This window comes from Pseudomonas sp. 7SR1 (assembly GCF_900156465.1).
In the GTDB taxonomy this organism is placed as follows: Bacteria; Pseudomonadota; Gammaproteobacteria; order Pseudomonadales; family Pseudomonadaceae; genus Aquipseudomonas.
On sequence record NZ_LT707064.1, the window covers coordinates 3,225,978 to 3,282,418 of the forward strand.

The 56,441-nt window shown below is 61.8% G+C and carries 48 protein-coding genes, 4 tRNA genes and 1 pseudogene (2 of these 53 cut by a window edge); 37 read left to right on the top strand and 16 right to left on the bottom strand.

What is annotated here, in order from left to right:
- Positions 1-1,214, bottom strand: partial view of a serine/threonine protein kinase gene (locus BW992_RS14695; protein WP_072393615.1) — the 5' portion only. It extends 85 nt beyond the left edge of the window; only the first 1,214 of its 1,299 coding nucleotides appear in the window; its start codon is at positions 1,212-1,214; its stop codon lies beyond the left edge, outside the window.
- Positions 1,215-1,588: 374 nt separating this feature from the next.
- Here BW992_RS14695 and BW992_RS14700 point away from each other — a divergent pair, with 374 nt between their 5' ends.
- The 3 genes from BW992_RS14700 to BW992_RS14710 all read left to right on the top strand — a co-directional run bounded on the left by BW992_RS14700 (position 1,589) and on the right by BW992_RS14710 (position 4,727).
- Complete coding sequence (locus BW992_RS14700; protein ID WP_072393612.1) at positions 1,589-2,443, top strand: glycine betaine ABC transporter substrate-binding protein; 855 nt, start codon at positions 1,589-1,591, stop codon at positions 2,441-2,443.
- Between the two features lie 317 nt (positions 2,444-2,760).
- On the top strand, positions 2,761-3,072 hold the full coding sequence (locus tag BW992_RS14705) for a DUF485 domain-containing protein (RefSeq protein ID WP_072393609.1): 312 nt from the start codon (positions 2,761-2,763) through the stop codon (positions 3,070-3,072).
- Complete coding sequence (locus tag BW992_RS14710; protein WP_072393601.1) at positions 3,069-4,727, top strand: cation acetate symporter; 1,659 nt, start codon at positions 3,069-3,071, stop codon at positions 4,725-4,727. Before BW992_RS14705 ends, BW992_RS14710 begins: the two co-directional genes overlap by 4 nt.
- 286 nt (positions 4,728-5,013) lie before the next feature.
- Here the strand turns inward: BW992_RS14710 and gltA are convergent, their stop codons facing one another.
- The gene (gltA, locus tag BW992_RS14715) at positions 5,014-6,303 is read right to left on the bottom strand and encodes a citrate synthase (RefSeq protein WP_053149956.1); all 1,290 of its coding nucleotides are present in this window, start codon (positions 6,301-6,303) and stop codon (positions 5,014-5,016) included.
- Between the two features lie 351 nt (positions 6,304-6,654).
- On the opposite strand from gltA, the gene sdhC reads away from it, so the two are divergent.
- The 11 genes from sdhC (at position 6,655) to BW992_RS14770 (ending at position 20,922) form a co-directional block, all read left to right on the top strand.
- Positions 6,655-7,041, top strand: coding sequence for a succinate dehydrogenase, cytochrome b556 subunit (gene sdhC / locus BW992_RS14720; RefSeq protein ID WP_172679607.1), 387 nt, complete (start codon positions 6,655-6,657; stop codon positions 7,039-7,041).
- Positions 7,035-7,403, top strand: a complete 369-nt coding sequence (sdhD, locus tag BW992_RS14725; protein WP_047698960.1) for a succinate dehydrogenase, hydrophobic membrane anchor protein — start codon at positions 7,035-7,037, stop codon at positions 7,401-7,403. Before sdhC ends, sdhD begins: the two co-directional genes overlap by 7 nt.
- A gap of 3 nt (positions 7,404-7,406) precedes the next feature.
- A complete protein-coding gene (sdhA, locus tag BW992_RS14730) occupies positions 7,407-9,179 on the top strand; it encodes a succinate dehydrogenase flavoprotein subunit (RefSeq protein WP_072393598.1) in 1,773 nt (590 codons plus the stop codon).
- A gap of 11 nt (positions 9,180-9,190) precedes the next feature.
- Positions 9,191-9,895: a succinate dehydrogenase iron-sulfur subunit gene (locus BW992_RS14735; RefSeq protein WP_039594133.1), complete on the top strand. Its 705-nt coding sequence runs from the start codon at positions 9,191-9,193 to the stop codon at positions 9,893-9,895.
- Between the two features lie 262 nt (positions 9,896-10,157).
- Entirely contained in the window at positions 10,158-12,989 is a 2,832-nt protein-coding gene (locus BW992_RS14740) for a 2-oxoglutarate dehydrogenase E1 component (protein WP_072393595.1), read from the top strand.
- Between the two features lie 42 nt (positions 12,990-13,031).
- The gene (gene odhB / locus BW992_RS14745; RefSeq protein WP_072431594.1) at positions 13,032-14,261 is read left to right on the top strand and encodes a 2-oxoglutarate dehydrogenase complex dihydrolipoyllysine-residue succinyltransferase; all 1,230 of its coding nucleotides are present in this window, start codon (positions 13,032-13,034) and stop codon (positions 14,259-14,261) included.
- Positions 14,262-14,371: 110 nt separating this feature from the next.
- Positions 14,372-15,808 (top strand): dihydrolipoyl dehydrogenase, encoded by a 1,437-nt coding sequence (gene lpdA / locus BW992_RS14750; RefSeq protein WP_072393589.1) that lies wholly within the window; start codon positions 14,372-14,374, stop codon positions 15,806-15,808.
- Positions 15,809-16,004: 196 nt separating this feature from the next.
- Complete coding sequence (gene sucC, locus BW992_RS14755; RefSeq protein ID WP_003179235.1) at positions 16,005-17,171, top strand: ADP-forming succinate--CoA ligase subunit beta; 1,167 nt, start codon at positions 16,005-16,007, stop codon at positions 17,169-17,171.
- Positions 17,171-18,055: a succinate--CoA ligase subunit alpha gene (sucD, locus tag BW992_RS14760; protein ID WP_053149972.1), complete on the top strand. Its 885-nt coding sequence runs from the start codon at positions 17,171-17,173 to the stop codon at positions 18,053-18,055. Before sucC ends, sucD begins: the two co-directional genes overlap by 1 nt.
- Positions 18,056-18,589: 534 nt before the next feature.
- Positions 18,590-19,903 carry a branched-chain amino acid transport system II carrier protein gene (brnQ, locus tag BW992_RS14765; RefSeq protein ID WP_072393587.1) on the top strand — a complete coding sequence of 438 codons (1,314 nt, stop codon included), beginning with the start codon at positions 18,590-18,592 and terminating at the stop codon, positions 19,901-19,903.
- Between the two features lie 281 nt (positions 19,904-20,184).
- Positions 20,185-20,922: a DUF599 domain-containing protein gene (locus BW992_RS14770; protein ID WP_072393583.1), complete on the top strand. Its 738-nt coding sequence runs from the start codon at positions 20,185-20,187 to the stop codon at positions 20,920-20,922.
- Between the two features lie 74 nt (positions 20,923-20,996).
- On the opposite strand, the gene BW992_RS14775 is transcribed toward BW992_RS14770, so the two are convergent.
- Positions 20,997-21,248: a hypothetical protein gene (locus tag BW992_RS14775; protein WP_072393580.1), complete on the bottom strand. Its 252-nt coding sequence runs from the start codon at positions 21,246-21,248 to the stop codon at positions 20,997-20,999.
- Between the two features lie 157 nt (positions 21,249-21,405).
- Here BW992_RS14775 and BW992_RS14780 point away from each other — a divergent pair, with 157 nt between their 5' ends.
- The 4 genes from BW992_RS14780 to BW992_RS14795 all read left to right on the top strand — a co-directional run bounded on the left by BW992_RS14780 (position 21,406) and on the right by BW992_RS14795 (position 25,131).
- Positions 21,406-21,882, top strand: a complete 477-nt coding sequence (locus BW992_RS14780) for a PaaI family thioesterase (RefSeq protein WP_072393577.1) — start codon at positions 21,406-21,408, stop codon at positions 21,880-21,882.
- On the top strand, positions 21,879-22,340 hold the full coding sequence (locus BW992_RS14785) for a PaaI family thioesterase (RefSeq protein ID WP_072393574.1): 462 nt from the start codon (positions 21,879-21,881) through the stop codon (positions 22,338-22,340). Before BW992_RS14780 ends, BW992_RS14785 begins: the two co-directional genes overlap by 4 nt.
- An 87-nt stretch (positions 22,341-22,427) precedes the next feature.
- The gene (gene htpG, locus BW992_RS14790; protein ID WP_072393571.1) at positions 22,428-24,332 is read left to right on the top strand and encodes a molecular chaperone HtpG; all 1,905 of its coding nucleotides are present in this window, start codon (positions 22,428-22,430) and stop codon (positions 24,330-24,332) included.
- 70 nt (positions 24,333-24,402) lie between these two features.
- Positions 24,403-25,131, top strand: a complete 729-nt coding sequence (locus BW992_RS14795; RefSeq protein ID WP_072459309.1) for a dienelactone hydrolase family protein — start codon at positions 24,403-24,405, stop codon at positions 25,129-25,131.
- Positions 25,132-25,291: 160 nt separating this feature from the next.
- On the opposite strand, the gene BW992_RS14800 is transcribed toward BW992_RS14795, so the two are convergent.
- Positions 25,292-26,152: a pirin family protein gene (locus BW992_RS14800; protein ID WP_076406468.1), complete on the bottom strand. Its 861-nt coding sequence runs from the start codon at positions 26,150-26,152 to the stop codon at positions 25,292-25,294.
- Positions 26,153-26,313: 161 nt separating this feature from the next.
- Here BW992_RS14800 and BW992_RS14805 point away from each other — a divergent pair, with 161 nt between their 5' ends.
- Positions 26,314-27,267 carry an amidohydrolase family protein gene (locus BW992_RS14805; RefSeq protein WP_092180349.1) on the top strand — a complete coding sequence of 318 codons (954 nt, stop codon included), beginning with the start codon at positions 26,314-26,316 and terminating at the stop codon, positions 27,265-27,267.
- Between the two features lie 224 nt (positions 27,268-27,491).
- A complete protein-coding gene (locus tag BW992_RS14810; RefSeq protein ID WP_072393559.1) occupies positions 27,492-27,956 on the top strand; it encodes a DUF3859 domain-containing protein in 465 nt (154 codons plus the stop codon).
- A gap of 197 nt (positions 27,957-28,153) precedes the next feature.
- Here BW992_RS14810 and fabB read toward each other — a convergent pair whose 3' ends face one another.
- The 5 genes from fabB to BW992_RS14835 all read right to left on the bottom strand — a co-directional run bounded on the left by fabB (position 28,154) and on the right by BW992_RS14835 (position 35,129).
- The gene (gene fabB, locus BW992_RS14815; protein ID WP_072393556.1) at positions 28,154-29,374 is read right to left on the bottom strand and encodes a beta-ketoacyl-ACP synthase I; all 1,221 of its coding nucleotides are present in this window, start codon (positions 29,372-29,374) and stop codon (positions 28,154-28,156) included.
- Positions 29,375-29,385: 11 nt separating this feature from the next.
- Positions 29,386-29,901, bottom strand: a complete 516-nt coding sequence (gene fabA, locus BW992_RS14820; protein WP_072393552.1) for a 3-hydroxyacyl-[acyl-carrier-protein] dehydratase FabA — start codon at positions 29,899-29,901, stop codon at positions 29,386-29,388.
- Positions 29,902-30,138: 237 nt separating this feature from the next.
- On the bottom strand, positions 30,139-32,040 hold the full coding sequence (locus BW992_RS14825; RefSeq protein ID WP_072393549.1) for an ATP-binding protein: 1,902 nt from the start codon (positions 32,038-32,040) through the stop codon (positions 30,139-30,141).
- On the bottom strand, positions 32,037-32,969 hold the full coding sequence (locus BW992_RS14830; RefSeq protein ID WP_072393546.1) for an ABC transporter substrate-binding protein: 933 nt from the start codon (positions 32,967-32,969) through the stop codon (positions 32,037-32,039). Before BW992_RS14830 ends, BW992_RS14825 begins: the two co-directional genes overlap by 4 nt.
- Positions 32,970-35,129, bottom strand: a complete 2,160-nt coding sequence (locus tag BW992_RS14835; protein ID WP_231991055.1) for a TonB-dependent receptor plug domain-containing protein — start codon at positions 35,127-35,129, stop codon at positions 32,970-32,972.
- Between the two features lie 164 nt (positions 35,130-35,293).
- Between BW992_RS14835 and BW992_RS14840 the strand changes: the two genes are divergently transcribed.
- The 4 genes from BW992_RS14840 (at position 35,294) to BW992_RS14855 (ending at position 37,653) form a co-directional block, all read left to right on the top strand.
- Entirely contained in the window at positions 35,294-36,319 is a 1,026-nt protein-coding gene (locus BW992_RS14840) for an NAD(P)H-dependent glycerol-3-phosphate dehydrogenase (protein WP_076406470.1), read from the top strand.
- A gap of 31 nt (positions 36,320-36,350) precedes the next feature.
- Positions 36,351-36,698: a DUF4389 domain-containing protein gene (locus BW992_RS14845; protein ID WP_072393540.1), complete on the top strand. Its 348-nt coding sequence runs from the start codon at positions 36,351-36,353 to the stop codon at positions 36,696-36,698.
- A complete protein-coding gene (gene sixA / locus BW992_RS14850) occupies positions 36,695-37,147 on the top strand; it encodes a phosphohistidine phosphatase SixA (protein WP_072393537.1) in 453 nt (150 codons plus the stop codon). The genes BW992_RS14845 and sixA overlap by 4 nt, the downstream gene beginning before the upstream one ends.
- A gap of 62 nt (positions 37,148-37,209) precedes the next feature.
- A complete protein-coding gene (locus tag BW992_RS14855; RefSeq protein ID WP_072393534.1) occupies positions 37,210-37,653 on the top strand; it encodes a hotdog fold thioesterase in 444 nt (147 codons plus the stop codon).
- Positions 37,654-37,672: 19 nt separating this feature from the next.
- Here the strand turns inward: BW992_RS14855 and BW992_RS14860 are convergent, their stop codons facing one another.
- Positions 37,673-40,687 (bottom strand): RHS repeat-associated core domain-containing protein, encoded by a 3,015-nt coding sequence (locus BW992_RS14860; protein ID WP_076406472.1) that lies wholly within the window; start codon positions 40,685-40,687, stop codon positions 37,673-37,675.
- Positions 40,688-40,915: 228 nt separating this feature from the next.
- On the opposite strand from BW992_RS14860, the gene BW992_RS14865 reads away from it, so the two are divergent.
- The 4 genes from BW992_RS14865 (at position 40,916) to BW992_RS14880 (ending at position 44,606) form a co-directional block, all read left to right on the top strand.
- Positions 40,916-41,710, top strand: a complete 795-nt coding sequence (locus BW992_RS14865; RefSeq protein ID WP_076406474.1) for an alpha/beta fold hydrolase — start codon at positions 40,916-40,918, stop codon at positions 41,708-41,710.
- Positions 41,707-42,558 (top strand): alpha/beta hydrolase, encoded by an 852-nt coding sequence (locus BW992_RS14870; protein WP_072431587.1) that lies wholly within the window; start codon positions 41,707-41,709, stop codon positions 42,556-42,558. The genes BW992_RS14865 and BW992_RS14870 overlap by 4 nt, the downstream gene beginning before the upstream one ends.
- 141 nt (positions 42,559-42,699) lie before the next feature.
- The gene (locus tag BW992_RS14875) at positions 42,700-43,506 is read left to right on the top strand and encodes a DUF4892 domain-containing protein (RefSeq protein WP_076407341.1); all 807 of its coding nucleotides are present in this window, start codon (positions 42,700-42,702) and stop codon (positions 43,504-43,506) included.
- A gap of 62 nt (positions 43,507-43,568) precedes the next feature.
- Positions 43,569-44,606: an AI-2E family transporter gene (locus tag BW992_RS14880; protein WP_072393522.1), complete on the top strand. Its 1,038-nt coding sequence runs from the start codon at positions 43,569-43,571 to the stop codon at positions 44,604-44,606.
- Between the two features lie 73 nt (positions 44,607-44,679).
- On the opposite strand, the gene xopAW is transcribed toward BW992_RS14880, so the two are convergent.
- From xopAW to BW992_RS14895, 3 genes are all read right to left on the bottom strand, one after another.
- Positions 44,680-45,543 carry a XopAW family type III secretion system calcium-binding effector gene (gene xopAW / locus BW992_RS14885; RefSeq protein WP_076406476.1) on the bottom strand — a complete coding sequence of 288 codons (864 nt, stop codon included), beginning with the start codon at positions 45,541-45,543 and terminating at the stop codon, positions 44,680-44,682.
- Positions 45,544-45,702: 159 nt separating this feature from the next.
- On the bottom strand, positions 45,703-46,779 hold the full coding sequence (locus tag BW992_RS14890; protein ID WP_072393516.1) for a sensor histidine kinase: 1,077 nt from the start codon (positions 46,777-46,779) through the stop codon (positions 45,703-45,705).
- The gene (locus BW992_RS14895) at positions 46,779-47,537 is read right to left on the bottom strand and encodes a response regulator (RefSeq protein WP_072394128.1); all 759 of its coding nucleotides are present in this window, start codon (positions 47,535-47,537) and stop codon (positions 46,779-46,781) included. The genes BW992_RS14890 and BW992_RS14895 overlap by 1 nt, the downstream gene beginning before the upstream one ends.
- Positions 47,538-47,829: 292 nt before the next feature.
- Here BW992_RS14895 and pyrF point away from each other — a divergent pair, with 292 nt between their 5' ends.
- Positions 47,830-48,528, top strand: coding sequence for an orotidine-5'-phosphate decarboxylase (gene pyrF, locus BW992_RS14900; protein ID WP_072394123.1), 699 nt, complete (start codon positions 47,830-47,832; stop codon positions 48,526-48,528).
- Positions 48,529-48,585: 57 nt separating this feature from the next.
- Here the strand turns inward: pyrF and BW992_RS14905 are convergent, their stop codons facing one another.
- Positions 48,586-49,590: an NADP-dependent oxidoreductase gene (locus tag BW992_RS14905; RefSeq protein WP_072393513.1), complete on the bottom strand. Its 1,005-nt coding sequence runs from the start codon at positions 49,588-49,590 to the stop codon at positions 48,586-48,588.
- 226 nt (positions 49,591-49,816) lie between these two features.
- Here BW992_RS14905 and BW992_RS14910 point away from each other — a divergent pair, with 226 nt between their 5' ends.
- From BW992_RS14910 to BW992_RS27545, 4 genes and pseudogenes are all read left to right on the top strand, one after another.
- Complete coding sequence (locus BW992_RS14910; RefSeq protein WP_076406477.1) at positions 49,817-50,578, top strand: SDR family oxidoreductase; 762 nt, start codon at positions 49,817-49,819, stop codon at positions 50,576-50,578.
- 214 nt (positions 50,579-50,792) lie between these two features.
- Positions 50,793-52,184: an aminotransferase-like domain-containing protein gene (locus BW992_RS14915; protein ID WP_072459304.1), complete on the top strand. Its 1,392-nt coding sequence runs from the start codon at positions 50,793-50,795 to the stop codon at positions 52,182-52,184.
- 265 nt (positions 52,185-52,449) lie between these two features.
- A pseudogene (locus BW992_RS27540) lies at positions 52,450-53,349 on the top strand (methyl-accepting chemotaxis protein); the annotation flags it as partial.
- 204 nt (positions 53,350-53,553) lie between these two features.
- Entirely contained in the window at positions 53,554-54,258 is a 705-nt protein-coding gene (locus tag BW992_RS27545; RefSeq protein WP_442961963.1) for a methyl-accepting chemotaxis protein, read from the top strand.
- A 151-nt stretch (positions 54,259-54,409) separates the two neighbouring features.
- Here the strand turns inward: BW992_RS27545 and BW992_RS14925 are convergent, their stop codons facing one another.
- Positions 54,410-55,168 carry a hypothetical protein gene (locus tag BW992_RS14925; protein WP_072393500.1) on the bottom strand — a complete coding sequence of 253 codons (759 nt, stop codon included), beginning with the start codon at positions 55,166-55,168 and terminating at the stop codon, positions 54,410-54,412.
- A 370-nt stretch (positions 55,169-55,538) separates the two neighbouring features.
- Here BW992_RS14925 and BW992_RS14930 point away from each other — a divergent pair.
- The 4 genes from BW992_RS14930 to BW992_RS14945 all read left to right on the top strand — a co-directional run bounded on the left by BW992_RS14930 (position 55,539) and on the right by BW992_RS14945 (position 55,952).
- Positions 55,539-55,614: transfer RNA gene (locus BW992_RS14930), tRNA-Glu, on the top strand.
- 2 nt (positions 55,615-55,616) lie between these two features.
- Positions 55,617-55,692 (top strand) — tRNA-Gly (locus tag BW992_RS14935).
- A gap of 105 nt (positions 55,693-55,797) precedes the next feature.
- Positions 55,798-55,873, top strand: a tRNA-Glu gene (locus BW992_RS14940).
- A gap of 3 nt (positions 55,874-55,876) precedes the next feature.
- Positions 55,877-55,952 (top strand) — tRNA-Gly (locus BW992_RS14945).
- Between the two features lie 54 nt (positions 55,953-56,006).
- On the opposite strand, the gene BW992_RS14950 is transcribed toward BW992_RS14945, so the two are convergent.
- On the bottom strand, positions 56,007-56,441 hold the 3' portion of the coding sequence (locus BW992_RS14950; RefSeq protein ID WP_072459172.1) for a helix-turn-helix transcriptional regulator. 435 nt of this gene lie beyond the right edge of the window; only the last 435 of its 870 coding nucleotides appear in the window; its start codon lies off the right edge, out of view; it ends in the stop codon at positions 56,007-56,009.

Genomic DNA, 56,441 nt, shown 5'->3' on the forward strand with positions numbered 1-56,441 from the left:
AGGCGGTCACCAAAGGTCTTGCGCAGGAAGCCCAGGTCGCCAGGGCCGAGAATGACGTCGTCGGCGTTGTGCATGACGGCGATCTTGGGGCTATCGTGCAGGTAGTCCTTCAGTGCATAGAGGCTGACCTGATCGATCAGCTGCAGCAGGCTGCCGCCATCGGTGCGCGCGCGCCACATTGGAATCACCTGTTCGGTGAGGTAGCAGTCGAAATCGCATTGCAGTGCACGCTTGAGGAACGGCGACAGGCTGGTGCTTTCTGAGATCGGGTATTTGGGTGGGGTGATAAGGCCGCGGCGGTTGATCAGGTCCGAAGTGAACGCGATATCGGCCGCCGAAAAGCGGAACGATGTGCCGATCAGCATTGCCATCTGCTCGTTGCTCAGGTGTTGCTTGGATTGCTGGAAGTCATAGAGCAAGGCGTCGTTGAGGTCGATGTAGCCTTTTTGCTGGAAGTAGCGGGTCAGCTTGTTCAGCACCAGTTCATAGAAGGTGGTGGTGCTGTTGATACCTTTCACCTCGGTCTGGACCAGTTTGTCCAGGTTGGTGATCGAGGTGTAGAGGTTCACCGGAGGATTGAGCAGCAGCACTTTCTTGAAATTGAAGCTGCGCCGGGTTTCATCCAGGTGGGCGACAAACGCCGCGTCCAGGGCGCCGAGGCTATAGCCGGTGAGGTAGTACTCGGTCACCGGTACGTTGGGGTTCTGCGCACGCACGGCTTGCATCACCCGGTACATATCCTCGGCGTCTTCCTTGGTGATGCCCGGCGTGGCGAAGCGCGAGGCGGCGCTCATGAAGTCGAAGCTGGTGGGCGAAGACAGCTGCACCACGTGGTACCCGGCCTTGTAGTAGAGGCGCTTGAGGTATTCGTTGAGGGTGCTGTCGTAGCGAGCCCCGGTCCCGGCGATCAGGAAGATCAGCGGCGCCGGCTTGTCCTGGGTGGCCATGCGGTAGGTGAGACTTTTTACCGGCCAGAAATTGTCCGGCAGGATGAACTCGCGTTCCGGGCGCAGAGTGACGCTATGGTCCGCCTGGTTGATGTCTTCGACCAGAGGCAGCTCCGGGCGCAGGTCGGGCGGTGTGGTGGCGATGGTCGCCTCGAACGGGTTGGTCAAAGGGTAGCCATAGCTGGCGGCGTCGATATCCGCCGCCAGCGCGGACGCACTCAGAAGAAGGCCGCCGGCGAGGGCAGCGAAGCGCAAGGAACGGAGCATGACGGTATCCCTTAGAGGAAGGTGCCGAATGAAGGTCGCAGGCTATGACCACCGAAGTGAAGCCTAGTGCCATGACGGACATTAAACAGGTATGAACGTGGCGCAATGGCTACGGGACGATACACGTTGCGGCCGGTTGGTGGCTAGTTGCCTTCGACTTGTCGCTGATGGCGTTCTCATGTCGTTTCCCGCTGTTTCGAGGTCGCTGCCAGAGCAGGTCCCGGATCGGCGCAGGCCGATGATCGACAGGTCAGTACTCCACTGGCGTTCGAGGCAGTTAGGCAGGCGAGCGTGATGGGGGCGCTGGGCACCATAAAAAATACGTTGATGTCGCTCGACATCCGTCGGGCGCAGCACTTTCGGGGAAGTAAACGATGAAGATGCGACGACTCTTGGGCGCAGGTGCCGCACTGGTACTGGCGATCAGCTCCACCCTGGCCAGCGCCGAAACCAAAACCCTGAGCATCGGTTACGTTGACGGCTGGTCCGATAGCGTCGCGACCACTCACGTGGCGGCCGAAGTCATCCAGCAGAAGCTCGGTTATGACGTGAAACTGCAGGCGGTCGCGACCGGGATCATGTGGCAAGGTGTAGCCACCGGCAAGCTCGATGCAATGCTCTCGGCCTGGTTGCCGGTGACCCATGGCGATTACTGGACCAAGAACAAGGATCAGGTCGTCGACTACGGCCCCAACTTCAAGGACGCGAAAATCGGCCTGATCGTGCCTGAGTACGTCAAGGCCCAGACTGTGGCCGACCTCAAGACCGATGACAGCTTCAAGAAACGCATCGTCGGCATCGACGCCGGTTCGGGCGTGATGCTCAAGACGGAACAGGCCATCAAGGATTACGACCTGACCGGCTATCAACTCAAGGCCAGTTCCGGCGCCGGCATGATCGCCGAGCTGACCCGTGCCGAGAAGAAGAACGAATCCATCGCCGTCACCGGTTGGGTGCCGCACTGGATGTTCGCCAAATGGAAACTGCGCTTCCTGGAAGACCCGAAAGGCGTCTATGGCGCGGCTGAAACCGTGAACAGCATCGGCAGCAAGGGCCTGGAGGCCAAGGCACCGGAAGTGGTGGCGTTCCTGAAGAAATTCCAATGGGCTTCGAAGGACGAAATCGGCGAAGTCATGCTGGCGATCCAGGAAGGTGCCAAGCCGGACGCCGCTGCCAAGGATTGGGTTGCCAAGCACCCGGACCGCGTCAAAGAGTGGACCGGCAAATAATTCACCTGGTTCAGCTGTCCCGCAAAACCGCATGACGTTGGGTCATGCGGTTTTTTTGTGCCTGCAGTTTTTCGATTGGCGCCACTCCCCTGTGGGAGCGACTTTGCTCGCGATAGCGATGTGTCTGCTTGCATCCATGTTGAATGTGGCGCCGTCATCGCGAGCAGGCTCGCTCCCGCAGGGGGTAACTGCCGGAATTTGGCTGGAAAATGGCAAAACCGTCATGTCGTTCTAATACTAAGGTCGTCTGGAACCTGGCCTTGAGCCGCATAGAGTAGAGTCGTTCCAATTAAATCTGTGCTGCGAGGATAAAAACAATGAACGACAGCATTTACCTCTCGATTCAAAACAGCCCGCGCTTCAAGGAGCTGGTGAGAAAAAGGGAAAGGTTCGCCTGGATTCTTTCGGCGATCATGCTAGGGCTGTATTCCGGCTTCATTCTTCTGATTGCCTATGGGCCACATATTCTCGGGGCCAAAATCACGCCCGAGTCCACCATCACCTGGGGGATTCCCATCGGTGTCGGCCTGATTCTCTCGGCCTTCGTCCTGACCGGCATCTACGTGCGACGTGCCAACGGCGAGTTCGACGATCTGAACAATGCGATTCTCAAGGAGGCTCAGCAATGATCCGGCGTCTATTGGCTCTCTTGAGCATCGCAGCATTCGCACCGGGCGTCTGGGCGGCTGACGCCGTGGCGGGTGCTGTGCAGAAACAACCCCTCAACATCGCGGCTATCTTGATGTTCGTCGCCTTCGTCGGCGCAACGCTGTACATCACGTACTGGGCTTCCAAGAAAAACAACTCCGCGGCCGACTACTATGCGGCTGGCGGCAAGATCACTGGCTTCCAGAACGGCCTGGCAATCGCTGGCGACTACATGTCGGCGGCGTCTTTCCTGGGTATTTCCGCGCTGGTGTTCGCGTCCGGTTATGACGGCTTGATCTACTCCATCGGCTTCCTGGTGGGCTGGCCGATCATTCTGTTCCTGATCGCCGAGCGCCTGCGTAACCTGGGTAAATACACCTTTGCTGACGTGGCGTCTTATCGCCTCGGGCAGACCCAGATCCGCAGTCTGTCCGCCTGCGGCTCGCTGGTGGTGGTAGCGTTCTACCTGATCGCGCAAATGGTCGGTGCGGGTAAGCTGATCCAGCTGCTGTTCGGCCTGGACTACCACGTTGCGGTGATCCTGGTCGGTATCCTGATGTGCCTCTACGTGTTGTTCGGTGGCATGCTGGCCACCACCTGGGTGCAGATCATCAAGGCGGTGCTGTTGCTGTCGGGTGCTTCGTTCATGGCCCTGATGGTCATGAAACACGTCAACTTCGACTTCAACATGCTGTTTGCCGAAGCGGTCAAGGTTCACCCTAAAGGCGAGGCGATCATGAGTCCCGGCGGCTTGGTGAAGGATCCGGTCTCGGCCTTCTCCCTGGGTCTGGCGCTGATGTTCGGTACCGCTGGCCTGCCGCACATCCTGATGCGCTTCTTCACCGTGAGCGATGCCAAGGAAGCCCGCAAGAGCGTGCTGTATGCCACTGGTTTCATCGGCTACTTCTATATCCTGACCTTCATCATCGGCTTCGGCGCGATCCTGCTGGTCAGCACCAACCCGGCCTTCAAGGACGCGGCAGGTGCCTTGCTGGGCGGCAACAACATGGCGGCGGTGCACCTGTCCAACGCTGTGGGCGGTAGCATCTTCCTGGGCTTCATCTCGGCGGTGGCGTTCGCGACCATCCTGGCGGTGGTGGCGGGCCTGACCCTGGCCGGCGCCTCGGCGGTGTCCCATGACCTGTACGCCAGTGTCATCAAGAAGGGCAAGGCCAACGAGAAGGACGAGATTCGCGTCTCGAAGATCACCACCATCGCCCTGGCGGTTCTGGCGATTGCCTTGGGTATCCTGTTCGAGAAGCAGAACATCGCGTTCATGGTGGGCCTGGCGTTCTCCATCGCGGCGAGCTGCAACTTCCCGGTACTGCTGCTCTCGATGTACTGGAAGAAGCTGACCACCCGTGGCGCCATGATCGGCGGCTGGATGGGGCTGGTCAGCGCCGTGGGCCTGATGGTTCTCGGCCCGACCATCTGGGTACAGATCATGGGGCACGAGAAGCCGATCTACCCGTATGAATATCCGGCGCTGTTCTCGATGATCATCGCGTTCGTCGGCATCTGGTTCTTCTCCATCACTGACAAGTCGGCCGAAGGCGCCAACGAGCGGGCGCTGTTCTTCCCGCAGTTCGTGCGTTCGCAGACTGGCCTGGGGGCGAGCGGGGCGGTCAACCACTGATGCGCTAAGTTGTAAAGGGTGAAGAAGTACCCCGGTCGAGAGACCGGGGTATTTTTTTGTCCCCGTTTCGGGGTGGGCAGGTCTACCGTCATCGCGAGCAAGCTCGCTCCCGCAAAGCAGGCGGGTACACGGATCCACTGTGGAGCGAGCTTGCTCGCGATGACACAGGGTCTGGCACTGAAATGCCGGGAGGTAAAGGAGGAGGGCGTAAACAAAACAGCCCCCGCTCTTATATAAGAAGCGGGGGCCGTTTCAGTGCAGCGTCGGACCTGGCGTAGAGCAGGTCTTACTTGCGGTCTTCCAGCTTGGTGATGTCACGCGACTCGTAGCCGGTGTACAGCTGGCGTGGACGGCCGATCTTGTACGGGCTGGAGAGCATTTCCTTCCAGTGGGAGATCCAGCCCACGGTGCGCGCCAGGGCGAAGATCACGGTGAACATGCTGGTTGGAATGCCGATCGCCTTGAGGATGATCCCCGAGTAGAAGTCGACGTTCGGGTACAGCGAGCGCTCGATGAAGTACGGATCGGTCAGGGCGATCTCTTCCAGGCGCATGGCCAGTTCGAGTTGCGGGTCGTTCTTGATGCCCAGTTCCTTGAGGACTTCGTCGCAGGTCTGCTTCATGACGGTGGCGCGTGGGTCGCGGTTCTTGTAGACCCGGTGACCGAAGCCCATCAACTTGAACGGATCGTTCTTGTCCTTGGCCTTGGCGATGAACTTGTCGATGTTCGAGACATCGCCGATTTCATCGAGCATGGTCAGTACCGCTTCGTTGGCACCGCCGTGGGCTGGGCCCCAGAGTGCCGCGATGCCGGCGGCGATACAGGCGAACGGGTTGGCACCCGACGAGCCGGCCAGGCGCACGGTGGAGGTAGAGGCGTTCTGCTCGTGGTCGGCATGGAGGATGAAGATCCGGTCCATGGCCTTGGCGAGCACCGGGCTGATCGGTTTGATCTCGCACGGTGTGTTGAACATCATGTGCAGGAAGTTCTCTGCATAGTTCAGGTCGTTGCGTGGGTACATCATGGGCTGGCCCATGGAGTACTTGTAGACCATGGCTGCCAGGGTCGGCATCTTCGCCACCAGGCGGATCGCGGAGATTTCGCGGTGCTGGGGGTTATTGATGTCCAGGGAGTCGTGGTAGAAGGCCGAGAGGGCACCGACAACGCCGCACATGACGGCCATCGGGTGGGCGTCGCGACGGAAGCCGTTGAAGAAGGACTTCAACTGCTCGTGAACCATGGTGTGGTTCTTCACGGTGCTGACGAACTGGGCCTTTTGCTCTGCGGTTGGCAGCTCGCCGTTGAGCAGCAGGTAGCAGGTTTCCAGGTAGTCCGATTTTTCAGCCAGCTGCTCGATCGGGTAGCCGCGGTGCAGCAGGATGCCGTTGTCGCCGTCGATGTAGGTGATCTTCGACTCGCACGAAGCGGTCGACATGAACCCCGGGTCGAAGGTGAAACGGCCCGTGGCGGTCAGGCCGCGGACGTCGATTACATCGGGACCAACGGTGCCGGTTAAAATGGGCAGCTCGACGGGGGCTGCGCCCTCGATGATCAACTGCGCTTTTTTGTCAGCCATGTGGCCTCCTATTAATGCTTGGAATCATCAGACAGACCCCCCACGCAGGGCCCGCACCACTATAGTGAGATAAATCCGAATGTCAATTTGCCTAAAGTCTTGCTCCAGAAGGCTTTAACCGGACTTTTTCCTCGAAATTACCTGCCGTTTACGCCTTTTGCCGTTGTTGTGCAATGCGCCATCAGTGGAAGGTGAACGCGTTGTCATTAGTAACCTAACTGTCTATACTCGGCAGCCGACCGCCAGGGGCTTTTGGGCCAGCTTTGCTGGGGGTCGTCACTCCCTGGGTGGTGAGTACCTGACCAGTGCGCGCCGCAACAACTTTGCCCTGATTCTTAGGGGCTCTTCAGTGTGAAAAAAGCCGTGAAAAGCCAACGACCTGTAAACCTAGACCTAAGGACCATCAAACTCCCAGTCACTGCTTACACGTCCATTCTTCACCGTATCTCCGGTGTCATCCTCTTCGTCAGCCTGGCCATCATGCTTTATGCATTGGACAAGTCGCTCGACTCGGAAGAAGGCTTCGGTCAGGTGAAAGCGTGTCTGACCAGTCCGCTAGCCAAGCTAGTGATTTGGGGCATCCTGTCCGCCTTGCTGTATCACCTGGTTGCCGGTGTGCGCCACTTGATCATGGACATGGGCATCGGTGAGACGCTGGAAGGCGGCAAGCTGGGCTCGAAAATCGTTATCGCCGTTTCCGTGGTGGTAATCGTTCTGGCAGGAGTCTGGATATGGTAACCAACGTTACGAACCTCTCTCGTTCGGGCCTCTATGACTGGATGGCGCAGCGTGTGTCTGCGGTCGTTCTCGCGGCTTATTTCATTTTCCTGATCGGATATGTGGTCGCCAACCCTGGCCTTGGCTATGCCCAATGGCATGAACTGTTCGCAAGCAACTGGATGCGTATCTTCAGTCTGCTGGCCCTTGTCGCACTGGGCGCTCATGCCTGGGTCGGCATGTGGACCATCGCGACCGACTACCTGACGCAGATGGCGTTCGGCAAGTCGGCGACTGCCGTACGTTTCCTCTTCCAGGCAGTATGCGGCGTTGCGATGTTCGCTTACTTCGTCTGGGGTGTGCAGATTCTCTGGGGTATCTGATCCATGGCTAACATTCCAACTATTTCCTTCGACGCCATCATCATTGGTGGCGGCGGTGCCGGCATGCGCGCAGCGCTGCAACTGGCACAGGGCGGTCACAAGACTGCCGTGATCACCAAGGTTTTCCCGACCCGTTCGCACACCGTTTCCGCCCAGGGTGGCATTACCTGCGCCATCGCTTCGGCCGACCCGAACGATGACTGGCGCTGGCACATGTACGATACCGTCAAGGGTTCCGACTATATCGGCGACCAGGATGCTATCGAATACATGTGTCAGGAAGGTCCGGCCGCGGTCTTCGAACTCGACCACATGGGCCTGCCGTTCTCGCGCACCGAAACCGGCCGTATCTACCAGCGTCCGTTCGGTGGCCAGTCCAAGGACTACGGCAAGGGCGGCCAGGCTGCGCGTACCTGCGCGGCGTCCGACCGTACCGGTCACGCACTGCTGCACACCCTGTACCAGGGCAACCTGAAGGCTGGTACCACGTTCCTGAACGAGTACTACGCCGTTGACCTGGTGAAGAACCAGGACGGCGCCTTTGTCGGTGTAATCGCCATCTGCATCGAAACCGGCGAAACCACCTACATCCGTTCCAAGGCCACCGTGCTGGCGACCGGCGGTGCCGGCCGTATCTATGCCTCCACCACCAACGCCCTGATCAACACCGGTGACGGCGTCGGCATGGCCCTGCGTGCCGGCGTGCCGGTGCAGGACATCGAAATGTGGCAGTTCCACCCGACCGGCATCGCCGGCGCCGGTGTACTGGTTACCGAAGGTTGCCGCGGTGAAGGCGGTTACCTGATCAACAAGCACGGCGAGCGTTTCATGGAGCGTTACGCTCCGAACGCCAAGGACCTTGCCGGTCGTGACGTCGTGGCTCGTTCGATGGTTAAAGAGATCATCGCCGGCAACGGCTGTGGCCCGAATGGCGACCACGTGATGCTCAAGCTCGACCACCTGGGCGAGGAAGTGCTGCACAGCCGCCTGCCAGGCATCTGCGAGCTGTCCAAGACCTTCGCTCACGTCGACCCGGTCGTCGCGCCAGTTCCGGTCGTTCCAACCTGCCACTACATGATGGGCGGCGTTGCCACCAACATCCATGGCCAGGCCATCACCCAGAACGCCGAAGGCGTGGACGAAATCATCCCTGGCCTGTTCGCAGTGGGTGAAGTGGCGTGCGTATCGGTTCACGGTGCCAACCGCCTGGGCGGCAACTCGCTGCTCGACCTGGTGGTCTTCGGCCGCGCGGCCGGCCTGCACCTGGAAAAGGCGCTGACCGACGGCATCGAATACCGCGATGCCAGCGACACCGACATCGACGTGGCCCTCAAGCGCCTGGCCGGTCTGAACGAGCGTACCGAAGGCGAAGACGTCGCCACCCTGCGTCGCGAGCTGCAAAGCTGCATGCAGAACTACTTCGGTGTGTTCCGTACCGGCGAGTACATGCAGAAGGGTATCGCCCAGCTGGCGCAGCTGCGTGAACGAATTGCCAATGTGAAGATCAACGATAAGTCACAGGCGTTCAACACTGCACGTATCGAAGCGCTGGAACTGCAGAACCTGCTGGAAGTGGCCGAAGCCACCGCCATCGCGGCAGAAACCCGTAAAGAGTCCCGTGGTGCCCATGCCCGCGAAGACTATGAAGACCGTGACGACGAAAACTGGCTGTGCCACACCTTGTACTTCCCGGGTGAGAAACGTGTCGCCAAGCGTGCCGTGAATTTCTCGCCGAAGACTGTTCCGACTTTCGAACCTAAAGTCCGGACTTATTAAGGGTGACCGCTATGTTGCAAGTCAGTGTTTATCGCTACAACCCTGATCAGGACGCTGCGCCGTTCATGCAGGATTTCCAGGTCGATACCGGTGGTAAGGACCTGATGGTGCTGGACGTGCTGGCCCTGATCAAGGAACAGGACGAAGGTTTCTCCTATCGTCGCTCCTGCCGCGAGGGCGTGTGCGGCTCCGACGGCATGAACATCAACGGCAAGAACGGCCTGGCCTGCATCACGCCGCTGTCGGCGGTGGTCAAGGGCAACAAGCTGATCGTGCGTCCGCTGCCAGGTTTGCCGGTGATCCGTGACCTGGTCGTCGATATGAGCATCTTCTACAAGCAATACGAGAAGGTGAAGCCATTCCTGCAGAACGACACGCCGGCTCCGGCCATCGAGCGTCTGCAGTCCCCGGAAGAGCGTGAAAAGCTCGACGGTCTGTACGAGTGCATCCTGTGCGCCTGCTGCTCGACCTCGTGCCCATCCTTCTGGTGGAACCCGGACAAGTTCCTGGGCCCGGCCGCCCTGCTGCAAGCGTACCGCTTCCTGGCAGACAGCCGCGACACCAAGACGTCCGAGCGTCTGGCCGCACTGGATGACCCGTTCAGCGTATTCCGCTGCCGCGGGATCATGAACTGCGTCAACGTCTGCCCGAAAGGCCTGAACCCGACTAAGGCCATCGGTCACGTACGTAACATGCTGCTGCAAAACGGCGTGTGATTCAGCTGCTGTACCCGTAGAACCGCTGTACCCGTAGAGGCTAGGGCGCGGGCTTCAACCCGCGTCGTAGCATAACCAGAACAGCCGCTCACAAAGCGGCGGTTCTTATTTTTGAAGAAATGAGACAAGCAGGGGCATCCGGGCTGGTACCCGGACTATCAGCGTGATCCTAAGTGGCTTGTTTTAGTCGCTGCACTCGGACTTCTGCAAGTTTGCTCGGTGTTTTCGCCGGTGGTGTTCCCCTAATCGAGGGTGACCAAGCATGCAAGAAAGCGTGATGCAGCGCATGTGGAACAGTGCCCACCTCTCCGGTGGTAACGCTGCCTATGTGGAAGAGCTCTACGAGCTCTACCTGCACGACCCTAACGCTGTGCCAGAAGAATGGCGCACCTATTTTCAGAAGTTGCCGGCCGACGGTAACTCTGCCACAGATGTTTCGCACTCTACGATTCGCGATCATTTCGTGCTGCTGGCGAAGAACCAGCGCCGCGCTCAACCGGTATCTGCCGGTAGCGTGAGCAGCGAGCACGAGAAGAAGCAAGTCGAAGTGCTGCGATTGATCCAGGCCTACAGGATGCGAGGCCACCAGGCAGCCCAGCTGGACCCGCTGGGGCTGTGGCAGCGTCCTGCACCTGCAGACCTGTCGATCACTCATTACGGCTTGACCAATGCCGATCTCGATACGACCTTCCGTGCCGGCGACCTGTTCATCGGCAAAGAGGAAGCGAGCCTACGCGAAATTCACGAAGCGTTGCAGCAGACATATTGCCGCACCATCGGCGCCGAGTTCACGCACATCACCGATTCCGAGCAGCGCCAGTGGTTCCAGCAGCGTCTGGAAAGCGTGCGCGGGCGTCCGACGTACTCCGCCGACATCAAGACCCATGTGCTGGAGCGCGTGACAGCCGGTGAAGGCCTGGAGAAATACCTGGGCACCAAGTACCCGGGCACCAAGCGTTTCGGCCTGGAAGGCGGCGAAAGCCTGATCCCGATGCTCGACGAGCTGATCCAGCGTTCCGGTTCCTACGGCACCAAGGAAGTCGTCATCGGCATGGCTCACCGTGGTCGTCTGAACGTGCTGGTCAACACCTTCGGCAAGAACCCGCGTGAGCTGTTCGACGAATTCGAAGGCAAGAAGAAGGTCGAACTGGGTTCCGGTGACGTGAAGTATCACCAGGGCTTCTCGTCCAACGTGATGACCACCGGCGGCGAAGTCCACCTGGCCATGGCGTTCAACCCATCCCACCTGGAAATCGTTTCCCCGGTGGTCGAGGGTTCGGTTCGCGCCCGCCAGGATCGTCGCAACGACCCGACCGGTGAGAAGGTCCTGCCGATTTCCATCCACGGTGATGCGGCATTCGCCGGCCAGGGCGTGGTCATGGAAACCTTCCAGATGTCGCAGACCCGCGGTTTCAAGACCGGCGGCACCGTGCACATCGTGATCAACAACCAGGTCGGCTTCACCATCAGCAACCCGCTGGACTCGCGCTCCACCGAGTACGCCACCGACGTCGCGAAGATGATCCAGGCGCCGATCCTCCATGTGAATGGTGATGATCCGGAAGCCGTGCTGTTCGTGACCCAGCTGGCCATCGACTACCGCATGCAGTTCAAGCGCGACGTGGTGATCGACCTGGTTTGCTACCGTCGTCGTGGCCACAACGAGGCGGACGAGCCAAGCGGTACCCAGCCTCTGATGTACCAGCAGATCACCAAGCAGCGCACCACCCGCGAGCTGTATGCCGATCGCCTGATCCAGGACGGCGTACTGGATGCCGAGCGCGTCCAGGCCAAGGTCGACGAATACCGCAACGCGCTGGACAACGGTCTGCACGTGGTGAAAAGCCTGGTCAAGGAGCCGAACAAAGAGCTGTTCGTGGACTGGCGCCCATACCTGGGTCACGCCTGGACTGCACGTCACGACACGCGTTTCGACCTCAAGACCTTGCAGGAACTGTCCGCCAAGCTGCTGGAGATCCCGGAAGGCTTCGTGGTTCAGCGCCAGGTCGCGAAGATCTACGAAGACCGTCAGAAGATGCAAGCCGGCGGCCTGCCGATCAACTGGGGCTACGCCGAAACCATGGCGTACGCGACCCTGGCGTTCGAAGGTCACCCGATCCGCATGACCGGCCAGGACATCGGCCGCGGTACGTTCTCGCACCGTCATGCCGTCCTGCACAACCAGAAAGATGCCAGCACCTACATTCCGCTCAAGAACCTGTACAAAGGCCAGCCGCTGTTCGACCTGTACGACTCGTTCCTGTCGGAAGAAGCCGTACTGGCGTTCGAATACGGTTACTCGACCACCACGCCGAACGCGCTGGTGATCTGGGAAGCCCAGTTCGGCGACTTCGCCAACGGTGCGCAGGTCGTGATCGACCAGTTCATCACCAGTGGCGAGCACAAGTGGGGTCGTCTCTGCGGCCTGACCATGTTGCTGCCGCACGGCTACGAAGGGCAGGGTCCCGAGCACTCCTCGGCGCGCCTGGAGCGCTACCTGCAACTGTGTGCCGAGCACAACATCCAGGTGTGCATGCCGACTACCCCGGCACAGATCTACCACTTGCTGCGCCGCCAGGTGATTCGTCCGCTGCGCAAGCCCCTGGTGGTCCTGACGCCGAAGTCGCTGCTGCGCCACAAGCTGGCCGTTTCGACGCTCGAAGAACTGGCCGATGGCTCGTTCCAGACCGTTATCCCGGAAATCGATGCCCTGGACCCGAGCAAGGTCGAACGCGTCGTTCTGTGCAGCGGCAAGGTCTACTACGACCTGCTGGAAAAACGCCGTGCCGAAGGCCGCGAAGACATCGCCATCGTGCGTATCGAGCAGCTGTACCCATTCCCTGAGGACGACCTGAAGGAAGTCCTGGCGCCTTACACCAATGCCAAAGCGGCTGTCTGGTGTCAGGAAGAGCCGATGAACCAGGGCGCATGGTACTGCAGCCAACACCACCTGCGTCGCAGCATCAGCTACCTCAACAAGTCTCTCGTACTCGAGTACGCGGGCCGCGAGGCTTCTGCCGCACCTGCATGTGGTTACGCATCGATGCACGCCGAGCAGCAGGAACAACTGCTGCAAGACGCGTTTACTGTTTAACGCCTTCGAGCACCTGAAACCGAATTTAAGGAACCCAAGATAATGGCTATCGAGATCAAAGCCCCCACTTTCCCAGAATCGGTTGCCGATGGCACCGTTGCCACCTGGCACAAGAAACCGGGCGAGGCCGTCAAGCGTGACGAACTGATCGTCGACATCGAGACCGACAAGGTCGTACTGGAAGTCCTGGCCACCGCCGACGGCGTGCTGGGCGCGATCGTCAAGAACGAAGGCGACACCGTCCTGTCCGACGAAGTGCTGGGCTCGATCGTTGAAGGTGGTGCTGCCGCCGCCGCTCCGGCCGCTGCTGCTGCCGCTGCGCCGGCTGCCGCCCAGGCTGCCGCTCCAGCGGCCGATGGCGAAGACGACCCGGTCGCCGCGCCTGCTGCCCGCAAGATCGCTGAAGAAAACGGCATCAACATCGCTTCCATTGCCGGCACCGGCAAGGGTGGTCGTGTGACCAAGGAAGACGTGGTTGCCGCTGTTGCAGCCAAGAAAGCCGCTCCAGCCGCTGCCCCGGCCAAGCCTGCTGCGCCTGCCGCTGCCGCTCCGGTGTTCGCGGCCGGTGATCGCGTTGAAAAACGCGTTCCGATGACCCGCCTGCGGGCCAAGGTTGCCGAGCGCCTGGTCGAAGCCCAGTCGAACATGGCGATGCTGACCACTTTCAACGAAGTGGACATGACCGAAGTCATGGCGCTGCGTTCGAAGTACAAGGACCTGTTCGAGAAGTCCCACAATGGCGTGCGCCTGGGCTTCATGTCGTTCTTCGTCAAGGCTGCCACCGAAGCGCTCAAACGCTTCCCGGCCGTCAACGCGTCGATCGACGGTTCCGACATCGTCTACCACGGCTATGCCGACATCGGTGTTGCTGTTTCCAGCGACCGTGGTCTGGTGGTTCCGGTGCTGCGCAACGCCGAGCTGATGAGCCTGGCCGAAATCGAAAACGGCATCGCCACCTTCGGCAAGAAGGCCCGTGACGGCAAGCTGTCCATCGAAGAGATGACCGGTGGTACGTTCACCATCACCAACGGTGGTACATTCGGTTCGATGATGTCGACCCCGATCGTCAACCCGCCACAAGCAGCGATCCTGGGGATGCACAACATCATCCAGCGTCCGATGGCAATCAACGGTCAAGTCGTGATTCGTCCGATGATGTACCTGGCACTGTCCTACGATCACCGTCTGATCGATGGTAAAGAAGCCGTGACGTTCCTGGTGACCATCAAGAACCTGCTTGAAGATCCGGCTCGCCTGCTGCTGGATATCTGATTTCGCCGCGAGGGCCGGTCGGTTGACCGGCCTCTTGCTGAAACAACCGGTTTCGTCCCACGACGGTCACCACAAGTGGCCGTCCGGTTTGATTCGAAAAGGAATGACTCATGACTCAGAAATTCGACGTGGTAGTGATTGGTGCTGGCCCTGGTGGCTACGTAGCGGCCATCAAGGCTGCACAACTTGGCCTCACCACTGCCTGCATCGAGAAATACACCGACAGCGAGGGCAAGCAAGCCCTGGGCGGTACTTGCCTGAACGTCGGCTGCATTCCTTCCAAGGCGCTGCTGGACAGCTCCTGGAAATACAAGGAAGCGAAAGAAAGCTTCAACGTCCATGGCATCTCCACCGGCGAAGTCAAGATGGACGTCGCCGCGATGGTTGGCCGCAAGGCCGGCATCGTGAAGAACCTGACCAGCGGTGTCGCCACCCTGTTCAAGGCCAACGGCGTGACCTCGATCCAGGGCCACGGCAAGCTGCTGCTGGGCAAGAAGGTCGAAGTGACCAAGCCCGACGGCTCGGTCGAAGTGATCGAAGCCGAGAACGTCATCCTGGCGCCAGGCTCGCGTCCGATCGACATCCCACCGGCTCCAGTCGATCAGAAAGTGATCGTCGACTCCACCGGCGCCCTGGAATTCCAGAGCGTGCCTAAGCGCCTGGGCGTGATCGGCGCCGGCGTAATCGGCCTCGAGCTGGGTTCGGTCTGGTCGCGCCTGGGTGCGCAAGTGACCGTGCTGGAAGCCCTCGACACCTTCCTGATGGCTGCCGATACCGCGGTGTCCAAGGAAGCGTTCAAGACCCTGACCAAGCAGGGCCTGGACATCAAGCTGGGCGCTCGCGTGACCGGCTCCAAGGTCAACGGCGAAGAAGTCGTGGTGAACTACACCGACGCCAACGGCGAACAGACCATCACCTTCGACAAGCTGATCGTCGCGGTGGGCCGTCGTCCGGTGACCACCGACCTGCTGGCTGCCGATAGCGGCGTGAACATTGATGAGCGCGGTTTCATCGCGGTCGATGATCATTGCGCAACCGACGTACCGGGCGTCTTCGCCATCGGTGACGTGGTCCGCGGCATGATGCTGGCCCACAAGGCGTCCGAGGAAGGCATCATGGTCGTCGAGCGCATCAAGGGCCATAAGGCCCAGATGAACTACGACCTGATCCCATCGGTTATCTACACCCACCCGGAAATCGCATGGGTCGGTAAAACCGAGCAGGCCTTGAAAGCCGAAGGCGTTGAAGTTAACGTCGGCACCTTCCCGTTCGCCGCCAGTGGCCGTGCCATGGCAGCCAACGATACCGGCGGTTTCGTGAAAGTCATCGCCGATGCCAAGACGGACCGCGTATTGGGCGTTCACGTCATTGGCCCAAGCGCTGCCGAGCTGGTACAGCAAGGCGCGATCGGTATGGAATTCGGCACCAGCGCTGAAGACCTGGGCATGATGGTCTTCTCCCATCCGACCCTGTCCGAAGCCTTGCACGAAGCGGCCCTGGCCGTAAATGGCGGCGCCATCCACGTGGCCAACCGCAAGAAGCGTTAATAGATAATAAGAAACCACGGCGGTTCGGCCCGTCGTGAGCCTTGCGCGCAAGACTCACCGCGGAATGTCCGCTGGACGCAGTCTTGCGTAGCTCTGCCGGTTCACCGGAAGGCTACGCAAGCAGCAGTCACAGGTGGTGCGGCACTAAACTGGTGCAGCACCGAATGCGCAGTACCTAACGAAGACGGTAATAAGCATGAATCTTCACGAGTATCAGGGTAAGCAGCTGTTCGCTGAATACGGCCTGCCAGTATCCACAGGCTACGCGGTAGACACCCCGGAAGCGGCAGCAGAAGCTTGCGACAAAATCGGCGGCAGCGAGTGGGTTGTCAAAGCCCAGGTTCACGCCGGTGGTCGCGGTAAAGCGGGCGGCGTAAAGCTGGTTCGCAGCAAAGAAGACGCCAAAGCCTTCGCACAGCAGTGGCTGGGCAAGCGTCTGGTGACCTACCAGACTGACGCCAACGGTCAGCCGGTCACCAAAATCCTGGTTGAATCGTGCACTGATATCGCTAAAGAGCTGTACCTGGGCGCTGTCGTCGACCGTTCGAGCCGCCGCATCGTGTTCATGGCTTCCACCGAAGGTGGCGTGGACATCGAGAAGATCGCTCACGATACCCCTGAGAAGATCCTCAAGGCCACCATCGATCCACTGGTTGGCGCCCAGCCATTCCAGGGTCGCGAGCTGGCATTCCAGCTGGGCCTGGAAGGCAAGCAGGTCACTCAGTTCGCCAAGATCTTCGTAGGTCTGGCCAAGCTGTTCCAGGATCATGACCTGGCGCTGCTGGAAGTGAACCCGCTGGTGATCAAGGCCGACGGCGACCTGCACTGCCTCGATGCCAAGATCAACATCGACGCCAACGCCATGTACCGTCAGCCGAAGCTGAAGACTTTCCACGATCCGTCCCAGGACGATCCGCGCGAAGCGCACGCTGCCAAGTTCGAACTGAACTACGTGGCCCTGGAAGGTAACATCGGCTGCATGGTCAACGGTGCCGGCCTTGCCATGGGTACCATGGACATCGTCAACCTGCATGGCGGCAAGCCAGCCAACTTCCTCGACGTGGGCGGCGGCGCTACCAAGGAACGCGTAACCGAAGCGTTCAAGATCATCCTGTCCGACACCAACGTCGCCGCAGTACTGGTCAACATCTTCGGCGGCATCGTTCGTTGCGACATGATTGCCGAAGGCATCATCGGCGCCGTGAAAGAAGTCGGCGTGAAAATCCCGGTTGTTGTTCGCCTCGAAGGCAACAACGCTGAGCTGGGCGCTAAAGTACTGGCAGAAAGCGGTTTGAACATCATCGCTGCTACCAGCCTGACCGACGCTGCTCAACAAGTCGTAAAAGCTGCGGAGGGCAAATAATGAGCGTCCTGATCAATAAAGACACCAAGGTTATCTGCCAGGGTATTACCGGTTCGCAAGGTAGTTTCCACACCCAGCAAGCCATCGAGTACGGCACCCAGATGGTTGGCGGCGTAACTCCGGGCAAGGGCGGCACCGAGCACCTGGGCCTGCCTGTCTTCAACACCGTCAAGGACGCTGTTGCTGCCACTGGCGCCACCGCCAGCGTGATCTACGTTCCGGCTCCTTTCTGCAAGGACTCCATCCTTGAGGCGGCGTTCGGCGGCATCAAGCTGATCGTGTGCATCACCGAAGGCATCCCGACCATCGACATGCTGGAAGCCAAGGTCAAGTGCGACGAGCTGGGTATCACCCTGATCGGCCCTAACTGCCCAGGCGTGATCACTCCAGGCGAATGCAAGATCGGCATCATGCCAGGTCACATTCACTTGCCAGGCAAGGTCGGTATCGTGTCCCGTTCCGGCACCCTGACCTATGAAGCCGTGAAGCAGACCACTGACGCCGGTTTCGGCCAGTCCACCTGCGTCGGCATCGGCGGTGACCCGATCCCAGGCTCCAACTTCATCGACATCCTGAAGCTGTTCCAGGAAGACCCGAAGACCGAAGCGATCGTCATGATCGGTGAGATCGGCGGTTCCGCTGAAGAAGAAGCCGCTGCCTTCATCAAGGCCAACGTGACCAAGCCGGTCGTGTCCTACATCGCTGGTGTGACTGCTCCTCCGGGCAAGCGCATGGGCCATGCTGGCGCAATCATCTCCGGCGGCAAGGGCACTGCGGACGAGAAGTTCGCTGCCCTGCAAGACGCCGGCGTGAAAACCGTGCGTTCGCTGGCAGACATCGGCAAGGCCCTGGCCGAGCTGACTGGCTGGGAAATGAAGAAGTAAGCTTCGGCTGACCTTTTCGTTCCAGCAACAAAGGCCACCTCCGGGTGGCCTTTGTCGTTTCTGGCCTGTTGGATCTACGCATTGTTTCTGCGCAGAGGGCCTTAGTCTGTGGTGGAGGATTTATCTGTGGTGGGAGGATTTATCTGTGGCGAGGGGATTTATCCCCGCTGGGCTGCAAAGCAGCCCCCAAGCAATCGAGCACGGTTTATCTGGAAGAATGCGGCCACCTTGTTGGGGCGCTTTGCAGCCCAGCGGGATGAATCCCCTCGCCACAGGTCATCCCCTGTCCATCAGGAGGTTGATGAGGGAAAAATAGATACGTAAACGCGACATTGAAATGTCGTGTATCGGATAGTGCGCCCCGTAACGGTGCGTTTTCTGCACAGATTCGTTAGGCTAGCAGCCATTTTTGCGGCCGCTCCCCACAAGGAAGCGACGCGCTAAACGGGTCGGTCCCATACGGATCGACAACATTTCCCTCACCCATAAGGGAAATCCCTCTCTAAATTCCGATTCAGCAGTGTGGTTTCCTTAATGAAAGTGTTGAAAGGCCAGGACATCCTGGCACTTGGTTTCATGACATTTGCCCTGTTCGTCGGGGCCGGCAATATCATTTTCCCGCCAATCGTCGGCTTGCAGTCCGGGCCCCATGTCTGGATGGCGGCGCTGGGCTTCCTGATCACCGCGGTCGGCCTTCCGGTTGTCACCGTCGTTGCGCTGGCCAAGGTGGGCGGGGCGATGGATGCCTTGAGCAGCCCCATCGGCAAGGTCGCCAGCGGGTTGCTGGCCGCGGTCTGCTACCTGGCTGTCGGCCCGCTGTTCGCCACGCCGCGCACCGCCACGGTCTCGTTCGAGGTGGGCCTGGCGCCATTGACCGGCGAAAGCCCGCTGGCCCTGTTGATCTACAGTGCCGTGTACTTCCTCCTGGTGTTCTTCATTTCGCTCTACCCGGGCCGTCTGCTGGATACCGTCGGACGGTTCCTCGCACCGCTGAAGATCATTGCCCTGGCCGTGCTGGGGATCGCCGCGTTCGCCCTGCCTGCCGGCGGTATCGGCGTGGCGACACCGGAATACGTGGCGGCGCCGTTTTCCCAGGGCTTCATCAATGGTTACCTGACCATGGACACGTTGGGCGCATTGGTGTTCGGCATCGTCATCGTCAACGCGATCCGTTCCCGGGGTGTCGAATCGCCAGCCTTGATTACCCGCTACGCCATCATCGCCGGGCTGATTGCCGGGGTGGGCCTGGCGCTGGTCTACGTCAGCCTGTTCCGCCTCGGTTCCGGCAGCCATGAAGTGGCCGCAGGGGCGACTAACGGCGCCGCTGTGCTGCATGCCTACGTGCAACACACCTTCGGCAGCCTGGGCAGCGGCTTCCTCGCGGTGCTGATTTCCCTGGCCTGCCTGGTGACCGCCGTTGGCCTGACCTGCGCCTGTGCCGAATACTTCAGCCGTGTCCTGCCGCTGTCCTACAAGACCCTGGTGGTGATCCTGGCAGCGTTTTCACTACTGGTGTCCAACCTGGGCCTGACCAAGCTGATTGCGTTCTCCATCCCGGTCCTGACCGCGATCTACCCGCCATGCATCGCCCTGGTGGCCCTGAGTTTCTGCAAGGACTTCTGGCATGAGCAGAGTCGCATTGTCGGCCCGGTGATGCTGGTGTCGTTCCTGTTTGGCCTGGTCGATGCGCTCAAGGGCGCCGGTCTGGCGGACTGGATGCCGGCGCAACTGGCCCAATTGCCGTTGAGCGAACAAGGCCTGGCCTGGCTGGTGCCTTCGGTGATGACCCTGGTGGTTGCCGTGGTGTGCGATCGGCTGCTGGGCAAACGCAGCGAAGCTCTGGCTTAAGCAGCTTCAGGCCGATTCACCGGCCACAACCGAAATGCCCCGTATCAATCGATACGGGGCATTTTTTTTGGGTGCAGTGTCTTTTTTCGTGCGCTAACGTCGAAGCAGTGTCTGAAAGGCGTACACAGCACCTGTGGAGCGAGCTTGCTCGCGATAGCGCCAGATCAGCAGCATCAACGTGTCTGATAGATCGCAATCGCGAGCAAGCTCGCTCCCACAGGTCGGCATTTCAAGGCGCGTCTGGCTTTAGACGTCATGTTTTTAGATATACAGGAAATCGAATGTCATTCATCCAAGCCAACCTGTCCCATCTGCTTGCCGCTGTCTGGTTCATCGTCTGCTGGGGCGGCTATACCCGCTATGCCACCTGGAAAGCCCGTGACACGGCTTGTCTGGCGAGCGTGATGCACTTGTATCGCGAGGACTGGATGCGTCGCATGCTGCTGCGCGAGAACCGCATCGCCGACGCCAGCGTGATCGGTAACCTGGAGCGCAACGCCTCGTTTTTCGCCTCCAGCACGCTGATTATCCTGGCGGGTATCCTGACCGTGCTCGGGGCGTCCGATCGGGCGGTGTCGCTGCTGGCCGACCTGCCGCTGGTGCAGCAGGCTTCCCAGGGGCTGGCGGAGGTCAAGCTGTTGTGCCTGGCATTGGTGTTCGTCTATGCATTCTTCACGTTCAGCTGGTGCATGCGCCAATACAATTTCGCGGCGGTGCTGGTGGGCTCTGCGCCGATGATCGGCGAGCGGCATGTGTCGGAGCAGGAGCGCAAGGCCTTTGCGCTCAGGGCGGCCCGGGTCATTTCGATGGCGGCCAACCAGTTCAACTTCGGCCTGCGCTCTTATTACTTCGGCATGACCATGCTGGCCTGGTTCGTCAGCCCCTGGTTGTTCATGTTGATGAGCGCCGGCGTGGTGTTTGTGCTGTACCGCCGGGAGTTTCATTCCGACGTGCTGGATGTCATGGTCTACACCCCGACCGAAGCGCCACCCAGCGAAGTGAGCCGGGAAGCGGCCTGATTCATTGGTCCCGCCAGAATGCAGACAAAAGAAAACCCGCACCAGGCGGGTTTTCTTTTGTCACTAAAACCGGATCAGTTGGTTTTAGGCGCGGTTGCAGGGGCTTGTTCCTGCGTTGCTGCTTCGTTCGATTCGGCCTGGGCTTTGGCGGCTTCGGCGTTTTCTTTCGCCGCGTCGTTCACTTTATCCTGTGCTTTGTTCATGTCCTGCTGAGCTTGCTCCGAATGTTGGGCGGCATCTTGAGCTTTGTCTTCGGATTTCTTGTCGCAGGCAGCGAGGCCGAGGGAGGCAGCCAACATCAAGGCAATAGTCAAAGTCTTACGCATGGGGTGTTTCTCCTTATGGAAATAACTACTGGCCTTTTGAGCTATACCCCTTGGCTTAAGTTCCTCTTTTGCTACAGATATATAACTTCGTGTCGGCATGGAACTTTATCGGGTTCGTCTATTATCGGACCTGGCCACTAACAAGAGTTTCTAACCAATGGCTGAAAACCCCGTTTTTGAGCGCGCGACCCGGTTTCTATCGGCACTGCGCCATTGCCAGGTGCTGGGCCTGACGCTGAAAAGCGCCAGCGAGGAAGGACTGACACTGGTGCTGCCTTTCAGTCCCCGGATCGTGGGCAACCCCCTCTCGGGCATCATCCATGGTGGCGCGCTGACGTCATTGATGGACACCGCTTGCGGCATGTCGACCCTCTGTGTACTGCCGCAATTCGAGGTCTGTCCGACCCTCGACCTGCGCATCGACTACATGCACGCCGCCCAACCCCACAAGGACGTCTACGGCTTCGCCCAATGCTACCGGGTCACGCCGGACGTGATCTTCACCCGGGGCTTCGCTTATCAGGACGACCCCGATCAACCCATCGCCCATGTGGTGGGCACTTTCATGCGCCTGGGGCAGCATGCCAGGGGTATGGGCAGGCAGGTACCCAAGGCCGGAGCGGACACGCCATGACGGCCATTACCCAGGAACAACTGCGTCAGGCCTGCGAGCAGGGCGACTATGGACTATTGATGGCGTCGATCCCTTACGCACAGTTGATCGGCGCCGAATGCACTCGTCAGGGCAATGACCTGCTGTTTCGCCTGCCGGCGAGCCCGGACAACATTGGCAACCCTTTATTGCCGGCGATCCATGGTGGGGTGATCGCCGGTTTCATGGAACTGTCGGCCGCCGTTCATCTGCTGATTGCCACCCGTACGCCAGGTGTGCCGAAGATCATCGACTTTTCCCTGGATTACCTGCGCGCCGGGCAGTTCCGTGACACGTACGCTCGTTGCCAGGTCTGGCGCCAGGGGCGGCGGGTGGCCAACGTGGCCATCACGGCCTGGCAGGACGACGAGGCCGAACCCATCGCCACCGCGCGGGCGCATTTCAAGATCCAGGAGCCGACGAAGCCGACCCACCCTTGAAATCATCGGCGCCGCCCCCACCTTGAGGTCATCCCGCCGCCGATCTCAGCGAGGCGGACACCACCATCCACTTGGAGTTTGATGACAATGAGCGTGGAAACTCAAAAGGAAACCCTGGGCTTCCAGACCGAGGTGAAGCAACTGCTGCACCTGATGATTCACTCGCTGTATTCGAACAAGGAAATCTTCCTTCGCGAGCTGATCTCGAACGCCTCCGACGCTGTCGACAAATTACGTTTCGAAGCCCTGTCCAAGCCAGAATTGCTGGAAGGCGGCGCTGAACTGAAGATTCGTGTGAGCTTCGACAAGGACGCGAAGACCATCACCCTGGAAGACAACGGCATCGGCATGAGCCGCGAAGAGGTGATCACTCACCTGGGCACCATCGCCAAGTCCGGCACCGCCGACTTCATGAAGAACCTTTCGGGTGACCAGAAGAAGGATTCCCACCTGATCGGTCAATTCGGCGTCGGTTTCTATTCCGCGTTCATCGTGGCCGATCATGTCGAAGTCTTCAGCCGCCGTGCCGGCCTCGCCGCGAGCGAAGGCGTGCACTGGTCGTCCAGGGGCGAAGGGGAATTCGAAGTCGCCACCCTCGACAAGGCCGATCGCGGTACCCGTATCGTGCTGCATCTCAAGTCCGGTGAAGACGAGTTCGCCGATGGCTGGCGCCTGCGCAACATCATCAAGAAATACTCCGACCATATCGCACTGCCGATCGAGCTGCCCAAGGAAGTCACCGCCGCCGAAGGCGAAGAGAAGCCTGAAGTGCAGTGGGAAACCGTCAACCGCGCCAGTGCCCTGTGGACTCGTCCGCGCACCGAGGTGAAAGACGAGGAATACCAGGAGTTCTACAAGCACATCGCCCACGACTACGAGAACCCGCTGAGCTGGAGCCACAACAAGGTCGAAGGCAAGCTGGAATACAACTCCCTGCTGTACGTGCCGGCCCGCGCGCCGTTCGACCTGTACCAGCGCGAAGCACCACGCGGCCTGAAGCTGTACGTGCAACGGGTATTCGTGATGGACCAGGCCGAATCGTTCCTGCCCCTGTACCTGCGCTTCATCAAGGGTGTAGTGGACTCCAACGACCTGTCCCTGAACGTCTCCCGGGAAATCCTGCAGAAAGACCCGATCATCGACTCCATGAAGTCGGCGCTGACCAAGCGCGTGCTGGACATGCTGGAGAAGCTGGCGAAGAACGAGCCCGAGCAGTACAAGAGCTTCTGGAAGAACTTCGGCCAGGTGATGAAAGAAGGCCCGGCCGAAGACTTCGCCAACAAGGAAAAGATCGCCGGCCTGCTGCGCTTTGCCTCCACCCAGGGTGACGATGGCGAGCAGGTGGTCGGCCTGGCCGATTACCTGGCCCGCGCCAAGGAAGGCCAGGACAAGATCTACTACCTCACTGGCGAAACCTATGCCCAGGTCAAGAACAGCCCGCACCTGGAGGTTTTCCGCAAGAAAGGCATCGAAGTGCTGCTGCTGACCGACCGCATCGACGAGTGGCTGATGAGCTACCTCAACGAGTTCGACGGCAAGAGCTTCGTCGACGTGGCGCGTGGCGACCTGGACCTCGGCAACCTGGATTCGGAAGAAGACAAGAAAGCCGCCGAAGAAATCGCCAAGAGCAAGGAAGGCCTGGTGGAGCGGATCAAGACGGCCCTGGGCGACGCGGTCAGCGAAGTGCGGGTGTCCCATCGCCTGACCGATTCTCCGGCGATCCTGGCCATCGGTGAGCAGGACCTCGGCCTGCAGATGCGCCAGATCCTCGAGGCCAGCGGCCAGAAGGTTCCGGATTCCAAGCCGATTTTCGAGTTCAACCCTTCTCACCCGCTGGTGGAGAAGCTGGACAACGAGCAGAGCGAAGAGCGCTTTGGCGATCTGTCGCACATCCTGTTCGACCAGGCGGCCCTGGCCGCTGGCGATAGCTTGAAGGACCCGGCGGCTTATGTTCGCCGCCTGAACAAGCTGTTGGTGGAACTGTCAGCTTAATCAAGTGCAGGAAAAACCCGCTTCGGCGGGTTTTTTCATTTCGGGATGTTCGATTGAAGAGGAGTCCGTCATGAGTCAGATCACGGTTCGTTCACTGGTCTATCAGATCGAAGGTCAAGCCTATGAAGGCCGTCTGGCCTTCGACATCAACCAGCAGGGCCCGCGCCCGGGCCTGTTGATGGCACCGAATTGGATGGGAGTGGGGGCGGGGGCCGAGGAGATCGCCAAGTCCGTGGCAGCCAATGGCTATGTGGTGTTGATCGCCGACCTGTACGGACAGACGGTGCGTCCGAGCAATGCCGATGAGGCGGGGGCGGCGATGATGCCGCTCAAGAATGATCGGGCCCTGTTGCGCAAGCGCATGCAGGCAGCGTTCGAGCAATTGCAGAGCCAGGGCGAGGCACCGGTCGATGTGTCGAAACTCGCCACATTCGGCTTCTGTTTCGGCGGTTGCTGTGCCTTGGAACTGGCTCGCACCGGCGCGCCGCTGAAGGCCGCCATCTCCTTCCACGGCACCCTGGACACGCCGGATCCGACGGATGCGCGAAATATCCAGGGCTCGGTGCTGGTGATGCACGGTGCGTCCGACCCGCTGGTGCCCAAGGAACAGCTACCGGCATTCGAGGAGGAAATGAATGCCGCCGGGGTGGATTGGCAATTGCTGAGCTACGGTGGAGCGGTGCATTCGTTCACCGATCCGCAGGCCAATGTCCCCGGCAAGATGATGTACAACGCCAAGGTCGCCAATCGCGCGTTCCGGTCGATGCATAACTTGCTGGACGAGGTGTTCAGGGGCTGAAGCCGGGTTCTGGATTTGAATCTCCTGTTGCCTGGTATAAAGCCGTCGCGAGCAAGCTCGCTCTCACAATGATCCGCTGTGAACGCACATTCCGTGATCACTCAAATCCGATGTGAGAGCGAGCTTGCTCGCGATGGTGGCCCGACAAGCAATCCTGGAATCAGGGCAACTCGATCCGCTCGCTTTCCCCTGGCACGCTCGGCCAGTCTCCGGCCGCCCAGCGCCGGCGGGCTTCGTCGATGCGGGCGGGGTCGCTGGAGACGAAATTCCAGTTCATCCGTCGCGGCCCGTCCAGCGGTGCTCCGCCGAACAGCACGGCATGGCAGTCGCTTTCGGCGCACAAAGTCATTTCTTCGCCCGTCGGCAGGATCACCAGGGTGTGCGGCTCTACCGGCTCGCCCTCCAGCATTGCCTCGCCGCTCAATACGTACAACGCCCGTTCTTCATGCTCCGTGGGAATCAGCAAGGTCGTCGCGGTTTGCAGGTTCAATTCGGCGTATAGCGTAGGAGACAGCACCGGCACCGGTGATTCCAGGCAAAAGCCTGACCCGGCAATCATGCGGATACTGACCCCCAGGTTTTCGCTGACCGGTAGGGTGCGGGCCGGATGATGGCTGTAGTGTCCCGGTCCTTGTTCGTGGGGCTGGGGCGAGGCCAGCCAGACTTGCAGCCCGTGCAGGGCGAAGGCTTCCCCCAGCAGCGCCTCTGGGGTGCGCTCCACATGGGCAATGGCGCTGCCGGCGGTCATCCAGCTCACATCGCCGGCCTCCACCACCTGATCGGAACCGAGGCTGTCCTTGTGCTGGAGCGTGCCCTCGAACAGGTAGGTGAGGGTGGACAGCCCGATGTGGGGGTGCTGACGGATATTCATCCCCTGGCCGGCCGGGTAGGTGGTTTGCAGCATATGGTCGAAAAACACGAAAGGGCCGACGCTGCGGCACTTGGCGCAGGGCAGTGGACGAAGGATCGGCTGGCCTTCGACATCTTCTGCGCGGGGGCGGACGGTCAGGGGCGTGGGCATGGTGTCTTCCTGGTCGGTAACGGATGTGGCGAGCATAACCCGGCACGGGTACTTGAACCCAGGTGGCAAGGCCAGGGTCTATGTTGCTCACGTTCCCGGGAAGTTATCCGTTGACCCGTCTGATCCTTACCTGGTTGCTGGTCGTTTCGAGCAGCGCGACCATGGCTCGCGAATACACCTACAGCGATGCGCACCTGCATTACGTCGACTTCTTCCAGGAAACCGCCGGGATGCCCAAGCTGCTCAAGGCCATGGACGACAATCGCATCGAGCACGTCATGATCTCCGGTATCCCGGTGGCCAAGAAATGGCATGAAGACGAGCCCAAGCGCCCACGTTACTACGCCGGTGACGATGCCGATGCCTATTGGTACAGCGCCACCGATGTGATCGTCGCGGCGGCGGTGAACAAGCTGACGACCGAGCAGCGCCAGCGTTTCCATCCGTTCCTGTCCGGCTTCAACCCCAATGACAAGAACTCCGCCGCCCACATCCAGCGCATGCTCGATCTGTATCCGGGGCTATGGCAGGGCATCGGCGAAGTCTTCACGCGCCACGATGACCTGACGGCGCTGACCTCGGGTGATACGCCGCGGGCCAACAACGAGGCCATGACGCGGATCTATCACCTGGCGGCGGAGAACGACCTGCCGGTGATGCTGCATTCCAACATCACCTCCAAGCGCGAAAGGAACCCGTTGTACCTGGCGGAAATCGAAGAGCCGCTGCGCAATCATCCCCACACCCGATTCATCTGGGCCCACGCCGGTACCAGCATGGAGATCCATCGGCACCAGACCCAGCTGGATTTCCTCTTGCCGACGCTGAGCCGGATGCTCGAAGCCTATCCCAACCTGTACATCGACCTGTCCTGGAGCCTGCTGACGCCCTACCTGCTGGACGAGGCAGGCAAGCCTCGACCGGAGTGGGTCGAGTTGGTGAAGCGCTTCCCCGACCGCTTCATGGTGGGCTCGGATGTGGTCGGACGGTTCAAGAAGCTCGGTCACGAGCTGCACGGCTTCGATCCGTTCCTGGATGCCTTGCCCGAGGAGGTGGCCAGGAAAGTGGCGCGGGATAATTTCCTGGCGGTGCTGCCTCGTTCGGTCCCACGATAAGGAAAGTGCTTTGTGACGAGGGGATTTATCCCCGCTGACTGTGCAACAGGCCCGAAGCTTCGATGGTGATCGGTCCAGCCACCGAGACATCGGGCTTGAGCCCGCTTCGCGAGCCAATGGGATAAATCCTTTCGCCACAGAGGCTGCTCGGTGATGCTGGTTTGTCATCAACCTGTCACTGCCGCGTCATACCCTCGCGCTCATCTCAATCCAAGGAGCGCACCATGCAATTCACCCGTTCAAGCGCACTGTTCGCGCTGCTGTTGACCTGTGGCCTGGCTCAGGCGCAGGTCCGTGTCGAAGGTCCGGTGGAGTACGGCGTCTTCGAAGGCCCGCAAGCCGAGCTGCAATCGGGGGAGCGGGTCCTGCGTCGCAGTAACGAGCAAATCCGCCAGACCCAGGAGGTTCCTGCGAAGCTGGGCACCAAGTTCGGCATGCGCTACCAGCTGGCGGGCAAGGTCGCCGATGACCAGCCGTTGACCCTGCTGTATTTCACGCCTGGCATCCAGACCCCCGATGGCCTGCGCCACGATAAACTCGAAGTCGTCCAGAAACTGGTACCCGGTGCGCCCCAGGACGTCATGGCCTACGAATTCACCGAGAGCCACGAAGTGGTACCGGGTGAGTGGCGGTTCATGGTGTTCCAGGGGGATCGGCTGCTGGCCCAGCAGCGGTTTGTAGTGCGCTGAGTTCCAATTCACCACAGACCCCATGTGGGATCGAGCTTGCTCGCGATTGCGTCAGGCCAGTCAACTTATCGGGTGCATGACACGCTGCAGTCGCGAGCACGCTCGCTTCCACAAAGGGGACTACGGTGTGTTGAGCCGGCGCAAAAAAACGCCCCGAACCAGTCGGGGCGTTTTCGCGTGCGGCGTGACGGCGAGGCTTACTTGCCTTGCCAGCGCTTCAGGACCAGGGTGGCGTTGGTGCCACCGAAGCCGAAGCTGTTGCTCATCACGGTGTCGATGGTGGCGTTTTCGCGAGTCTTGGTCAGGATCGGCAGGTCGGCCACTTCCGGATCCAGCTCGTCGATGTTGGCCGAACCGGCAATGAAGTTGCCTTCCATCATCAGCATGCAGTAGATCGCTTCGTGGACGCCGGCGGCACCCAGGGAGTGCCCCGACAGGCTCTTGGTGGAGCTGATGGCCGGGGCCTTGTCGCCGAACACTTCACGCACGCCCTTCATTTCCGCGACGTCGCCGACCGGAGTGGAAGTGCCGTGGGTGTTCAGGTAGTCGATCGGCGTGTCGACGGTGGACATTGCCATCTGCATGCAGCGGATAGCACCTTCACCACTCGGGGCCACCATGTCGTAGCCGTCGGAGGTGGCGCCGTAGCCAACGATTTCGGCATAGATCTTCGCGCCACGGGCCAGGGCGTGTTCCAGTTCCTCGACCACCACCATGCCACCGCCACCGGCAATGACGAAACCGTCACGGTCGGCATCGTAGGCGCGAGAGGCTTTTTCGGGGGTGTCGTTGCGCTTGCTGGACAGGGCGCCCATGGCGTCGAACAGGAACGACTGGCTCCAGTGTTCCTCTTCACCGCCGCCGGCGAACACGATGTCCTGCTTGCCCATCTGGATCTGTTCCATGGCGGTACCGATGCAGTGGGCACTGGTGGCGCAGGCGGAGGCGATGGAGTAGTTCAGGCCCTTGATCTTGAAAGGCGTGGCCAGGCAGGCGGAAACGGTGCTGCTCATGGTCCGGGTGACGCGATACGGGCCGACGCGCTTGACGCCTTTTTCCCGCAGGATGTCCAGCGCTTCCATCTGGTTCAGTGTGGAGGCACCACCGGAGCCGGCGATCAGGCCGGTGCGCGGGTTGGAAACCTGCTCTTCGGTGAGTCCGGAATCGGCGATGGCATCTTTCATGGCCAGGTAGGCGTAGGCCGCCGCGTGGCCGACGAAACGGTAGATCTTGCGGTCGATCAGCTCTTCGAGATTGAGGTCAATGGAGCCGGAAACCTGGCTACGCAGACCCATTTCGGCGTATTCCGGGTTGAACCGGATGCCAGGGCGGCTTGCACGCAGGTTAGCGGAGACGGTCTCTTTGTCATTGCCCAGGCAAGAAACGATGCCCAGACCAGTGATAACGACGCGGCGCATGCGGATAACCCTTAGAAGTTGTCAGTGGAGGTGAAAACGCCGACCCGGAGGCCTTCGGCGGTGTAGATCTCGCGTCCGTCGACAGCCACCGAACCATCGGCAATGGCCATGTTCAGCTTGCCCTTGAGGACACGTTTGATATGAATGTTATAGGTAATCTTGCTGGCGGTCGGCAGTACCTGACCGAAGAACTTCACCTCGCCCGAACCCAGGGCGCGACCACGGCCCGGCAGGCCTTGCCAGCCGAGGAAGAAACCGACCAGCTGCCACATGGCATCCAGGCCCAGGCAGCCCGGCATCACCGGATCGCCTTCGAAGTGGCAAGCGAAGAACCACAGGTCCGGCTTGATATCCAGCTCGGCGACCAATTCACCTTTGCCGTACTTGCCACCCTCGTCGCTGATATGGGTGATGCGGTCCACCATCAGCATGTTCGGGGCGGGCAGTTGCGCGTTACCTGGGCCGAACAGCTCACCGCGACTGCAGCGCAGCAGGTCTTCCCGGGTAAAGGCGTTTTGTTTGGTCATGCGAGCTCCTCAATAATCCCATGCGGCAGGGTGGGGCGAATCTTCCCGACCGATCGAAGCGTTCATGCCTCGCATCGGCAGCCTACCCATAGACTATTGCGTTGTAGTGAAAGTCACAGCGCACAGGAAAATGAATGAACAACTGTGCACTGAAATATTAATTCAAGCCCCCAGTCGAGGCTCGTCGGGTGCCTAAGACTGCCGCACTTTCGCTTTTCACGCCAGCCACACAGGCTACTAATGCACCCATCGCTGCAGAATCTGCTGCAGATCAACTCTTTTGAACGGTTTTGCCAGGTAATCGTTCATGCCCGCCGCCAGGCAGGCTTCGCGGTCGCCTTGCAGGGCGTTGGCCGTCAACGCGACGATCGGCAATTGGTCGCACCCCGGCAGCTGGCGAATCTGCCGAGTGGCCTCGTAACCGTCGACGATGGGCAGCCGGCAGTCCATGAGGATCAGGTCGAACTTCAGGCTTTCGGCGCTGCGTATGGCTTGTGCGCCGTCGGAGGCGATGCTGATGGCGAACCCCAGGCTGCGCAACATGGCTTCGATCACGGTCTGGTTCACCGGATTGTCCTCCACCAGCAGCACGTGCCGGCCCTCACCATGCCCGTTGCCGCCGGGCAGGCGAGGTGCCAGGGCAGCCGGGACCTGGGTGGACAGCGCCAGCGGGATTTCCAGGGTGAACACCGACCCCTGGCCTTCCTCGCTCTGGGCCCGCAACGTTCCGCCCATGCGTTCGGCCAGGGTCCTTGCGATCGGCAGGCCCAGGCCGGTGCCGCCGTAGCGTCGGGAGATGGAGCTGTCCGCTTGCTGGAAGGCGTCGAACATGCGCTCCAGGCTCTCGGCCGGGATGCCGATGCCGCTGTCGCGTACCGTGCAGGTGAACCACAGCAGTTCGTGGTCCAGGGCCTGCCACTGGCACTGCACGGTGACGCGGCCCTGCTCGGTGAATTTCAGCGCATTGCCGATCAGGTTCACCAGGATCTGCCGGATCCGTGTCGGATCGCCTTGTACCTGCAGGGCGTGCATGTCGTCCGGGATCTGCAGGTCCAGGCCGAGCCTGCGTTGCGCGGCGCTGTGCTGGAAGGATTGGGCGCAGCTGCCCACCAGTTCCGCCAGGTTGAACGGGATGTGCTCCAGCTCCAGGGCCGAGCGTTCGATGCGCGAGAAGTCGAGGATGTCGTTGATCACCTTCAGCAGGTGCTCGGTGGATTCCGAAGCCAGCGCCGTGTACTCGTGCTGCTCGTCGGTCATCCGGGTGGTTTCCAGCAACTGCAGCATGCCCAGCACACCGTTCATGGGGGTGCGCAGCTCGTGGCTCATCATTGCCAGGAACTCGGATTTGGCACTGTTGGCCTTTTCCGCCTCTTCCCGGGTCTTGATCAACTGGGTCATGGCCTGGTGCTGCTCGCGGCTGGCTTGTTCCAGGCCGTCGGCGAGGTTGTTGATGTGCCGCGACAAGGCCCCCAGCTCGGCATCGTCGACGATGGGCAGGGGCTTGCTGTAGTCACCCTGCTGGATGGCCTTGACCGCATCGCCGATGTCCCGGATCGGCCGGGACAGGTTGGCGGCCAGGCGGCGCGCCACCAGGAAGGTGAACAGCAAGGCGAACAGCGCCAGGATCGCGGCCTTGAACAGGATCTCCTGTTGCCGCTGGCTGAAGGCGTCGTTGGACATGCCGACGATCACCCGGCCCAGGTAGTCTTCGCCGGGCGTCTCGATGGTGGTGCTGTTGCCTTGCAGGAAGTCATTGTTCAGGGCAATGCGTTGCAGGCGCACCGGTGCTTGGAAAACCTCGATCTGTTGGGAGTGGCTGCGGGCCTGGGCGGGTTGTTCGACGTACACCAGGACGCGGTCCGCGCTGTCCTGGACTTCCAGGAAACGCACATGGGGCGTGGCCAGGGTGGCGGTGAGCAGGCTTTCCAGCACTTCGTTGTTACCGGAAATCACCCCGTACTCGGTGGCCGGCGCCAGTTGGTTGGCGATCAGTTGCCCGGTGTGATTGAGTTCCTGGCGCAGGTCCTGGATCCGCACGAAGGTAAAGAAACTGATCAACAGCACGGTCAGCAGCAACGCCGGGCCGAGGGCGATGAGCTGGGTGCGGGTATTGATATCCCAACGGCGACGCAAGGTCATGGGCGTGATTCTCCTTCGGCCAACTGCGCGGCGACGGATTCGGTGTCGATCGGTTCGATCCCCAGGGAGCGTGCGACCTGTTGATTGCTCAAGACCTTGAAGCGGGCCGGATACAAGGTGCGCGGCCAGCTGGAAGCGGGGCGGTCGAGCAGCTCGTCGAGGATCGCCAGCCAGTCTTCCTGGTCACTGTAGGTACTGGCCAGGCTGCCGGCCTTGACGAAAGCCGCGCTGGGCCCGATCAACGCACGTTGCCGGGCATAGCTGCTGAGCAGCAGGTTTTTCACGGTCTTGGGGTTGTACAGGTCGGGGTCATCGAGGCCCAGTAGCACATCGCTGCGACCCAGCAGATTCTGCAGGGGGCGACTGTCGCTGGTGTCGTCCCAGCGTTCGGTCACGATCTCGAGACCCAGCGGCGCGGCGGCCTGGCGGATTTCCCTAAGCAAGAACTCGCTGTGCCCATCGAACAGCACACCGATGCGTCGCACCTGCGGAAGGATCATGCGGATCAAGCGCAATTGCCGCGCCACTGGCGGATCGCTCCACAGCAGGCTCAGATGAGCGGGTGTCGTCTCGCCCAGGCGTTCCATGGCTTGCTGGCGGCTGATGCGCAACACCAGCGTGGCCGGGCCCTGGGAGGCTTGCAGGCGCCAGTCGAGGCTGGGCAGGTCGAGCAGGACCAACCGGGTCGTGGCCGGCAGCTTGTCCGGTGCCGGCAGGCTCGCCACGGGGATGAATCGCACGCTGTCTTCGGGGCGCAGGGCCTTCAGGGCCTGGGTGAAGGACTGCACGCCGGGGCTGTCCTGGGCGCCGGTCAGGAGAATATCGGCGGCCCTGGCCTCGATCACGGACAACCAACCGGCGACCACCAGGCACAGCGCCAGTGGCAGGCGCCAGGCAAAGGGCCTTTTGCGCGATCGGTCCCGGACCATCTAGAAGGACAGCTCCGCGCTGAAGTACAGGACATGACGGGAGTCGTAGCGGTTGTCGACGAAGGTGGTGGGCTGGTTGTCGAGACGTTCCTGCAGGACGCCCGCCAGTTCGAGGTTGGCCTTGCCCAGCGGGATGCGCCGGGCCAGGCGGGTATCGACCCGTTCGAAGCGGTAGCCATTGAGGGCGTCGGCGGCATAGTAGAACACCGAGCTGTTCCAGCCCTGGCCCCAGTCCCGCAGCCACCCGGCCGAACCGCTGTTGCGAGCGGTCAGCGCTTCGTCCAGGGCGTTGCTGGCCAGGGCGTCGACGTAGGCATAGGTCACCCGCAGGCGGTCGGCGCTGGTCATGCGCCAGTCCAGCTGGGTCTCGGCGCCGGAGAACTGCGATTCGTTGGAGTTGCTGGCGATGTACTGGTTGTTGCGCAGCGGTTCGCTGATCATGCCGGTGATTTCGTCATGGAACACCCGCACATCCACCGACAGGCCCAGGTCCATGAAATAACCGTTGTAGCCCAGTTCCCGGGAACGCATGTGTTCCTGGTCGAGGTTCCCCGGGCCACGGGTCTGGACAAAGTAGCGGGCGCTGCTGCGGCCGAAGGCGTTGGGTTGCAGGTTGGTGACCTGGTAGCTCCAGTTGACGTTGTTCTCGAACATGTCCGGTGAGCGCACTGCTTCGGAGTACACGGCCCGCAATCCATGGCGCGGCGTGATCAGGTAGTTCAGTGCCACCCGTGGCGTCAGCGAACTGCCGATCAGGCGGGTGTCCTCGAACATGGCGCCGCCCTGCAATAGCCAATGTTCGGTGGCTCGCCATTCGAACTGGCCGAACAGTCGCCAGGTGGTGTCGTCCAGGGTGCCGTTGAAGTACGTCTCGGAGTCGGCGCGGTCATAGCGATAGTTCGCCCCGGTCACCAGTCGCAGGCTGTCGGACAGGCTCAGGGTGTCCTGGATTTCCAGGTCATAACGCGATTCCCGGGCACTCTGGTCGATGTCGCCGCAGACGGTCCGCGAAGCGCCGTTGCGCCACTGGTCCAGCACCTGGTTGGCCAGCGCCTGCTCCTGGGCCGTTCCGGGGGGCGCGCCGGTGTTGGTGAAGGTGGGCATGTTGCGCGCCAGCTTCTCGGCGTAATTGGGGTTGAGCAGCCAAAGATCGGTCAACTGTGGGCTGAAGGACACCTCGGCATCGCAGGCCCGCCAGGTCTGCTGGCGGTCCCAATGCTGGACCGAGCCTTGTACGTAGAGGCTGTGGTCGGGGTCCAGGTCCAGGTTCCAGCGCAACGAACCGGCATAGTCCTTGGCAATGACGTCGGAGTTATCCCCTGCCGCGGTGATCCCGGCGAAGACTGGCTTGTAGGTGTAGGGCCGCTGGTTGGTGCCATCCTTGGCGTTCAACTGCCAGTCGATGCTCTGTCGTTCGTCCAGGGTCTGGCTGACCGACAGGTTGAAGCGGTTCAAGCGTCGGCCGTCGCGGTAGTCGGCGCCGTTGCGGTTGCTGTCGAAGCCGTCGTCTTCCTGGCCGGACAGGGAAAGCCGCATGTCGCCGCTGTCCCAGGCAGTGCCCTGGCTGGCGTACCAGTCGCTGATGCCGCGTTGGCCGCGGGTCATTTTCAGGCGGGTGCCGTGGCTGTCGGCCGGGGCGCGGGTAATGATGTTGACCACCGCCATCAGGGCGTTGGCGCCGTAGCTGACGGTGTTGGGGCCGCGGAAGACTTCGATCCGTTCGATGTCCTCCATGGCGACCGGAATGTCGCTCCAGTCCACCGTGGCCAGGCCGGCGCGGTACACCGAGCGGCCGTCGATCAGCACCTGCATGCGGCGTGCTTCGCTGGCGTTGGTGCCGTGGTAGTTCACGGTGGGTTGGTTGCCGGTGAGGTTGCCGACCATCATGCCGGGCACCAGGCGCAGCAATTCGCTGATGTCCCGGGCGCCACTGGCCTTGATCAGCTCGCTGTCCAGCACGGTCATGCTGCCGGGCACCGCTGCGGGCGACTGCTTCAATCGCGTGGCGGTCAGGACCTGCGGCAGGGGCTGGCTGTCCACGAACAAGTCGTCAGCCCACACTGGCGAACTGATGAACAGTGCCAATAGCAGCGACGAACCTGAGCGGGAAGAGCCTACGGACACGGCATAGCCTTTAGGTAGCAGAAGGATGGCAGGCATGTTAACTGAGCTGAGAGACTTTTCCAGTTGAGTTGACGGCATTTTCCTGGCAATTGATGGTCAGCTTCCTACGGTTGCGGGTAATTGATGCTGACACTAGTCGCGATCCGGCCGCTCCGTATAATGCCCGGCATCGCCACTTGGTATGGATGAACGGATTGCATATGACTGAACAGCGCCCGATTGCGGTCCTGGGGGGCGGAAGTTTCGGTACCGCCGTGGCTAACCTGCTGGCCGAGAATGGCCATTCGGTGCGTCAATGGATGCGTGACCCGGAGCAGGCGGAGGCCATTCGGGTCAACCGCGAGAATCCGCGCTACCTCAAGGGCATCAAGATCCGCCCGGAAGTGGAACCGGTGACCGACCTGCAGGCGACCCTCGAGGGCTGCGACCTGTTTTTCGTCGCCTTGCCCTCCAGCGCCTTGCGCTCGGTGCTGGCGCCTCACGCCGAACGCTTGAGCGGCAAGCTGCTGGTGAGCCTGACCAAGGGCATCGAGGCCCAGACCTTCAAGCTCATGAGCGAGATTCTCGAGGAGATCGCGCCCAAAGCGCGGATCGGTGTGATTTCCGGGCCGAACCTGGCGCGGGAAATCGCCGAGCACGCCCTCACCGCCACGGTGGTGGCCAGTGAAGACGAGGCGTTGTGCCAGCGGGTCCAGGCTGCACTTCACGGCCGGACTTTCCGGGTCTACGCCAGTGCCGACCGTTTCGGCGTGGAACTGGGCGGGGCGCTGAAGAATGTCTACGCGATCATCGCCGGCATGGCCGTGGCGCTGGGCATGGGCGAGAACACCAAGAGCATGCTGATCACCCGTGCGCTGGCGGAAATGACGCGCTTTGCCGTCAGCCAGGGCGCCAATCCGATGACCTTCCTCGGACTGGCTGGAGTGGGCGACCTGATCGTCACCTGTTCCTCGCCCAAGAGCCGAAACTACCAGGTCGGTTTCGCCCTCGGCCAGGGCCTGAGCCTGGACGAGGCCGTATCGCGCCTGGGAGAAGTGGCCGAAGGGGTGAACACCCTGAAGGTCCTCAAGGCCAAGTCCCAGGAGACCGGGGTCTACATGCCGCTGGTCGCCGGGCTGCACGCGATCCTGTTCGAAGGGCGCACCCTTGAACAGGTCATCGAACTGTTGATGCGTGGCGAACCCAAGACCGATGTCGATTTCATTTCCACCAGTGGCTTCAACTGAGCCTCTGGCGATAGAGAAACAGGAGCGAACCATGAACGATCCGAAAGGGCAGCCCCAATACGAGTCCATTCTGTTGCGTGTGTTGTGGATGGTGATCTACCTGCTGGTCTGGCAGGTGGCGCAATTCATTCTCGGCGCGGTGGTGCTGGTGCAACTGATCTATCGGCTGATCTATGGCGCCCCCAGTGCCAGCTTGATGAATTTCGGCGATAGCCTGAGCCAGTTCCTGGCCCAGATCGGCCGTTTCGGCACCTTCCACAGCGACCAGAAGCCCTGGCCGTTCGCGGACTGGCCAACGCCGCGTGCGCCGGAAGGCGAGGCGCCGCATGCCGTGGCACCCGCCCCACATCCTGTCCGTGATGAGGAGCCCAAACTATGAAAGTATGGGTATTGCGCCATGGCGAGGCCGAGCCTCACGGTGCTCGTCCCGATCCCGAGCGGGCCCTGACCGCTCACGGTCGCGAAGAAGTATTGCGCAGCGCCGCCGAGCTGATGGGGCGGCCGCTGACCGCCATCTATGCCAGCCCCTACGTGCGTGCCCAGCAAACCGCGCAGCTGGTGCGCGAAGCGCTGGGGTTCGAGCCGGAGCTGATCACCGTCGACTGGCTCAAGCCGGAAACCCGGCCGCAGAAAGTCCTGGAGCACCTGGACGACCGGGACCATGTCCTGCTGGTCAGCCATAACCCGCTGGTGGGCAGCCTGCTCGGTCTTGCACAGCACGGCCATCTGCAGCAACCCGAACAGGTGCAAACCGCCGGCCTGGCGGAGCTCGAAGGTGACCTGCCCCTGGCCGGGGCGATGAAGCTCAACGGCATCAAGCACCCATAAGCCGCAAACGGCGCGGCTTGGGCAGGATTGAATGCAACGACAAGCAGAAGGAAAGGGCAACGATGAGTCTGTGGCGCAATACACCCAATATCGAGCAACTGAACGCCGCTGGTAAAAATACCATCAGCGAAATGCTGGACATCCGTTTCGAGTCGTTCGACGACGAGTCCCTGACCGCCAGCATGGTCGTCGATCACCGCACTCACCAGCCGTTCGGCCTGCTGCATGGGGGCGCTTCGGTGGTGCTGGCCGAAACGGTCGGCTCCATGGCGGCCTACCTGTGCGTGGACACGAGCAAATTCTATTGCGTGGGCCTGGAGATCAACGCCAACCATTTGCGTGGCGTGCGCAGCGGGCGTGTGACGGCCACGGCCCGGATGATTCACCTGGGTCGTACCACCCAGGTCTGGGATATTCGCCTGACCGACGATAACGGCAAGCTCAACTGCGTGTCGCGCCTGACCATGGCGGTCGTTCCGTTGGGAGAGCAACCGCCATCGCGCTGATGGCGGCAGGCCGTTTCGTTCACATATGTCCGATGTTCAATTGGCTCCGTGAGTATTTGCGCCGGCCTTCGGGCAATTCGCTGACCATATAGAAATAGGGGGCGACCTGCGATGGGGGAACGGTGCCGATGCTCACTGGCACGTTTTCGCGGGTGATCGCGGTACCCACGGTGCCCTTTTCCACATCCCAGGTGGTCTGCCCCAGCTCCGCGCTCAACCCCGGAGTGGCGGTGGTCACGAACGTCGAGCGCAGGTCACCGATGGCGCTGCTGATCGCTCGGCTTACCAGGGCCCGGGTATTGGCGTCCAGGTCACCGTATCCGGGAATCTGCACGACCGCCAGATTGGCGGCCTGGCCCAGGGAGGCGAAGAAGTGCCGGCTGCTGGCACCCACCACAGCCTTGGCCTTGTCGAATGCAGGGCCTGTTCCTTTCGAGGGCTTGGTGGGGGTGCCCCTCAGTCCCCTGACCCCCGAGGCAGCGGCGGCGCCGAGACCTGTCGCCGCGGCACCGGCGACGATCGATTGCAGGGCACTCCCCGCCGGCCCGGAGCCGAACAGGGCCGCTCCACCATAGCCTGCCGCCGCGCCGGCAAGGCCCACGGCGCCCATGCTGGCCGAGCCTGTGATCAGGTCCGTGCGCCCGACGCTGGGATTGCTCGGGCCGACATCCGCCAAGTATTGGGCGCTCATTTCGCGATATACCGTTGCGAAAACCCCGGCGATCTGCGCAACAGCCGCGGAATTGCCCCGGGGGTCGAGGGAACCCAGCAGGGACGGCGCAGCGCCCACCGCGGCTCCCAGGGCGGCGCCACCGATTTTGGCGATCAGGGGAGCCCAACTGGAAGGATCGTCGACCGAGAGCCTGGACTGGGCCCAATTGGCGCTTGCGTACCCGCTGATGCCGCCGGAAATGGCGCCTGCGGTGGCACCGGCAATGGTCACTCCCAGGCTCGCAGGTGCCATGAGCGCCGCGAGCGGGTATTGCATGAACGAGGCGAGCAGGGCGCTGGTGAATTCCCGGGCGCCCGTGGCGCCGACGGCCGAGAGTGTGTCGACGCCCACCAGGCCCTGGAAATCGACGAACCGGACCGGATTGCCATGGACCATGGCGAACAGGTTCAAGCCATCGCCGATCCCGGTCGGATCGGCACTCAGCCAGCGTCCGAGCCAGGGGGCGTAGTAGCGCTTGCCGAAATAATACAGGCCGGTGGCATCGCGCTCCTGGTTCGAATAACGCCGTGTCCTGTAGCTCGCCTGCGTCTTGTCCGGGCCGGCCCACCATGACGTACCGCCATAGGGGTAGTACATTTCCTCGCTGATCATATCGGCATGGGCGTCAAGCTCCAGCGTGCTGGAGCCCAGGTGGTTGGTCAGGGAGTAGCGGTACTGGTCGGCCCGGACACTGCCCGATTGCCAATGCAGCACCTGCACCGAGCAGCGCCCGGCCTGTATCGAGATGACCTGCAGGACTTCTTCGGCCCAGGTGCGGATTTCCAGGTCGGGCAGATACCTCACCTCTCGCGTTCGACTGTTGCGCGCGTCATGGGTCACGCGAACCTTGCGTTTGCGCTGGCCTGATTCGTCATAGACATAGATTTCGCTGTCGTTCGCCGCATCTTCGCGCACGACCTGATGAACCTGTCGCAGCAGGTTGCCCTGGCCCCAGGTCAGGTCCTGACCGGCCAATAATTGTTTCCTGTTGCCATTGGCATCGAACCCGGCAGCGATCTCCTCCTCGCCGGGCAAGCTGCCGTCGGGCTTTTGCGGCAGTCCCCGGTTGCTGTACCTGGAAATCGCCATCTGGTGTGTCCAGCTGCGGCTGGCGGCGCTGTGGATCAGTGTCGTGAGGTTGCCGCTGTGATCGTAATGGTAGGCCTGGCGGTAGTTTTCCAGTTGCCCGGGGTCGGGAGGGGAAACGAAAACCGGTTCCTGGGGGCCGTGCTGGCTGTCGAGCCGTTGCCAGCCGCTTGCCTCGATCAGTTGATAAAGGCTGTCGTAGCTAAAGGTGCGAGTCGGTTCGATTCTCTGGTTGCGGAAATAACGGGTCTGTGCGGTCCCATCCTGAAGGCTGAGAATATTGCCGGCCCGGTCATAGCCATAAATCAGGTGCTGCAGCGGTGGATGACCGGGAACGCCGGCCTTGATGCACAGCAACCGGCCATCCTGTGGGTCGTACCGGGTCTCGCTTACCACGCCGTTGCCGGCGGTCTGGCGCTCGACGTTGCCCGAGGCGTTGTAGTCCATGTCCTTGATCAGCGCCGTGGCCTGTGGCTGCCCGGCGAGCTGCAGGCGGACCTGGTGCAGTTGTCCGGCGACATCCAGCTCCATGAACTGGACGTTGCCCTGCGCATCCTGCTGGCGGACCGGCTCCCCCAGCGCGTCATGGACGGTGTGAGTGACGGCGCCATTCCCTGCTTCGTTCAACCGGTCCCTTTCTGCTTCATCGGCGGGCCAGTCAGGCTCTTGCAGGTCCTTGAGAAAATGCCGGGTCTGGGAGCTGACGCCGCCTGTCAGGGCAAACTCAGTGAAAAGCTGTGTGCCAGCGTTGTCGTCGTGGCGGATCAAGCGGCCGCATCGGTTATGCGAAGCCGATGCCGGGGTGCTGTCGCCGTAGGCATAGAAGGCACGGTTCCTGGCCGGAGCACCTGGCGCCTGCTCGACGATCCTGACGGTGCGCAACCGTGAGTCGTAGTCGTTTCGCACTTGCCCGTACAAGCTGTCCCAGCCGATGAGGTGTTGGCCGGCCACGCCGAACAAGGCCAGGCGGCTTCCCGCGTCGACGCTATCGCTGTAGAGGGGAAGTCCTGAGAGGCTGAAAAGCGTTTTCAGATTGGGACGGGCATCCGGCTCGGTCTCGAGCAGCTTGAACAGACGCGGATCGCGACTGGTCACGGGGCGGTCCGCGACATCGTAGGACTGGCGATGAACCCGCGGCTCAGCGGCCTGGCCGGGGGTATTGCGATAGTAGGACACCGAGGCGACCTCAAGTTTTCGCGGGTCCTTTATGGTGACCGTGGGGGTTCTGGCGTGCATGAAGGTCGACCTCACCAGGGAGCGACGAATCTGTTGCCAGTTATTCGTGGTTAACCGGTGGCGTCAACTGTCAGAAGTAACAGGTGGGCAACCCTGAAGGCTGTTGAAGAGGGCGGGTTTTCATTGGCGAAACGCCGCCGTCATCATTCCTGGCAGTTACGGTCATTGCTGCAAGAGCGCGTCTTGCGGACAATCAGGGCCTGTTTCCCCGTCCATGGATCTGCCGCAATGCCGCAACCGATCTTTTTCGCCCACGCCAACGGATTCCCCTCGGGCACCTATGGCAAGTTATTCGCGGCGCTGGCTCCGCAATATCAGGTTGCGCATCTGGAGCAGCACGCCCACGACCCGAGTTTCCCGGCGGATGACAACTGGCACAACCTGGTGGACGAGCTTATCCATCACCTGGAACAACAACCGCAGCCTGTGTGGGGTGTCGGGCATTCCCTCGGCGGGGTGCTGCACCTGCATGCCGCGTTGCGCTGCCCCCGGCTGTATCGCGGGGTCGTCATGCTCGATTCGCCGGTGCTGACCCGCGCCGATCAATGGGTGATCCTGGCGGCCAAGCGCCTGGGCTTCATCGATCGCCTGACGCCGGCCGGCCGCACCCTGGGGCGGCGCGAGGAGTTCGAAGACCTGGAGTCGGCCCGGCAGTATTTTTCCGGCAAGACGCTGTTTCGCGGTTTCGACCCGGATTGCTTCGATGCCTACCTGCAACATGGCTTGCAACAGGTGGGCGATCGCTGGCGACTGCGCTTCGACCCGGCCACGGAAATCAGCATCTACCGCGGCGTGCCTCATACCAGCCCCGGTCGGCCCCGCAAGCTCCAGGTGCCGCTGGCCGTGGTACGCGGTCGCCAGAGTCGTGTGGTGATGCGTCATCACACCCGCACGGTGGGGCGCATGCCCCGGGGCGAGGCCTTGAGCATGCCCGGTGGGCATATGTTTCCACTGGAACGCCCCCTGGACACCGCCAACCTGCTCAAGGACCTGTTCCAGCGCTGGGAAGGACGCTGCGCATGAGCCAGGTCGAGGAAGTCCGCCTGAGCCTGCCCCATATCGAACTGGCGGCGCACCTGTTCGGGCCGGAGGACGGGCGCCCGGTGATCGCCTTGCATGGCTGGCTGGACAACGCCAACAGCTTTGCCCGCCTGGCTCCCCGGCTCGAAGGGTTGCGCATCATCGCCCTGGACATGGCCGGCCACGGTCATTCCGGACATCGGCCGCCCGGCGCCGGCTACGCCCTGTGGGACTATGCCCATGATGTGCTGCAGGTCGCCGAGCAGCTGGGGTTGCAGCGTTTTGCGCTGTTGGGGCATTCCCTGGGCGCCATCGTGTCCCTGGTGCTGGCTGGCTCATTGCCGGAACGGGTGACGCACCTGGGGCTGATCGATGGTGTGATCCCGCCCACCGCCCAGGGCGACGACGCCGCCGAACGCATGGGCATGGCCCTGCAGGCGCAACTGGATCTGCGGAAAAAAAGCAAACCGGTCTACAAGACCCTCGACCGGGCTATCGAAGCCCGCATGAAAGGGGTGGTGGCGGTCAGCCGAGAGGCCGCCGGCCTGCTGGCCCAGCGCGGGCTGATGCCGGTGCCGGGCGGTTACACCTGGCGCACCGACAATCGCCTGACCCTGCCATCGCCGCTGCGCCTGACCGAGGAACAGGCTATGGCGTTCGTGGCACGGGTCGGTTGCCCCGCGCATCTGGTGGTGGCGGCCGATGGCATGCTTGCCCGCCACCCGCAGTTGCTGGAGCGTCTACCCTTCAGCCATGAGCTGTTGCCCGGCGGCCACCATCTGCACCTGAACGATGAGTCCGGGGCGACGCTTGTAGCAGACTGTTTCAATCGGTTCTTCAGCCTTTCTTGACTTGCGTCGGGCAACTGTCGAGGCTGGGCGGGTTGAAAGGGAGACAAGCATGACCGATATCCGTGTACCCGCCTTGCGGTCCATGATCGACGCCGGTTTCGTCCAGGAACAGCAGGCCCGGTCGATCCGATGAAATTACCTATCCCATCATTCGCATTACTGGCGCTGGGCTGTTTCGCCACGGCGTCCTTCGCCGCCGACGTAGCCGGCAGTCGAGACCTGGAGCGCGTGCCGCGCATGCCCGATGCGCAGATCGTCGACTACCGGCAGGTCAGGGACGCGGAGCGGATCTACCCGTTGGGCGCGATCCGCAAGATCAGTGGCCAGTTGCGCTTCGACGGTCAGGTCGATGCCCGTGGCGACACCACCTCGGTGACCTATGAGCTGCCACCGGAGCATTCGGCGACCCAGGGTTTCACCGCCGCCCGCGAAGCGTTGCAGAAACAGGGCGCCGAACTGCTTTTCTGGTGCCAGGCCCGCGATTGCGGTGAAAGCAGCCTCTGGGCCAACGACGTCTTTGGCAATGCCAAGCTCTACGGCGCGGACAGCGGCCAGGCCTATCTGCTGCTGCGCCTGGCGCCGCCTGTGGATAACACCCTGATCGCGCTGTATGCCATCACTCGCGGCAATCGCAAGGCCTATCTGCACGTCGAGCAATTCGAGGCGAAAGCGCCCCTGGGCGATCTGCTGCCGACATCCGCCACGCTGCTGCGCCAGCTCAAGGACACCGGCGTGCTGGACTTGCCCCGCCTGAGCGGCGAGCCGGACGAAACCTGGTTGCGCCTGCTGGCCCGGGCGCTGAACCTGGATACCGGCCTGCGGGTCAGCCTCGCGGGGCCCCGGGCCGAGGCCTGGCGCCAGGCGCTGACGGGGCAGGGCGTGCGGGCGGCACGAATGGAGGCCGCCGATGGCGACACGACGGGCCTGCACCTTGAATTGTTGCGATAAGCTGTCCCGGGCGACGGGTTTCACGCCGTTGCCCAGGTCCTGTTCTTTTTTCGAGACCCTACATGCTCAATAACGATCGGCTGTTGGTGCAGATCCTGCTCCTGGTGTTGTTCGGCGCAAGCCTCTGGGTGATGGCGCCGTTCTGGTCGGCGCTGTTCTGGGGCGCGGTGCTGGCCTTTGCCAGTTGGCCGCTGATGCGCCTGTTGACTCGCTGGGTCAACGGGCGCGAATCCCTGGCGGCGGGCCTGCTGACGGTCGGCTGGATGTTGCTGGTGGCGGTGCCGCTGGTGTGGCTGGGTTCCAACCTGGCCGATCATGTGCGTGATGCCACGACATTCATCAGGGACGTGCAGGTCGACGGCTTGCCGGATGCCCCGCAATGGCTGGCCGGCTTGCCCCTGGTGGGCGGGCGGCTGGTGGCGATCTGGAACAGCATCGACCAGCAGGGCGCCGCGATGATGGGAGCCGTCAAGCCTTACCTGGGGCAGGTGGGCAACTGGCTGCTGGCACGCAGCAAGCAGATTGGCGGCGGCATCCTCGAACTGACCCTGAGCATCGTATTCGTCTTCTTTTTCTACCGCGACGGCCCGCGCCTGGCTGCGTTCGTCCATGGCTTGCTGGAACGCCTGATCGGCGACCGTGCCGGCTACTACATCGAACTGGTGGCCGGTACGGTGCAACGGGTGGTCAATGGGGTGATCGGTACCGCCGCGGCCCAGGCCGTGCTGGCACTGATCGGCTTCCTGATCGCCGGTGTGCCGGGTGCGCTGGTGCTGGGCATTGTCACCTTCCTGCTCAGCCTGATTCCCATGGGGCCGCCCCTGGTCTGGATCCCCGCCACGGCCTGGCTGGTGTGGCAGGGCGAATACGGCATGGCGGTGTTCCTCGGGATCTGGGGCACGTTCGTCATCAGCGGCGTGGACAACGTGCTCAAGCCATACCTGATCAGCCGGGGTGGCAACCTGCCGTTGGTCATCGTGTTGCTGGGGGTGTTCGGCGGATTGATCGCCTTCGGATTCATCGGCTTGTTCATCGGCCCGACCCTTTTGGCCGTGGCGTACAGCCTGTTGACGGACTGGAGCAAGAGCCAGGCGCGTTGACGGCGGCCCTGGGGCCGGCAAGGTTGGCTCGGTGGGCCGTGAACCTGCTGCAAGGCCAGGTTCACGGCAGGAGTCAGGCCGCCACGTTCAGGTGTTTACCCACGCTGGCGGCGTTATCCAGCGAGTATTGACGGTTGAGGTTGGCGATCATCCTGTTCAACGCTTCGTTGGCGTTGGCGTTGGCGTTGGCGTTGGCGTTGGCCTGACCGGCGGGGCGGCCATTGTCGCGGCTGGCCTGCAGGGCGCTGTCGAGTTCGTCGCTGCTGACGCCACCGCTGCTGTCGCTGTCCAGTGCCGCCATCAGCGTAGCGCTGGTTTCGGCGCCGGACGTCGCGTCGCCGGCCTGCAAGGCGCTGGTCAGTTCGGCGGCAGTGACGGTGCCGTCGCCATCGCTGTCGAGCTGGCCGAACAATGTTTCACCGGACGCGTCCTGTGCCGGTGGAGGCGGTGGCGTGAGGGTGGCGGCGAGTTCGTCGCGGCTGACGGTGCCATCTTCATCCTTGTCCAGTGCCGAGAATACCTGCGTGCTGTCGGCGCTGCTGCCGGCGCTGGCCAGGCCGTTGCTCAACTCGTCGCTGCTGACCTTGCCGTCACCGTCTGCATCCAGGACGCTGAGCAGCGCGTCGGCCAGCTCGGTGCCTGGCGCCTGGTCCCGTGGCGGCGGGGGCGGTGGCGCCAAGGCGGCCATTTCCTCGCTGCTCAGGTCACCGCTGCCGTCGCTGTCCAGATCGCCGAACTGCTTGCTCAGGCTGACCAGCAGGCCATCGTCGCTGTGCTGGGACAGGGCCGTGCTCAATTCGTCCTGGTCCACCGTTGCGTTGCCGTCGCTGTCGAGCCGGGTGAGCAGCTCCTTTTGAAACTGCTGGCTGCGGGCACTGCTGGTGGCCGTGCTGCTGGTGTACGTCGAGTAACCGCTACTGCTGACGCTGCCGATCATGGGCATTCTCCTTGGGATGGAATTGCCGGCGGGTGCACCGGCTTATGCAGCCTCGGCGGGGCAGTTGTCGTGGGTATGTGGAATTTGTACCGGGGGACGTACAAATCGTCACGTGGGGGGCGCTCCGGGCGGCGGCCCGACGAAGACGGCAGGAATGACTCAGGTCCGGGGGAGGCGGATGACGGCAGTCAGGCCGCCCCCTGGGGTTTGCTCCAGGTCCAGATGGCCGCCCAGGCGTTCGGCGGCTTCCCTGGCGATGGTCATGCCCAGGCCGACGCCGCCGGAGTTGCGGTTGCGCGAGCCCTCCAGGCGATAAAAGGGTTCGAATACCGCTTCGCGCTTGTCTTGGGCGATACCGGGGCCATGGTCGATGACCCGTATCAGCAACTGGCAGTCCTGGTCTTCGAGGGCGATCAGGGCATGACCGGCATAGCGCAAGGCATTGTCCATGAGGTTGGCGATGCAGGAGCGCAATGCCATTGGCTGCACCTGCAGCGGCGCGCAGGAACCCTCGACCTGGACATCGGCGCCATGGTCCTGGGCGTTTTCGCTCAGGGATTCCGCCAGGGCTTGCACATCCATCCATTGCAGCGCCTCGCTGGTGCGCTGTTCGTGCAGGTAGGTCAGCGTGGCGTCGAGCATGCCGATCATGTCGTCCAGGTCCTGGCGCATCTGGCCTTGCAACCTGGCGTCATCGATCTGCTCCAGGCGCAACTTGAGGCGCGAGAGCGGGGTGCGCAGGTCGTGGGACACCGCCCCAAGCATGCGTGAGCGTTGCTGGACCTGTTCGCGGATCCGCTGCTGCATCAGGTTGAACGTGTGGGCCGCCTGCCGGGCTTCCCGGGGGCCGGTTTCGTCCAGCGGCGGGCTGTCGAGGTCCTCGCTCAGGCGTTCAGCCGCATCGCTCAAGCGCTGGATCGGTCGGGTCAGCAACTTGGCGCCATACCAGGCTGCGATGATCAGGCACACGAACTGGAACGTCAGCGGTACCACCGGGCCGCCGAACCACGGGCGCTGACGGCGTTGGGGCGGCGGGGCAAAAGGGGACGGGGTCAAAGGTGACAGACCCGCGGGCGGTGTTCCTTCGCTCTGCCGGGAAAATTCCGGCGGCGGCCCGGGCGGAGGCGGCTGGTCGTAATGGAAAAACCAGGCGAAGGCCAGCAGATGCGCCAGGACGATCGCCAGCAACAGCATGCCGAACAGGCGACCGAACAGGGAGTCGAGGCGCAATCGCATCAGCCGATGTCCCGGGCGTCGAACAGGTAGCCTTCACCGCGGACGGTCTTGATCAACTGCGGGGCCTTGGGGTCGTCGCCCAGCTTCTGGCGCAGTCGTGACACCAGCAGGTCGATGCTGCGGTCGAAGGCCTCGATGGAGCGTCCACGGGCGGCATCGAGCAGTTGCTCGCGACTGAGTACCCGGCGCGGTCGTTCGATGAAGACCCACAGCAGCCGGAATTCAGCATTGGACAGCGGCACCACCAGCCCATTGGCGGAGATAAGTTGGCGCAGCACGCTGTTGAGCCGCCAGTTGTCGAAACGGATATTGGCCCGTTGCTCGGTGCGGTCGTCACGCACCCGGCGCAGGATCGTCTGGATCCGTGCCACCAGTTCCCTGGGTTCGAACGGCTTGGCCATGTAGTCGTCGGCACCCAGTTCCAGGCCGATGATGCGATCGGTAGGTTCGCAACGGGCGGTGAGCATCAGGATCGGGATGTCCGATTCGGCGCGCAGCCAGCGGCACAGTTGCAGGCCGTCTTCGCCCGGCAGCATCAGGTCGAGCACGATTACATCGAAATGTTCGGATTGCATTGCCTGGCGCATGGCCGCGCCGTCGCTCACGCCACTGGCGCGGATGTTGAAACGGGCCAGGTAATCGATCAGCAGCTCGCGGATCGGCACATCGTCATCGACGATCAGTGCGCGGATGCTCCAGCGCTTGTCATCGCTGGAGGCTTTTTGATCGTCAGAATTGGCAACGGGGGTGTTCTGCATGGATGCTTCATCTGCCTGGTAGGCTGCCAGCCGCAAGGAGCGACGGCAAGGTGGTGGCTTCAGCATAAGCTCCGTGCCGCAAGGCGTGAAGCGCTGAAAGGGCGGGGTGCGGCGTCGAACGGTAGCCTGCGGGCGTGTTGTGCGCATGTCATGAATGTATCGGCTTGGACACAAAGCGTCCTGTCGGCCATGCTGGTTGGGGCACCATGAGGATTTACCGATCATCGGGTCCCGCAGCGCCGCTGGTTCCGCTACAATGCGCGCCGATTTCGACTTGCCTGAGAGCCCGCTCATGTCCGCCTGCCAGACGCCTATCATCGTCGCCCTGGATTTTCCTACCCGTGACGCCGCCCTGAAGCTGGCCGACCAGCTGGACCCCAGCCTTTGCCGGGTCAAGGTTGGCAAGGAGCTGTTCACCAGCTGCGCTTCGGAGATTGTCGGCACCCTGCGCGACAAGGGGTTCGAAGTATTCCTGGACCTGAAATTCCATGACATTCCCAATACCACCGCCATGGCCGTCAAGGCCGCCGCGGAGATGGGCGTGTGGATGGTCAACGTGCACTGCTCCGGCGGTCTGCGCATGATGGCGGCCTGCCGTGAGGTACTGGACCAGCGCAGCGGGCCGAAACCGCTGCTGATCGGCGTGACCGTGCTGACCAGCATGGAGCGTGAGGATCTGGCGGGGATCGGCCTGGACATCGAGCCTCAGGAGCAGGTGCTGCGCCTGGCGGCCCTGGCCCAGAAGGCGGGCATGGACGGCCTGGTATGTTCAGCGCTGGAAGCCAGTGCGTTGAAGTCGGCACACCCGTCGTTGCAACTGGTGACACCGGGGATTCGTCCGGCGGGCAGCGCCCAGGACGACCAGCGCCGCATCCTGACTCCGCGCCAGGCATTGGACGCCGGTTCCGATTACCTGGTGATCGGCCGCCCGATCAGCCAGGCGGCGGACCCGGCCAAGGCGCTGGCGGCGGTGGTGGCCGAGCTGGCCTGATTCGACACGCATGGGCCGTGGTGGGCGCGAGCAAGCTCGCGCCCACCATTATTTCGCTCAGACCTTGAGCACGAGCTTTCCGAAATTCTCCCCGCTGAACAGTTTGGTCAGCGTCTCGGGGAATGTCTCCAGCCCTTCGACGATGTCTTCCTTGCTCTTGAGCTGCCCCTTGGCCATCCAGCCGGCCATTTCCTGCCCGGCGGCGGCGAACTGCGCGGCGTAGTCCATCACCACGAAGCCTTCCATGCGTGCCCGGTTCACCAGCAGCGACAGGTAGTTGGCCGGTCCCTTCACGGCTTCCTTGTTGTTGTACTGGCTGATGGCGCCGCAGATCACGACGCGAGCCTTGAGATTCAGGCGGCTGAGCACCGCATCCAGGATGTCGCCCCCGACATTGTCGAAATACACATCCACTCCCTTGGGGCATTCACGCTTGAGACCGGCGTGGACGTCTTCATTCTTGTAGTCGATGGCGCCATCGAAGCCCAGTTCATCGATCAGGAACCTGCATTTGTCGGCTCCGCCGGCGATGCCCACCACGCGGCAGCCCTTGATCTTGGCGATTTGCCCGGCAATGCTGCCCACGGCGCCGGCTGCGCCCGACAGCACCACGGTTTCACCGGCCTTGGGGGCGCCGACGTCGAGCAAGGCAAAGTAGGCGGTCATGCCGGTCATGCCCAGCGCGGACAGATAACGGGGCAGTGGCGCCAGTTTCGGATCGACCTTGTAGAAACCTCTCGGCTCGCCCAGGAAATAATCCTGCACACCCAAGGCGCCATTGACGTAGTCCCCGACCGCGAATCCAGGATTGTTCGAGGCAATCACCTGGCCCACGCCCAAGGCTCGCATCACCTCACCGATACCCACCGGGGCGATGTAGGACTTGCCTTCGTTCATCCAGCCGCGCATGGCCGGGTCCAGGGACAGATATTCGTTCTTCACCAGAATCTGGCCAGGCCCCGGTTCGCCGACCGGTACTTGCTGATAAGTGAACGTCTCGCGGGTGGCGGCGCCCACCGGGCGTCTGGCGAGCAGGAACTGGCGATTGGTCTGGGCAGTCATGGCTGGCACTCAAGGTAAATGAAGCTTTGTTGATAGACCGTCGAGGCATTTGCCGCAAGGTTTTGCCGACACAGCGAATGCACCTTGATCCAACGCAGTGATAGTGGCTACCGCTGCGTCATCACTGGCACCCATGAATGCCCAACCGGCATCTGGATAGTGCTGCCGTGCCACGGGGGGCTGTGGCTACACTGGCACGACCCCGCATTCTTCGAGGAACAGGACAATGAGCATGACGTTTTCCGGGCAGGTGGCAGTGGTTACGGGCGGCGCCGCAGGCATCGGCCGCGCTACCGCCCAGGCGTTCGCGGCGCAAGGGCTGAAAGTGGTCGTGGCGGATCTGGACGCGGCCGGCGGCGAAGACACGGTGCGCTCGATCCTGGACGCCGGCGGCGAGGCGGTGTTCGTGCGCTGCGACGTGACGCTGGAACCTGACGTGCAGAGCCTGATGAACGCGGTGATCGATACGTATGGCCGCCTCGACTACGCCTTCAACAACGCCGGGATCGAAATCGAGAAGGGCAAGCTGGCCGACGGCACCCTCGATGAGTTCGACGCGATCATGGGCGTCAATGTGAAGGGCGTCTGGCTGTGCATGAAGTATCAGTTGCCGCTGCTGCTGGCCCAGGGCGGTGGCGCCATTGTCAATACTGCCTCGGTGGCCGGCCTTGGGGCGGCGCCGAAGATGAGCATTTATGCGGCCTCCAAGCATGCCGTGATCGGCCTGACCAAGTCCGCCGCCATCGAGTACGCCAAAAAGAAGATCCGCGTGAATGCGGTCTGCCCGGCGGTGATCGATACCGACATGTTCCGCCGTGCCTATGAAGCGGATCCGAAAAAGGACGAGTTCGCCAACGCCATGCACCCGGTGGGGCGTATCGGCAAAGTGGAAGAGATCGCCAGCGCCGTGTTGTATCTGTGCAGTGACGGCGCGGCATTCACCACCGGCCATTCCCTGGCGGTTGACGGTGGCGTCACTGCTTTTTGAAGAAGCTTGTAGGAAGAAGCCCGCACTGGTTGCGGGCTTTTTCTTTGATGGTAGGAAATTTCTTGAATGAATCCGCCAATGTGTTTCAAAGGGTGAGAATCGGCGGTTTTGGCGCCGTTGTCGTACCTCGTTCCTGGACACCCTGTGCTTAACTGTTTTCCTAAAAACAAACTGTTTCCAGAAATAAAACAAACGCTTAGGAGCTTGGTTACTCATGGAATTGAGAATCGACCGACAGGCCCTGGTGCCTGTCGTGCAGCAAATTGTCGACGCGCTGGCCGGCTGGATTCGACAGGATGCGGTGCAACCGGGAACTCGCCTGCCATCCATCCGGCAACTGGCGCGGGATAACCTGCTGAGCCAGTCCAGTGTCAGTGAAGCGTGCGAGCGCCTGGTCGCCCAAGGCATACTGGCGTCCCGTCACGGCTCGAGCTTCTTCGTGGCGCCACCAGCCTTGGCCAGGTGTACGCCCGGCGACTGGCCGGATGACGCGTCCCTCACCCAGGCTGGCCTGGTCGATGATGCCCAATGGGAACTGCACCTGGGCTGCGGCGGGCTGCCTGAGCGCTGGCGCGAGAGCGATGACCTGGGTTATGCGATCCGCCAGGTGACCCGCACCGACATGGCGGGGTTGTTCAATTACAGCACGCTGTTGGGGCTGCCTGCGCTGCGGGAGCAATTGTCCAGGCGTCTGAAGCAGCTCAATATCAATGCCGGCGCGGACCGGATCCTGACCACGACGGGAGCCACCCATGGGCTGGACCTGATCGTGCGGACCCTGCTTCGGCCGGGGTGTTGCGTGGTGGTGGAGAGCCCCGGCTATCCAAGCCTTTTCGAATTGCTCAGGCTTCACCGGATCGACATGATCGAATTGCCCAGGACTCCACGGGGCCCGGACGTGGAGGCATTGCAGGCGCTATTGGCCAGTCACCGGCCCAGCGCCCTATTCATCAACAGTGCCTGCCATAACCCGACCGGAAGCAGCCTGGCGCCCGCCGTGGCCCAGCAGTTGCTGCAACTGGCAAAAAAACACGCCCTGCTGGTGGTCGAGGACGATGTCTATGCTGACTTCCAGGGCGCCACACGGACCCGGCTGGCGGCGCTGGATGCCGATGTCCTCTATGTGGGCAGTTTCTCGAAAACCCTCAGCAGCTCGTTACGAGTCGGTTTCGTGGCGGCCGGACCTGGCATCGTCGAGCGGTTGAGCGCGGTCAAGGGGATCACCAGCATGGGCGGTTCGCGGTTCTGTGAGTCAGTGGTGGCCAGCCTGTTGGCCAACGGCGCCTATCGCAAACTGGCCCAGCGTCAGCGACAGCGATTGGGTGTCGATATGGCGGCGGTGCTGCAGGTGCTGGAGGATGCCGACTGGACGGTCTTCGGCAAGCCGGCCGGCGGGCTGTTCATCTGGGCCCGCCCGCCCCGGTGCGATCACGCTGGGCTGCAGCGCCTGGCCAAGCGGTTCGGCGTGCTGCTGTCCTCACGCACGGCATTCAGTCCTTCAGGCACCGAAAGCGACTGGCTACGGATCAATGTGGCTTATGCACGGGACCCCAGGGCGCTGGCGTTTTTCCGGGCCAGCGCTTTGGATCGACCTCAAGTGTTCTGAAAACGACGGAGCTGTAGCTTTTTGCCATTATTCCGACGCCAGCATCTTGTGTTGGAGGGCATCTCGTTGCGAATCTGCGGATACACAAACTGGCAGAGGACTGAGCGCAATGATTTCGGCCGTGCAAGGACGTTTTGCCAACCTCGGTATGGCGAAGAAATTGGGGATCGGGTTTGTCCTGGTGCTGCTGCTCACCGCTGTGGTGGCAGCCATCGGTGTCTGGTCCCTGCAAACCATCAGCCAGCGCTTCGGTGATCTGAAGCAGATGTCGTCCCTTAACAGCGAGCTGCTCAAGGTCCGGCTGCTGGAGCAGGAATATGCCCTGCGCTCCGATCCCAAGACGGTCGACGCCCTGCGCCAGGGCGTCGACGGGCTGATTGTCCTGGCCAACGACCTCAAGGCGAAATCGACGGCCAACGTGCCGGTGATGAATGACGTCGAACAGGCCCTGTCGGCGTATCGCAAGGCGTTCGATGAATTTGTCGAGTTGAACCAGAGCAAGGAGCTGGCGCTGGAAATGGCCAGTTGGTCGGTCTCCAGCGTTGCCAATAACCTGGATGTGCTGCAGGCGGGGCTGGCGGATGACGGCGCCTATAACCTGAAAGACTCCGAAGGCAAGGAGGGCGCTGAATTCATCGAGCAGGCCAACCAGGTCAGCGAGGTGTCGCGCCTGATGCTGCAGGCCATGAACGAAGCGCGGGTCCGTCTCGACCAGAGCCGCAAGGGCAATGAAGAAGCGGCACAAGGCGACATCGAACAGGCCGAGCAGGCCATGAAACAGGCCGAGGCGCTCAAGACCGCCGTCAAGGACGCAGGTTACCAGACCGTGCTCAACGAAGTGGCCGGGCACATCGCCGGATTCAAACAGCAGCTTGCCGACTACACCGGCCTGCTGGCCAAGGAAAAGATTGTCTACCGACAATTGCACGAACGCGCGGCCCAGGTCGTGGAACGGGTCAACCAGGCCTATAGCGCCGAAGACGGCGCCATGCAGGCGGAGTTGAAGAAGAACTCGCTGTTGATCATCGGTTCGTCGGCCCTGGCCTTGCTGGTGGGCCTGGTTGCGGCCTGGATCATTACCCGGTTGATCGTTGCACCGTTGCGCACGGTCATCCGCGTGGCCCAGCAGATAGCATCGGGCGATCTGAGGGCCACGGTGGAGGTGACGCGCCGGGATGAGATCGGCCAACTGATGCTTGCGATGCAGCAGATGGGGGCCGGCCTGAGCAGTATCGTCAGCGGTTTGCAGGCCGGTATCGAACAGTTGGCCAATTCTGCCCAGTCCCTGTCGGCCGTGACCGAACAGACCAACCTGGAAGTCAGCAGCCAGAAAGAGGAAACCGAGCAGGTCGCCACGGCCATGAACCAGATGACCGCCACCGTGCACGATGTGGCACGCAATGCCGAAGAAGCGGCCCAGGCGGCCCAGACCGCCGACGACAAGGTCGAAAGCGGCCAGCAGGTGGTGCGCCAGAGCATGGTGCGCATTGAACAGTTGGCCGATTCGGCTACATCGGCCAGCTCCAGCATCGAAAGCCTCAGCGCCGAAATCCAGAACATCGGCACCGTACTGAGTGTGATCAAGAGCGTCGCCGAGCAGACCAACCTGCTGGCGCTCAATGCCGCCATCGAGGCGGCACGGGCCGGCGAGCAGGGCAGGGGCTTCGCGGTGGTGGCCGATGAAGTGCGGGCCCTGGCCCGGCGCACGCAGCAGTCCACCGAGGAAATCGAGCGGCTGGTCAGCGCGTTGCGTTCAGCTGCCCAGACCTCCGTACAGCAGATCCAGAGCAGCGGCGAATTGGTGAAGATGGCGGTCAGCGATGCGCTACAGACCGAAAGCGCCCTGGGCAGCATTGCCGCGGCGGTGTCCCTGATACAGCAGATGAACCAGCAGATCGCCGCGGCGGCGGAGCAGCAGAGCTCCGTCGCCGAGGAGATCAATCGCAGCGTCACCAGCATCCGCGCCAGTGCCGATCAATCTTCCCTGGCGATGCAGGGCAACGCGACGTCCAGCGTCGAGCTGGCGCAGTTGGGCGTTGAGCTGAAGGGGATGGTGGGGCATTTCAGGTTGTGATGCGCTGAGGGGATACTGGCAAGAGGGATATTCCCGTCGGGCTGCCAGGTGCCCTGTCATCGATACCGCATCGGGATCGCAAAAGGCTGGGGCTGCCATGCAGCCCCGCAGAGGGTGAGCCCCCCTTGTCCTCGATGATGGTGTCGGGACCTCAGTCGTAGACTTTCTTTTTCTTCCAGTCCGATTCCGCTTCGACTTCCTTGAGCCCTTCGGTCAACTGGTTGACCTCGCCCTCGACGGGCTGGGTGCTGGCCAGGACCATGGCGTTGGCGCGGGCCAGGAGTTTTTCCAGGTAATCCAGCTGTTCGGCGTAGACCTGGGGATCCTGCTGCTTGCGCAGGTATTGCACGCCGCGCTCGAAGGCCAGGCGTGCCTGCCCGGGTTGTTCCTGCTGCAAGGCCTGTTGACCGAGGTTGTTGAAGAATTCGATGTGCAGCAGGACCAGGATATGGCGCACCTCACGAATCCAGCGCTTGGCTTCGTTGGGCGGCAGGAAACCGTCCTGGGCGGCACGGGTGATCTGGCCATGCAAGGCCTCGAGCAGGAAGCGCACGTCCTTGGCCTTGGCTTCGGTCTGGATCGGTGCCGGAGGATTGTTCACCGGGATCGATTCGCCCTGAGCGGCCAATGCATTCAGTTCGTCCAGGCGAGCCTTGACCGCGGCGTTACCCTTGTCGAGATTCAGCAAGCGCTGGCAGACATTGATCTCGAGGCGAGTGATCAACAGCTTCAGGGCCGGTGTCATCAGCTGGCCGGGGAAGGTTTCGGTCAGCTCGCCGCAGCGACGCAGGCGGTCGTTGAGTTCAACCTTGGTACGGGCCTTTTCCAACTTGTTGTTTTCCGCCACATGATTCATGTAGCCAATGGCGATCAACAGTGCGATCCCGGCTACGACGAGCAGGGTGATCATGAGTGGTGTCACCGGTAAGACCTCTTTTATGGGGTTCGCATACTTCAGTGTAGTGGCTTGGCTTTTAAGCGCATAGGCCCGTGCGGCGTCATTAGACGGGCGTCGTACTGTTCGTGGGGCTTGCAGCGGCCTAGATGCACATTGCCACTATTTGCCGAGCGCGACTATAGCGTCTTGGCGGACGACAGAATATAGGCGCCAGAGACCGGACGGGAAAAATCTGCGGATCCGTTCCAAACCGGGGGAAGTCATTGATTTAAATAAATTTATACGTGGGGGTTGACGACCTACCAATCCATCCATAGAATGCGCGCCACTTACAGCGTAAAGCACTCAGCCAAGCGCCATAAGCAGTGAATGTTGTACGTGTGTCCCCTTCGTCTAGTGGCCTAGGACACCGCCCTTTCACGGCGGTAACAGGGGTTCGAGTCCCCTAGGGGACGCCAATGCGGGAATAGCTCAGTTGGTAGAGCACGACCTTGCCAAGGTCGGGGTCGCGAGTTCGAGTCTCGTTTCCCGCTCCAATTTTAAACAGTCTTGCTTCAAGGCAAGATTGAGTGAAACCAGAACCGATACCTTCGGGTCAGGATCTGGGCACTGGAACACACACCATGTGTTCCGGGCAGCGTGTCCCCTTCGTCTAGTGGCCTAGGACACCGCCCTTTCACGGCGGTAACAGGGGTTCGAGTCCCCTAGGGGACGCCATTTGCGGGAATAGCTCAGTTGGTAGAGCACGACCTTGCCAAGGTCGGGGTCGCGAGTTCGAGTCTCGTTTCCCGCTCCAAATTCAAGAAAACGCCGCTCATCGAGCGGCGTTTTTTTATGTCCGCAGAATACCTCAACCCTCCAGGCTATGGACCAGGTTCTCAAGCGCCTCCACGCTGGCGTCGTCCGGCGAAGGCTGGATGACGATCGTCGCGCGCATCTGGCGAGCCAGGCGATATTCGCTGGGTGTGCAGCTAGCGTACTGCTTGAAGGCACGGGCGAAGTAGGACGGGTCCTTGAAACCGGCTTCGTAGCCAATGCTGGTGATGGGCATCTCGCTGTTGTCCAGCAGTTCCTTGGCGAAGCTCATGCGTTTGTTCAGCACGTAGTCGGTGAAGCCCAACCCGTTGGCTTCCTTGAACAGGCGACTGAAGCGAAACGTCGTCATGCCGCAGCGTTTGGCCAGGTCCCGTTGGTCGATGCTGTCGCGAAAGTGCTGGTCGATGTACAGCATGATATGGCTCAAGGCCTGGTGCTTCTGATGCCCCGACGTCAGGCGGATGCTGTC

Excerpts from the sequence above, each read along its gene's own strand:
- BW992_RS14905 (WP_072393513.1), bottom strand. The coding sequence starts at position 49,590 with ATGACTGCCCAGACCAATCGCCAGTTCCTGCTCGCCAGACGCCCGGTG.
- BW992_RS14735 (WP_039594133.1), top strand. The coding sequence starts at position 9,191 with ATGTTGCAAGTCAGTGTTTATCGCTACAACCCTGATCAGGACGCTGCG.
- BW992_RS14740 (WP_072393595.1), top strand. The coding sequence starts at position 10,158 with ATGCAAGAAAGCGTGATGCAGCGCATGTGGAACAGTGCCCACCTCTCC.
- BW992_RS14785 (WP_072393574.1), top strand. The coding sequence starts at position 21,879 with ATGACGGCCATTACCCAGGAACAACTGCGTCAGGCCTGCGAGCAGGGC.
- BW992_RS14780 (WP_072393577.1), top strand. The coding sequence starts at position 21,406 with ATGGCTGAAAACCCCGTTTTTGAGCGCGCGACCCGGTTTCTATCGGCA.
- gltA (WP_053149956.1), bottom strand. The coding sequence starts at position 6,303 with ATGGCTGACAAAAAAGCGCAGTTGATCATCGAGGGCGCAGCCCCCGTC.
- BW992_RS14770 (WP_072393583.1), top strand. The coding sequence starts at position 20,185 with ATGTCATTCATCCAAGCCAACCTGTCCCATCTGCTTGCCGCTGTCTGG.
- BW992_RS14710 (WP_072393601.1), top strand. The coding sequence starts at position 3,069 with ATGATCCGGCGTCTATTGGCTCTCTTGAGCATCGCAGCATTCGCACCG.
- lpdA (WP_072393589.1), top strand. The coding sequence starts at position 14,372 with ATGACTCAGAAATTCGACGTGGTAGTGATTGGTGCTGGCCCTGGTGGC.
- BW992_RS14805 (WP_092180349.1), top strand. The coding sequence starts at position 26,314 with ATGGCTCGCGAATACACCTACAGCGATGCGCACCTGCATTACGTCGAC.
- BW992_RS14705 (WP_072393609.1), top strand. The coding sequence starts at position 2,761 with ATGAACGACAGCATTTACCTCTCGATTCAAAACAGCCCGCGCTTCAAG.
- sucD (WP_053149972.1), top strand. The coding sequence starts at position 17,171 with ATGAGCGTCCTGATCAATAAAGACACCAAGGTTATCTGCCAGGGTATT.
- sixA (WP_072393537.1), top strand. The coding sequence starts at position 36,695 with ATGAAAGTATGGGTATTGCGCCATGGCGAGGCCGAGCCTCACGGTGCT.
- BW992_RS14925 (WP_072393500.1), bottom strand. The coding sequence starts at position 55,168 with ATGATCACCCTGCTCGTCGTAGCCGGGATCGCACTGTTGATCGCCATT.
- sdhD (WP_047698960.1), top strand. The coding sequence starts at position 7,035 with ATGGTAACCAACGTTACGAACCTCTCTCGTTCGGGCCTCTATGACTGG.
- BW992_RS14830 (WP_072393546.1), bottom strand. The coding sequence starts at position 32,969 with ATGGTCCGGGACCGATCGCGCAAAAGGCCCTTTGCCTGGCGCCTGCCA.
- BW992_RS27545 (WP_442961963.1), top strand. The coding sequence starts at position 53,554 with ATGACCGCCACCGTGCACGATGTGGCACGCAATGCCGAAGAAGCGGCC.
- pyrF (WP_072394123.1), top strand. The coding sequence starts at position 47,830 with ATGTCCGCCTGCCAGACGCCTATCATCGTCGCCCTGGATTTTCCTACC.
- BW992_RS14845 (WP_072393540.1), top strand. The coding sequence starts at position 36,351 with ATGAACGATCCGAAAGGGCAGCCCCAATACGAGTCCATTCTGTTGCGT.
- BW992_RS14860 (WP_076406472.1), bottom strand. The coding sequence starts at position 40,687 with ATGCACGCCAGAACCCCCACGGTCACCATAAAGGACCCGCGAAAACTT.
- fabA (WP_072393552.1), bottom strand. The coding sequence starts at position 29,901 with ATGACCAAACAAAACGCCTTTACCCGGGAAGACCTGCTGCGCTGCAGT.
- BW992_RS14825 (WP_072393549.1), bottom strand. The coding sequence starts at position 32,040 with ATGACCTTGCGTCGCCGTTGGGATATCAATACCCGCACCCAGCTCATC.
- BW992_RS14890 (WP_072393516.1), bottom strand. The coding sequence starts at position 46,779 with ATGCGATTGCGCCTCGACTCCCTGTTCGGTCGCCTGTTCGGCATGCTG.
- BW992_RS14810 (WP_072393559.1), top strand. The coding sequence starts at position 27,492 with ATGCAATTCACCCGTTCAAGCGCACTGTTCGCGCTGCTGTTGACCTGT.
- BW992_RS14915 (WP_072459304.1), top strand. The coding sequence starts at position 50,793 with ATGGAATTGAGAATCGACCGACAGGCCCTGGTGCCTGTCGTGCAGCAA.
- BW992_RS14895 (WP_072394128.1), bottom strand. The coding sequence starts at position 47,537 with ATGCAGAACACCCCCGTTGCCAATTCTGACGATCAAAAAGCCTCCAGC.
- BW992_RS14795 (WP_072459309.1), top strand. The coding sequence starts at position 24,403 with ATGAGTCAGATCACGGTTCGTTCACTGGTCTATCAGATCGAAGGTCAA.
- sdhA (WP_072393598.1), top strand. The coding sequence starts at position 7,407 with ATGGCTAACATTCCAACTATTTCCTTCGACGCCATCATCATTGGTGGC.
- BW992_RS14840 (WP_076406470.1), top strand. The coding sequence starts at position 35,294 with ATGACTGAACAGCGCCCGATTGCGGTCCTGGGGGGCGGAAGTTTCGGT.
- odhB (WP_072431594.1), top strand. The coding sequence starts at position 13,032 with ATGGCTATCGAGATCAAAGCCCCCACTTTCCCAGAATCGGTTGCCGAT.
- BW992_RS14835 (WP_231991055.1), bottom strand. The coding sequence starts at position 35,129 with ATGCCTGCCATCCTTCTGCTACCTAAAGGCTATGCCGTGTCCGTAGGC.
- BW992_RS14855 (WP_072393534.1), top strand. The coding sequence starts at position 37,210 with ATGAGTCTGTGGCGCAATACACCCAATATCGAGCAACTGAACGCCGCT.
- BW992_RS14880 (WP_072393522.1), top strand. The coding sequence starts at position 43,569 with ATGCTCAATAACGATCGGCTGTTGGTGCAGATCCTGCTCCTGGTGTTG.
- BW992_RS14870 (WP_072431587.1), top strand. The coding sequence starts at position 41,707 with ATGAGCCAGGTCGAGGAAGTCCGCCTGAGCCTGCCCCATATCGAACTG.
- BW992_RS14800 (WP_076406468.1), bottom strand. The coding sequence starts at position 26,152 with ATGCCCACGCCCCTGACCGTCCGCCCCCGCGCAGAAGATGTCGAAGGC.
- htpG (WP_072393571.1), top strand. The coding sequence starts at position 22,428 with ATGAGCGTGGAAACTCAAAAGGAAACCCTGGGCTTCCAGACCGAGGTG.
- BW992_RS14775 (WP_072393580.1), bottom strand. The coding sequence starts at position 21,248 with ATGCGTAAGACTTTGACTATTGCCTTGATGTTGGCTGCCTCCCTCGGC.
- BW992_RS14910 (WP_076406477.1), top strand. The coding sequence starts at position 49,817 with ATGAGCATGACGTTTTCCGGGCAGGTGGCAGTGGTTACGGGCGGCGCC.
- BW992_RS14865 (WP_076406474.1), top strand. The coding sequence starts at position 40,916 with ATGCCGCAACCGATCTTTTTCGCCCACGCCAACGGATTCCCCTCGGGC.
- sucC (WP_003179235.1), top strand. The coding sequence starts at position 16,005 with ATGAATCTTCACGAGTATCAGGGTAAGCAGCTGTTCGCTGAATACGGC.
- xopAW (WP_076406476.1), bottom strand. The coding sequence starts at position 45,543 with ATGATCGGCAGCGTCAGCAGTAGCGGTTACTCGACGTACACCAGCAGC.
- brnQ (WP_072393587.1), top strand. The coding sequence starts at position 18,590 with ATGAAAGTGTTGAAAGGCCAGGACATCCTGGCACTTGGTTTCATGACA.
- BW992_RS14700 (WP_072393612.1), top strand. The coding sequence starts at position 1,589 with ATGAAGATGCGACGACTCTTGGGCGCAGGTGCCGCACTGGTACTGGCG.
- fabB (WP_072393556.1), bottom strand. The coding sequence starts at position 29,374 with ATGCGCCGCGTCGTTATCACTGGTCTGGGCATCGTTTCTTGCCTGGGC.